Below are 49,421 nucleotides of genomic sequence, written 5' to 3' on the forward strand. Positions count from 1 at the left end.
CTCGCTCTTGGTGACGAATCCACTGGCGCCCATGTCCAGCACGTCCATCACCAGCGATTCGTCGGTGAACTGCGAGAAGACGACGATCCGTTGACCGGCCGCGGCGAGCTCCCCGATGTCGGGAAGCACCAACCGCCCATTGAGGTTGAGGTCCACGATCAGGACGTCCGCCGCGCCGGAGCGAAGGTCCTCCACGGTCTCGCCGGTGTGTCTGACGCGTATGCTCGGCTCCTCGGCCAGCCAGCTCCGGACGCCGTCGATCACCACCGGGTGATCGTCGATGATGCCGACGTCGAACGCGGTCCGGGGACGCGCCATCGGGACTCCAGCCACAGCAGGTTCTCCTTCTCGTCGAACATCAACGATGTGTCGGTCGAACCGGACATGCGCAGCGCGACGGGCGCCGCGGCGTCCGCCACCACGCTCACCGTGACCTCGCCGGCCGTCGCGACGACGGTCACCCTGGCGCTGACCTCCGCCGAGGCCAGCGCCAGCAGCGGCCCCTCGGTCAGCCGCCGGCGAACCGCCACGGGAACGTCGGGCAGTTCCCCGTAGCAGACGAACGTGACGTCCACGTCCCGGCGATCGGCGACATCGGCGCAGGCCCGGAGTTCGTGCAGCAGGGGATGGGCCGCGTCCTCCGTCTCGGCGAACAGCCTGCGCAGCCGCGCCGCCTCGATCGCGCTCGACCTCCGTACGGCGTCGTCACCCGGGTGCGCCCGCCCCTCGGCGAGGTCGCGGAGCAGTGGTGCGATCCGGTCACGCATGTAGTGGTAACGCCGCCACCGCTCGGCGTGCCTCGTGTCCTCGGCCGCCTGGCGCGCCAGGCGGTCCGCGTGCGCCCGCGCCGCGCGCGTGGTGAGTCGGGCGGCGTAGTGCAACTGCCGTGCGAGCAGGGCGAAGGCGAGCTGAATGCCGGCCGTGGTGTAGGACTGGGTGATCAGCCGGCTCCAGGCGACCCGGGTGTCGAGACCGCCGCTCACTCCGAGCGCGACCGCCGTCATCGCGACGGTGCAGCTCAACAGGGCGACCAACTCGTGGATCGGGCGCTGCATCAGCAGCAGTACGCCGAACCAGCCGACCGTGTTCGCCGCCCAGCTGGTGTCGCTGATCGCCGCGCCCCGCGGATACGTCATGACGGCGACGACGCCGGCCGACAGGGCGACGAACGCCAGCGCCGGGGCCGCCCGGCCGCGCAGCGCGGACCGCAGCAGCAGCGTGGAGCCGATCAGCTGTACGGCGGAGAGCACCAGCCAGGCCGCGAGGGCCGCCCACGCCGGCTCGTACCGCGACCAGCCGCGCATCAGGATCAGGGTGTCGTAGCCGAAGTGCCAGATGACCACGATGACGACCACCACGACGCTGATCACCCGGGTGTAGCGGGCCGCGACCAACTCCCCTCGTGGAGTGCCCACTTCGCTGTTCACAGGGGCCACCGCAGCGTGACGCGGGCCCCGTCGCCCGGCCGCGTCTCGATCCGCGCGTCACCGCCCACCGCCGTCATCCGGCCCACGATCGACTCCCGCAGTCCTCTGCGGTGTTCGGGTACGGCCGCGAGGTCGAAGCCGCGGCCCCGGTCGAGCACGTCGACCACGACCCCGACGCCGACCTTCTCGGCGCGCACCTGGGCCTCCGTGGTGCCGGCGTGCCGGACGACGTTCGTCAGGGCCTCCGCGACGGCGTCGGCGAGCGCGGTCACGACCGGGTGGGGAAGCAGCACCGGCACGAGCCCGAACTCCACGGTCGGGGCGGGCAGTCCGGGGCGCGGCGTCGAGGCCGCGGCGCGCAGGGCCACATCGAGCGGGGCCAGGGGCGCGGGGCCGGCGGGCGTGCCGTCCGCGGTCGCCAGACCGTCGATCACGTGGAGGTCGGCCAGGGCGCGGCGACGCAGGGCCTCGGAGCGATCGGCGATCGCGCCGGTGCTCACCATGGTGAGTGTGGCGAGCACGGTGTCGTGCAGTCGCCGCTGATGGTCGCGTTCGTCCGCTCGGGCAGCCGCCCTGGCCCGCTCGTTCGCCTGCGCCACGGCCTTGGCCGCCAGCGCGGAGTCCGCCGAGCGGGCGGCGCGGCGCAGCAGGATGAACGTTCCCGCGCTCAGGATGCCTTGGAGCACGAGCACGACGGGCGCCTCCCGAAGGCCCGGGACGCCGACCGTGTAGGCCACGGTGATCACGACGGTCGCCAGGAGCCCGTGGGGCTGGCGCAGATAGAACTGCGCGTTGAGCACGGTCACGCTGGCCAGGAGGTCGATCCACCCGGTTCCAGCCGTCGCCGTCAGGACCGAGGCGGGCACCAGCTGACCGTGGAGCAGACAGAGCACGGCGCAGATCGCGACGTCCGTCACGCCGAGCCGGAAGGTGGGCCCCCGGCGAAGCAAGGAGACGCCGAACGAGCCGGCCCAGACCAGTACTCCGGCGACGGAGAGCAGCACCCACAGGGGGTTCGCGGCCGACGCCAGCCCGAGCAGTGCGACGACCGCGGCCACCGCCGCGCTGGACACCCGCAGGACCACGATGATCAGCAGGGCCTGCCGCTCCAGGCTGGCCATGGCGGGACCGGCGGCGGGGGCGTCACTGTGCCCCCACACCGACGCCGAGGCATGCCCGGCGGGCCCGCGTACCTCCGACATCAGCCCTTCGCCCCCGAAAGTGGGGGCTGGTCAACCCCCGTGACGACGATACGGGGGCGGGTGCGCCAGTGGAAGCGTTCTGTGACGACAGGGGTGACTGGGGGTCCCGGGACAGTGCGAGACGACCGTCGGCACGGGGCGCCGGCCCGTCCGAGCGGCCGGACGATGGGTGAGCGCCGCCGCGGGCGGCCCGGCGTGCGCCACCGCCCGCGGCGCGAATCGGCGGTCGGCCTCAGGTCACTTTCGCCAGAACAGGTGGTGCGTCACTCCGCTCGGGCTGGGCACGGCCTCCAGGTGGAAGCGGTCGAGAAGTTCGTCCGGTGACTCCCAGAGCCGTACGCCGGAACCGAGCTTCACCGGCGAGACCGCCACATGCATGGTGTCGACAAGGCCGGCGTCGAGGAACTCCCGGATGGTGGTGGCCCCACCGCCGAGCCGGACGTCCTTGCCCTGCGCCGCTTCTCGCGCCTGCGCGAGAACCGTGGCCGGGTCGCTGTCGACGAAGTGGAACGTGGTGTCGGAGAGAGTGAACGAAGGACGCTTGTGGTGGGTCATGACGAACACCGGCGTACGGAACGGGGGCTCGTCACCCCACCAGCCGCGCCACTCGTGGTCCTGCCACGGCCCGCGCTGGGGCCCGAACTTGTTACGGCCCATGATCTCGGCGCCGATGTTGCGGGCGTAGTCCCGCGTGACGTAGTCGTCAAGGCCCCGGCTCCCCCCGGGGGCTGTCCGCATCGGCCAGCTCGCCGTGGCGCCCGCCCAGGCGAACAGCCTCCCTGGCTCGACATGACCGAACGGTCTTTCGAGGGTCTGATCCTCACCGGCGGCGATTCCGTCACTCGAAACGCTGAAGTTCTGGACTCTCAACAGCTGAACCACGTCTTCCTCCTGTAATGGCGACAACAGTGGTGAGACTCCCCGGGTCGACGAAACTCATCGCGGCCCCCTACGCGCCGTCCGAAGGCTGCTGGGCGAAGTCCTTGGTGCGGATCGTGGCGAAGGAGATCACACCCGCGGCGAGGGCGATGATCCCACCGACCAGGAGGATCTCGTTGAGGCCCGAGGTGAAGGCCGCCGCGGTGAGCTGTTTGACCGGGGCGCGGACCTCGGCCGGGAGGGAGCCGAGAACCTGGGTGACCGTTCCCGATTCGACAGCGGTGGTGATCCGCGGGGCGAGGTCGCTGAGGCCCGGGATGGCGCCGATGTGGTCGGTCACATAGGACTTGATCTTGCTGGAGAACAGGGTGCCGAGCAGCGCGATGCCGGTGGCGATGCCGATCTGACGGAACGTCGAGTTGATGCCTGAGGCCATACCGGCGTGTGCGGGCTGGACGACCCCGACCGCGGTCGACGCCAACGGTGGATTGACCAGGCCGACACCGGCGCCGGACATGATCATGCCGGGGATCAGATGGGTCCACTCGCTCGAGGCGTCGAGACCACGCATCCACAGCAGCCCGCCGCCGATCAGCAGCAGCCCGGGGCCGATCAGGTACCGCACCGGCATCCTTGAGGAGAGCCGTCCCGACACCGTGGACACCACGAGGATGCCGGCGGAGATCAGCAACAGCCGTACGCCCGCGCCCAGTGCGCTGAATCCGAGTACGTCCTGGAGATAGAGCACGAGGTAGAGCAGCATCGACAGGATCGAGGCGCTGAGGCCGAAGGCCGCCACCAGGCCGCCGGTGAAGGTCGGCTTCCGGAAGAGCGACAGGTCGAACATCGGCTGCCTGGTCCGCAACTCGACCGCCACGAAGGCGGACATCAACACGACCGCCGCGGTCAGGCACCCGATGACGACGGAGTCGGAGAACGAATCGTGACTGGACTTGATGAGCGCGTACACCAGACTCGACAGGGAGGCGGTGAAGAGTACGAAGCCCGGCCAGTCGGGGTGGCGGGCCCCCGGCTGGCGGGACTCGGCGACTTTGATCACGGTGATCACGACGGCGATCACGCCGATGGGCAGGTTGACGTAGAAGATCCACTCCCAGGACAGACCCGTGGTGAGCGCACCGCCGAGCAGCGGTCCGATGGCCACCGCCAGCCCGGTGATCGTGCCCCAGATCCCGAAGGCGACCCCGCGGTCCTTGCCCCGGAAGGCGTCAGCCAGCAGAGCGAGTGAGACCGAGAACATGATGGAGCCGCCGATTCCCTGAAGTCCCCGGGACAGTTGCAGCATCAGTGAACCGTCGGAGAGCCCGCAGAGCAGCGACGCGAGACTGAAGATCGACAGTCCGACCAGATAGAGCTTCCTGCGGCCGTACATGTCGGCGAGGCTGCCCGCGGTGAGCAGCAGCGCGGCCAGCGTGAGGGAGTAGGCGTCGACGACCCACTGGAGGTCGGAGAAACTGGCGTGCAGGGACCGCTGGATGTCGGGCAGGGCCACGTTCACGATGGTGATGTCCAGCAGCAGCATGAACGTGCCCAGGCAGACGGCGGTCAGCGTCCACCACTTGTTCGGCGTGGGTGGCTTGCGGCCCGCCCGCGCCGGGCCGTGTGGAGCGCCCCCGGAGGTGTGGGCCGCGTCGGAGCGGTCCGGTTCGGAGCGGTCCGGTTCGGAGCGGTCCGGTTCGGACGCGTCGGGCTCGCTGCCAGCCATGCGCGCTCCTCTTTTCTTGCCGGTCGGGCATATCGGTCGAACCGACTATCTCCTTCTCATGAGCTCCGACCGTCTCTCACTGTGCGGGCCAGTCGAGCGAAACCTGGCATACGGCCTTCCGCCAACTGGCCGGGCCAGAGGCCCACGACCGCCCGTACCCCCGCGAGGCCCACGACCGCCCGTACCCCCGCGAGGTCCGCGTCCGGCCGGGCCGGGCGCGGAAACCTCGCGGGGGTGTCGGGCGTGGCGGGTGTGCGGGTCAGCCCTGCTGGGGGTGGAGGAGCACCTTGGAGTAGCCGGGCTCGCGCTTGTCGAAGCGGGCGTACGCGTCGGGCGCCGACATCAGGGGCAGTTCCTGGGAGACCACGAAGCTCGGCTTCGCCCTGCCCGCGATGATCATGTCGCGCAGCTGGTGGGCGTAACGCTTGGCGTCGGCCTGGCCGGTGCCCATGCGCAGGCCCTTCTCGAAGAACTTGCCGATGTTGAAGAGCAGATACCCCTTCGCCGCGTCCTGGTCGGGCGCGCCGGGGTCGGTGGGCACGTACAGTCCGACCGTGCCGATCGAGCCCGTCGGGCGGACCGTTTCCACGAGCTGGTTGAGCACCAGAGCCGGCTGCTCGTGCCCTGCGGGCACCGTGGCCTGATAGCCGACGGCGTCGATGCCCCGGTCGACGCCCACATCGCCGACCGCGTCCCTGATCTGCTGGGCCGGGTCGTCCACGGAGAAGTCGATCGGCGTGGCGCCCATCTGCTTGACGAGGTCCAGGCGGTCCTTCACGCGGTCGACGACGAATACCCGGGCGGCGCCCTTGAGCATCGCCGCGTAGGCCGCCATCAGGCCGACGGGGCCGGCTCCGTAGACCGCGACGGTCTCTCCGGGCCGGACGCCCGCGAGCTCCGTGGCGTGGTAGCCGGTGGAGAAGATGTCGGCCAGCAGTGCGAAGTCGGCTTCGTGCTCCTCGCCGGGCGGCAGGGGCACGCAGTTGAAGTCCGCGTACGGTACCCGCAGGTATTCGGCCTGGCCACCGCGGTACGGGCCCATCGCCACGTATCCGTAGGCACCTCCGGCGAACCCCGGGTTGACCGTCTCGCAGAACGCCGTCTTGCCGGCCCGGCAGGTACGGCAGAAGCCGCACGCGACGTTGAACGGGATGACCACCCGCTGTCCGGGCTTCAGGCTGGTGACGCCCTCGCCCACCTCCTCGATGATGCCGAGGTTCTCGTGGCCGAACACCAGGCCGGACTCGGCGGCCGTACGCCCCTCGTACATATGCAGGTCGGACCCGCATATACAGGTGGTCGTCACCCGCAGCACCACGTCCTGCGGAGCCTCGATGCGGGGCTTCTCCACCTCGTCGACCGAGACCTCGTACGGGCCGTGGAAAACTACTGCCTTCATGATGGTGTTCTCCCCTCTGTGTCCGGGCCTCCTGCTGACGGCCCACACCCCGAGTCCCCCCGCTCGATACCCCACGGCCCGGCGGAGAAATCTGCTATTTGTTCCTTTTGTTTGGTTTGACTTGCAGGGGTGACGGAGGGGCGCTCCCCTGCGACCAGGAGTGAGCGCGACGCCTCGGAAGCCGGACGGCTTGATCTTCCCCGCCAACGCCCGATCGGCCGGCGGGTGGAGAACGGCGGGTACGACTACGGAGTCAGGCACCCGCCGAAGAGGAGGCGGGTCTGCGCAGGAGCCACTGGCCGAAGGTTCGGCGCGGGGGGCGCACCACCACGGTGCCGTGGGCCTTCTGGCCCACCAGCTCCACCCGCAGAGTGAGCGGCGTATCGGGATTCCCCGGAGTCCGACGGTACTTGACCCTGCTGTGCACCAGGTGCAGACCACCGGTGTCGACCACGATGCCCGGCCTCGTGACCAGCGTCAGGGCCTTGCCCGTCATGGCCAGGTCGATGCGCAAGGTGTCGTGCGTGATCACGGCGTCGGTGAAGTCGAGCGTCACCTCGCAGTAGGTCAGCGCCAGCTCCATCGTCCGCGGCACCACCCAGCGCCCCGCGCGTTCGATCGGCCCGCTGTGGACCTGTTCGATCCGGACCACGTCCTTGACCTCTGCCGCGGCCATGCCGCCCGTAACCGGTACGGGCGGCAAGTCGGCGGTGAGCGGGGCCAGTTCGCTCAGGGTCCGCGCCGACAGGGCGGCTTCCAGGCGCTCGTCCAACTCGTCCGCGGTCAGCAGGCCGTCCCCCGCCGCGATACGCAGCACATCGACCACCCGCTCCCGGTCCGCATGCGACGCCCTCAGCTCGGGCGACGAGCCGGAGGTGGAGTGCTTCCCGGTGGGCGAGATCTCTCCCGACATGCTTCCGTCCTGGTCCTGTCGAACGTCTCCGCGCGACGCCGACAGCGCGCGACTGAAGGCCTAACGCTATATCGCGACATGGATCACGGCCAGGCCCAATCACCGTGCGGTCGGAACTCCTCCACGCGGACATCCGGACATCACGTTCGCAGCCAAGCCCCACGCCGATCGCGACTCCATCCACACCCCTGGCACCACCGCCAGCACACATGCCGCCATCAATGGCCCCCATTGGCGCCATCCATGTGCCATGATGGCACCAACGGGAGCGCGCCCCTCGACCTCGCAGCCGAGGAGTGCGCGTGACGCGAAGTGAGCGATCAAGTGAGCCATCGAAGGGGTCGGACCATGGAGACAGCACAGAGCCGGCAGCAGCCGGAGCGCGGCGCCTTCACCGCGTTCACCCGCTTCGTGCTGTGCGGCGGCGGGGTGGGGCTCGCCGCCGGCTTCGCCGTGGCGGCCCTCGCCTCCTGGATTCCCTGGGTCTTCGCCAACGCTCTGATCACCGTGGTCTCCACGCTCCTCGCCACCGAGCTGCACGCCCGCTTCACCTTCGGCGCGGGCGGGCGCGCGACCTGGCGACAGCATGTGCAGTCGGCCGGATCCGCGGCGGCCGCGTACGCGGTGACCTGTGTGGCGATGCTGGTCCTGCAGCAACTGGTGGCGGCTCCCGGTGCGTTGCTCCAGCAGGTCGTCTACCTGTCCGCCTCCGCACTCGCCGGTGTGGCGCGGTTCGGGGTGCTGCGTCTCGTCGTCTTCGCACGGAGCCGCTCGCAGGCCGCGGCCCCCGTCAGCCCCGTGCACGCGACTGTGGCCCACGCCTCGACCCCGGCCGATGCCGCGATGCTCTGCCACGCCGCCTGACCGTTCGGGGCGGAACTCCCGCGGAGCGCCTTCCCGTACGTCATCCTGATGCGGCAAGGACGCGGCCGGCACGCTGAGCACGGGGGTGCAGCACCACGATGGTTCCGGGAACCGTGCAGCAGTTGACCATCCTGCTGATCCTCGTGCTGCCCGGTGTCTTCTACCAGGCCGTACGGGAGCGGCTGCGCGGCACCCTCGCCAGTGAGCAGGAACCGCAGAACCGGCTCGTGCGCGCCATCGCCGCCGGTGCCCTGCTCGACGCCCTCTACGCGGTGGCCGCGGGGCCGTGGCTGGTGCGGCTGCTGGCCGGGGGCGGGGACGGCCCCGTCTCCGGGTTGCTGCGCGAGCCCCGCCGGGCGGGACTGGCCGCGCTGCTCCTGATCGTCGCCGTACCGTCCGCGCTGGCCTGGGCGGAGGCCGTGTGGCGGAGGCGGCACGCACGGGCGCGGTACGAGCCGATGCCGACCGCCTGGGACGCCCTCTTCCGTGACCGCGGGTCCTGCTTCATACGCGTGCGGCTCAAAAGCGGTCTGTGGGTGGGTGGTTGGCTCGGTTCCCGGTCGGCCGTGTCGGCGTATCCGCAGCAGGGAGACCTCTATCTGCAGGCTCAGTACCGCGTGGGGTCCGACGGCAGGTTCCTCGGAAAGGTGCCCGGTACCGGGGGTGTGTATGTGCGCGCGAGCGACGTGGATGTGCTGGAGGTGCTGCTGCCGCCGTCCGAGGGGGCAGCGGCAGCCGCGACGAGGGGAGTAGACGATGACGGAGGATCAAGAGAGGGGCAGTGACGCCGAACTGGCGGCCCTGGTCGAGGAGTTCGCCTCGCGCAGGACCTATCGGCCCACCGACGCCCTGGACGAGCCGGACGAGGTGCCGCAGGGACCTTCGGGCACGGCGATGGGCGATGCCGCGCCACCCGTGCATGGCGCCGCGGAGCCGGAGGCGTCCTGAGCGCGCGTCCGGGTGATGCACGGGCTCAGGGGCCCGTATGGATGTGCGCCGCCCACAGGTGCGGCGCCTGCGCGTAGCGGTCGCGCAGGGACCTGACCGGACGGTGCAGGGCCCCGGCCGGATCGATGGGGCGGCCCTGGGCGACGTCCTGCGCGAGCGAGGCGTAGAACTGTTCGGTGAGGCGCGTTGCCAGTTCGTCGGAGACGGTCCACAAGGTGCCGATCACATGCGGGTACCCGGCCAGCTGGAAGGACGACATCAGATGGACCGCCTCGTCGGGCAGCCTGACGCCGCCCTGCGACGTGGAGCAGGCGGACAGCATGGCGAGTTCCGGGCTGCCCAGGCGTTGGGTGGCGGCGTCGGACGCGGTGAGCCGTCCGTCGTGCAGGATCAGACCGCTCTGCGACGGGCTGAGCAACTCGCTGACGCCGTGGCAGCCGAAATGGACCCAGGAGTGGGCCTTGAGCGCCTGGACGACTGCTTCCACGGTGGCGTCGGTCCCGGCCAGCAGCCGTCCCGTGGGGAACAGTTCCGCGAGCACTTCGGCCTCCCGCGACACTCCGGGCAGCCGCACGGCCCCGGGCGTTTCGGGGAGGGCCACGACCAGTGGGGAGGGGTGGGCGGGAGCACCGGGGGCAAGCCCGTCACGCGCCCGCACCAGGGCGCGGACCGTTGGCGTGTACGAGGAGACGGCACGGTCGAGGACCCAGGTGCCGGATCCCGGCGCCCCACGTCCGGCCGCGTGCAGCGGCAGGAAGGACAGCCAGCCGGTGGGGCACCACCAGAGCCGGGGCCAGGGGTCCGCGTCGTGCGGTACGGCGTCCAGGCCGAGCCGGTCGAGCACCGGTGCGGCGACCGTGTCCCACAGCCAGCCCAGCGTCCCGGAAAGAGTGCGCATCGCGGCGACGGCGTTGTCCACGCCCCTCCCGCCGTACGCCTCGTCGATCGCGTTGACGAACCCCGAAGCCCGCGACAGGGCGGCGTCCGGGGTGAGGCCGGGGAGGGGGACCACGTCGATCCCGGCGTCGGCGGTGACGACGAGGGCGTCGCAACGGTATTCGCTGACGTTGACCACCACGACCGGGCCGTCGGCGGCGGCGGTGACCAACTCCGGTACGGAGGGCGGGCGCAGGAAGCCGTCGAGTCCGGGCAACTCCCGGATCTCATGGAGCAGTTGGGACCAGCGTAGGGACAGGGCGTGCCGGGCCTCGGCGATCACGCCCGCCTCACGGTCGTCGTGGGGCGGGACGGCGGGGCCGCCGGCTTCGGTGCGCAGCGAAGGTGAGGGCCGGGCCGGGGCGCTCAGCTGGTCGCGGATCCGTTCGAATTCGGCTGCCATGGCGGGGGCGAGGTCACGCAGCTGCGACACATCGGCCCGATTCTCCAGGCCCTGGGCGAGCAGCACTCCTCTTCCCTGTTCGAGCAGGGCGAGGGCGCGGCCCGCCGCGCCCTCGTTGAGCGCCAGCGCCGCGGCGTCGCTCGCCAGGCCCGCGCTGACGCCCAGCCGCGCCTCCTGATCGGCGCGGGCGAGGCTGCGCGGGGCGATGGTGGCCAGCAGGCCGACGGCGTACGCGTACCCGTCCAGGGCGTCGCCGTTGAGACCCACCATCGCCGACGCCTTCCCCCAGATCCGCGCGGCCACGATCCGGTTCGTGCCGTGGGCGACCGGATCGTGCGCGCAGCCGCGGGCGATGCGGGCCACCTCCCCGAGGTCGACGCGTTCGCCCAGCGCGGCACGGTCCATCTGCACCTGGGCCAGGATCACCTGGCCCCGGCTGTGCTCCGGATGGCCTTCGGGCATGCTCGCGAGGGCGTCCCGGGTGACCGTGAGCGCCCGGTGCAGCGCCTGCCGGGCCGTGGTACCTGTGGCCTCCCTCTCCATGTGCGCGACGATCACGCAGGCCACCGCCAGGTTCAGCAGGGCTGCCACATGAGTGGGGTGCTGCTCGCCGAGCGTGGCCACCACCTCTTCGAGGACCCGCCGGGCTTCACCGGCGGCGTGCGGGTCCTGGTCCAACCGGGCGCGGGTGGTCAGCAGGAGACCCAGGTTCATGGCGGCCCACTCGGTGGCCAGCCGGTCTCCGTGCTCCATGGCCATCGCCTCGTGCAGGAGCGCGGCGGCCTCGTCGGCGGCGGACGTGTCTCCGACGGTCTCGCACCAGGAGCGCAGCGCTTCGGCGAGGTTGTTCAGGTGCATGGAACGCTCCATGGCCGTCGGGGGGCTCTCCCGCACCGCGCGGCGCAGCACCGCCACACCTTCGGCCAGCCAGACGCGGTTGCCGGTGACCATCGAGCGGTTCATGAGGGCGCCGCCCAGGTTCGTGAGCGCCATGCCGAGGCGCGCTCTGGGCACTGCGGTCACGGCCTCGCGCAACGTGGCGATGGCGGTGTCCATGAGGGTCTCGTCGCGACTGTCGGCGGCCCGGGACCACTCGGCATGGCCCAGGTTCGCGAGGATGAGGCCCCGCAGGTCGAACGCGGGCTGATCGGCGGCCAGGGCGGCGCGGTACCGCTCCATGGCCTCATCACTCTGCTGTACGTCGCGAGTGTGGCGGTAGTGCTCCGCCAGGCTGTTCGCGAGGTTGAGCAGCGCCACCGCCGTCGGGCGTCCGTCCGACAGGGCGAGCGCCTCCCGGTGGCATCGGACGGACTCCACCAGCGGCGCGGGGTCGCCGGTGGAACGGGCGAGGGTGCGCAGCGTGTCGCCGAGAAAGCTGAGGCAGTCGATCCGGCCGGGTGTGTCGTCGCCGGCGGTGGCCACGGCTTCACGCAGGACCTCGACGCCCTCCCGCAGCAGGTCGGGGTCCGAGCCGAACTCGCCGAGAGCCAGCAGGGAATCCCCCAGGGCGCCGAGCCGGTTCACGCGGTGGTGGTCCCCCGCCGAGGTCATGGCGACGGCTTCCCGATGGCTGGCCACCGCATCGGCGAAGAACTCGACACGGCCGGTACGCACGCCGAGTTTCGCCAGGACGGTGCCGAGGTTCGACCGGCACGTGGCGCCATCGACAACGCGGGACTCCGGGAGGTGCGCGATCACCTGGCGCAGGAGGCGTACGGCTTCTTGGTACAGGTCGAGCGCTTCCTCGAACAGTTCGACGCTGCCCACGGCGTCGGCCCGGTCCATGAGGACTCTGGCGTACTCGGAGTCGCAGTCCAGGCGCGACGGGTCGTCGGGCGCGAGCAGGTCGATCGCCCGGAGCATCTCCTGGACGCCCCGCTGCCAGACATCGTCGTGCGCACCGGCACGTCCGGCCAGCGCCACCCCGAGCTGGAAACGCGCGGTGGCCTCGAAGTCGCCGCTGGGCGGCGGCAGAACAAGGCACTTGTGGAAGCAGTCGACGGCCTCGTCCGCCTCGGCGCCGGCACCTCTGCCCGAGGCCATCAGACAGCGCCCGAGCTCCAGCAGTACCCGGGCGCGCACCGCGCTGCGGGCCGGCACCTCTTCGGCGAGGCCGCGAAGCAGCGTGGTCGCCTCGTGAAGTTCCCCGGGACCGCCGGGATTGGATGTACGCCGCAGAACGGCACGCTTCCGCAGCAATTCGGCGAGCCTGGTGCCGTGGTTCACCCGTCGGCGGAGGTCGTCGGCGAGTGCGGAGTTCATCTCCATTCCCCGGCGGGCGTGGACGACGGCCTCGTCCAGGTCGGCGATGCTGCCCGTCGCCATGTGCCGCGAGCCCAGCACACTGGCGTGGACGAAGTGCGCCTGGGCGAGCACCGGATGCCCTGGTGGTGCGCCCTCCAGGGCGTCGCGGGCGGTCGTGCAGGCGTCGTCGAGGGCACCTGCGTGGCCGGTACGCCCCGCGCGCCCGGTGAGCGACAGGGCGAGGTTGGTGAGGTACATGGTGCGCTCGACAGGGTTGGGGGCCGTCTCGGCCGCCGTACGGCAGGCGGCGATGCCCTCCTCGTACTTCTCGGCATCGGCGCCACTCTCCATGGCCCGCACGATCAGGGCCACGCCCAGGTCGGAGAGGGTGGAAGCGCGCTGAGGAACAACAATGTCCGGCTCCGAAAGGACCGCGCGCAGCAAGGTGATGCCCTCGGAAAGCAGCGCGGGCTCCCCCAGGTCCTTGGCGGCGGTGCACAACGCCGAACCGAGGGCGGCGGTGTGCTGCCCACGCATCGGGTTGTTCCAGGTGCACAGGTCCATCGCCCGGCGCAGTTCGGCGACCGCTTCCCGCATCGCCTCGGTGTTGGCACTCGCCTCGGACCAGTGCCGGAGGGTGTACCCCAAGTTGCCGCGCCTGCGGGCCTGTTCGTCCCGAACGCCGGGTGCGCAGACCACGGAGGCACGGCCGATGTCGACGGCTTCGGAGATCACGTGGCGACCCGCGCCCTCCTGGAACCTGTAGAGGAGAACGATTCCGAGGTCCGACAGGCAGATGCCCTGCTCGACGCTGCCCTCCCCGAAACCGGCGACGGCGTGCCGCAGCAGGGCCTCGGCCATGGGCAGGGCCCCGGAGTGGCGGCTCCGCCGGAACATCAGCGCCACCCCGACGCCCGCGTCGTACGCGAGACCAGGCTCCGTCGCGGCGCCGTCGGGTCCGCCGGACAGCGTGGCGAACAGCGGGCGCAGCCCGTCCGGCACGAGTCCGGGGTCGTGGTCATGGATCCCTTCGAACCAGAGCACCGCGGCACCGAGCGCCTCCCGGTCGGCCTCGCCCGCCGCGAGATAGCGGCACCAGTCGAGGTAACCGAGGGCCAGGACCCCCAGGCCCCACATGCCCCCGTCGGACAGGTCGAGGCCACCGCTCACCTCGGCGGCCGCCTCCACGGCCTCTGCCCCGAGGAACCACTCCAGCGCACCGGGCTCGGCTTCCGCGCGCTCGGCCTGCTGAAGGATGCGGTGCGCGGCGTTCACCGTCCGCGCCGTCGCTCCCCCTCGGCCCCCTCGACCCGTACTGTCCGTACTGTCCGTACTGTCCGCCTGCGACTCCACACACGCTCCCCCCGTGGGACGAATGCCATCAGCAGGATCAACTTACCGATTTCATCGATGACTTGAGCGGGGTCACCGACAGCCGGGGCCGCAACGATGACGAACGGGGTTCGCGCACAGCGGCGGAACCGGAGCTTTTCCGGGCCGTCCCGGAGCAGGTTCAGCAGGAGATCGCCGCGCCCCGATTCTCCTCCGGCACGCCCGCGTTCGTCGTAGAGACGTTCCAGCAGCACACCCGACGAACCCCACGCAAGAGCGCGCCTCCGGACGTATTCGGGCCTCGAAGTGACGGTGTTAGGGAGGCGGAGTCAGAGATTCGGCCATCTCGAACGCACGGTTAATCCACAAGAAATTGCGCACATACCGCAGATGCGGAAGCCGTACCACCCAACCCAGACACCCCACCAGGCTCAGTACACAGCAGCCGTACCGGGTGCCCGACCGAGCGGCGGACGCCGTGTGTTCGCGATGTGACCCGTCGCAACCTTTCGCAAAGAGACTGCAAACAGGCTCAAACCCGCCGCTCCTCACGGGAGTTCTCCTGCGGAGCACACAAGTCCGGCGACCCTCGCACCTTTTGCAGCAAAGCCGGGGCACCGGGCGCGCGCCCCGGCTCGGGGCCGGGAGCGGCCCCGCCGGCGCTCAGAGCGAATCTCCGCCCGCGGTCCGGAAGTCGGCCTTGTATCCGGAGCCGTGGCCGTCAACGATTCCAACCGCGCAGCTTGACAGGTCCACGCCCAGCTACCGCCGGTCCCGGACCTGCACGCACCGACTGCCCGCCCACCCGGTGGGCTGTCCATCCCCCATGCCTACGGAGGATCTCGTGATCTTCAAGCGTTTCTCCCCCCTCAGCGGCACGTCGAGACGGGCGCGGCTCCTCGCCGTGACGTCCGGTCTCGTGACCGCCGTCGCGCTCGCGGCCCCCTCGGCCGTCGCCGCCCCGGCCCCCGAGGTCAAGGCGACCGCCTCGCAGCTCGCCGACGCCAGGTCCGCCGTGCTCGACGCGGACGTGGCCGGCACCGCCTGGTACACCGAGGCGAGCACCGGCAAGATCGTCGTGACCATCGACAGCACCGTGTCGGAGGCCGAACTGGCCGAGGTCAAGGGCGCGTTGGCGGGCTCCAAGGCGGACCTGACGGTCAAGCGCACCACCGGCAAGTTCACCCCGCTGATCGCCGGCGGAGAGGCCATCACCACCAGCGGCAGCCGCTGTTCGCTCGGCTTCAACGTGTCGGTCGGCGGTGTGGCCCACGCGCTGACCGCCGGTCACTGCACCAACATCGGCAGCAGCTGGTCCATCGGCACGCGCACCGGTACCAGCTTCCCGACCAACGACTACGGCATCATCCGCCACTCCAACCCCGCGGCGGCCGACGGCCGGGTCTACCTGTACAACGGCTCGTACCAGGACATCACGTCGGCGGGCAACGCTTTCGTGGGCCAGTCCGTGCGCCGCAGCGGCAGCACCACCGGGCTGCGTGCCGGTACGGTCACCGGCCTCAACGCCACGGTCAACTACGGTGCCAGCGGCATCGTGTACGGCATGATCCAGACCAACGTCTGCGCCGAGCCCGGCGACAGCGGCGGCTCGCTCTTCGCCGGCAGCACGGCGCTGGGCCTCACCTCCGGCGGCAGTGGCAACTGCCGGACCGGCGGCACCACGTTCTACCAGCCCGTGACGGAGGCCCTGAGCGTCTACGGCGCCACGGTCCTCTAGGCCGTGTCTGACACATAGCGCCGTCCGCCCGCAGGGCGGGGCGCGCGGCGTCCGGTGCGTGCGATCGCAGGGCGGAGGATCATTCTCGTACTGGACGTACGTGGATGAGTCCGACAACGCGGCGAGCGTGCGTGCCGGGCGTCGCGCGCCAGGCGGGATTTGTCAGAAACGGCCCAGCAGCACCTCTCACCGGCGCTTCGGGGGTGACGGCCGGCTGAGCCCCCGAAGCGCCGCGCGGTGACGCACCACCGGCGGACCGCGCCCTCTTGTGCGGTCCGCCGTCGTCCTCCCTCTCGCCCGGCCGGCCGTCGGCGATTCGGTGGACCTCGGGGGACGTCGCGAAGGCGTGGGCCACCGGGAGGAGCCACGCCGTTTCGTCCGCCGGGGGAAACCCCTGCGGCACGCCGTGCCCGAGCACCGGCGAGGGTAGTCCGGGGGCGGTGGCGTTCCGTTCGTCCGACCCAGCCCGTGGGCATACGGCCGGACGGGTCAACGCTCCGGGGAGATGGCTCCGCCCTCGTGGGCCGGGTGCTTCAACGTTCGCTGTCCAACATCGCCGACTGCGCCTCGTTGTAGCGCGCCCCCGCTGCCGCGTCCGGCGGCACCGCCTCCTCGATCGCCGCCAGAGTCCGTGCGTCAAGGGTGACGTCGAGCGCGCCCAGTGACTCGCTCAGGCGGGCGCGGGTACGGGAGCCGATCAGCGGCACGATGTCCTCGCCCCGCGACAGGACCCAGGCGATGGCCAGCTGAGCCACCGAGACGCTCTTCGCGTCGGCCAGTGAGCGCAGCCTCTCGACCAGGTCGAGGTTGTGCCGCAGGTTGTCGCCCTGGAAACGGGGCGACAAGGAGCGGAAGTCGCCCGCGTCGAGCTTCCTGTCAGCGGTGAAGTGCCCGCTGATCAGCCCGCGCGAGAGAACGCCGTACGCGGTGACGCCGATGCCCAGTTCGCGCAGGGTCGGCAGGATCCGCTCCTCGATGCCCCGCGAGATGAGCGAGTACTCGATCTGCAAGTCGGCGATGGGCGCGGTGGCGGCGGCGCGGCGGATCGTCTCGGCACCGACCTCCGACAGACCGACGTGGCGGACGTGCCCCGCCTCGATCAGCTCGGCGATGGCGCCCACGGTCTCCTCGATCGGCACCTCGGAATCAAGCCGCCCCAGGCGGTAGATGTCGATGTGGTCCACGCCCAGGCGCTGGAGGGAGTACGCAGCGAAGGTCTTGACCGCCGCGGGCCTGCCGTCGTACCCCAGCCCGCGCCCGTCCGGGTCGCGCAGCGCCCCGAACTTCACGCTGACCACGGCGTGTTCGCGGGAACCGGCCGAAGCGGTACGCAGGGCCTCCCCCACCAGCAGTTCGTTATGGCCCATGGCGTAGTAGTCGCCGGTGTCCAGAAGGGTGATGCCCGCGTCGAGTGCCGCGTGGATGGTGGCGATCGACTCCGTACGGTCGGCCTTCCCGTACAGCGCGGACATGCCCATGCAGCCGAGACCGAGCGCGGACACGCGCGGGCCGGTGGTGCCGAGGGAACGGGTGGGAATGGGGGTACTCATCGCGGGACTCCTTGCGTGGGCTGCCATGCCTTTGCGCTGATTCGCTGGTGTGGTCAGCTCCTCAGACGGACCGGCGGTGCCGCTCCCACCAGTCGGCGACGAGTTCCGCGTACTCGGCAGGTTTCTCTTCCCAGCAGAAGTGGCCCGCGTCAAGATAATCCACTTGGCTGTGAGGAAGACGCTCGTGGAGGTATTCGGCGTTCGCTGCCGGCACCACCTGGTCGTGATCGCCCTGGACGACGCGCACAGGCGTCTGGATCCCGGAAAGCAGATCACCCAGGATCGGGAGCTGCTCGGGATAGGCGCGGGCGTATCGCATGGATTCGACGAATCCGTCGCCGGCGTACGAGGTCCGGTAGTCGTCACGGATATTGTCCGGCGGCCGGTATCCCTCGATGGTCGAGAGCGCGATGTCCACGATGTCCCGGCCGTCCATTTGCCGGTAAGGCTCCAGGTCGGCGGCCTCGACCCAGTCTTTGAGGACTCCTGTGAGATTGAGTGGCACGGCCGCTCCACCGCTGCCCACGACAAGACTGCTGAACCGGCCCGGCCGCGAGGAAGCGGCGAACAGCGACGAGGAGGTGCCGATGTCCGGCCCTACGAGGTGCGGCTGCTCCAATTCGAAAGTGTCAGCGATGCGGACAATGAAATCGCCCATTGCCCGCGGAGACAGCAGAGCTTCGCTGCGTTCGGACCGGCCGAATCCCGGCGGATCGATCGCCAGAAGGTGAGTGTCCCGACCGAGCCGGGCCCAGACCTGGTCGAAGGCATACACACTCTCCGGCCATGGACTGAGCAGAATGGCGTCTTGGCTCCCCGTCCCGCTCTCCGCGAAACGGATGGTCAAAGCATCGACGGTCGTGGTCCGGGGGCGGATGAGGCTCTGCTCACTCTTGGCCATAACGACCTTCCCTCGGTTGTCGCGGCGCAATTTCTGAGTCGTCTCCGGCGACAATACCCACACCACCGCGCCCGCCGCCGTCCGGACGACTCCGACGACGACTCCCCGGAGAACCGACCCACTCAACCGGCCCCGGAACACCCCGCGATTTCAGGTCCTCCGGTGTTCACCAGCTGATTCCGGCCGCCACCGGCAGGTGGTCGCTGCCGGTGGCCGGCAGGACCCAGGAGCCCCGCGGCTCCACGCCGCGGACCAGTATGTGGTCGATCCGTGCCACCGGGAACGTCGTCGGCCAGCTGAGGCCGAAGCCGTCCCCGGCCGTGTCCTGGGCCGATTGCAGCTGGGAGGTGATGCCGTCGAACGCGCGGTCGTCCATCGTGCCGTTCAGATCGCCGAGCAGCACCACCCGCTCATTGCGCTCAGCGGCGATCGCCTGGCCGAGCGCCTGCGCGCCGGCGTCCCGCCGGCCCGTCGAAAGTCCCGCCCTGGGATTCACCCGTACGGAACCCAGGTGGGCCACGTACACCGCCAGCGGCCCCTGGTCCGTGGCCACCGTGGTCCGCAGCCCCCGGTTGTATTCCATCTTCACGTCGGCCGGCTTGGTGGCCGCCAGCGGCCCTTGGTCCATCTTGACGTCGACCGGCCGGGTGTCCGACAGCGGCAGCTTGCTCCACAGCCCGACCGTGCCCCGCACCGTGTGGTGCGGGTACGTCTTCGCCAGCTCCTTCTCGTACGCGTCCCGGGCCCCCGGGCTGATCTCCTCCAGTGCCAGCACGTCCGCCCCGGAGGCGGCCAGGTCTCGCGCGGTGCCGGCCGGGTCGGGGTTGTCCGCGCCGACGTTGTGGCTGGCCACGGTGAGGTCACCGCCCGGTCGGGACTTGTCGCCGAGCAGCCCGCCGAAGAGGTTCAGCCACACCGTGACCGGCAGCAGCAGCGCGACCACCGCGGATGCGGAGCGGCGCAGCAGCGCCCCCGCCAGCAGCACCGGGACGAACAGGCCGAACCACGGCAGGAAGGTCTCCACCAGGCTGCCGACGTTCCCGATCCGGTTCGGGATCTTCTCGTGCAGCAGCATGAGCAGGCCGAGCAGCAGCGCCGACGCCGCGAGCACGAGGCCGCGCTTCCAGGGCTCCGGCCGGGAGCCGGCCCGGATCGTCCGGCGGACGCCCGCGCGCCGGATCCCGGCGCCGGGATCCGGGCGGTCGGCGCCGCCCTGTCCGGTCTCCGCCGTGTCCACCCGCACCGTCGTCTGTCCTCGCCCACCGCCGGTCACTGCTGCGTCCTCGGGGCCTGGGTGGGGGGTTGGCATACGGAGGAGGGCCGCGGTGATCGCTGCTTCGACGACTGTCGGGCCGACAACAGGGAGCCGTCGTGCTGATGGTGCGGTTCGGGTCATGCTGATACTCAAGGCAGCCTGGTGTTGTCAGCACGTATGGGGATTTCAATACGCGGACGATATGTGCCGCCTCGTAGCATCAACAGAATGCGTGTGCTGATCGTCGAGGACGAGCCCTATATGGCAGAAGCCATCCGCGACGGCCTGCGCCTGGAAGCGATCGCGGCCGACATCGCGGGTGACGGTGACACCGCACTGGAACTGCTGGGCGTCAACGCCTACGACATCGCCGTCCTCGACCGCGACATCCCCGGACCCTCCGGTGACGAGATCGCCAAACGCATCGTCGCCTCCGGCAGCGGCATGCCGATCCTCATGCTCACCGCGGCCGACCGCCTCGACGACAAGGCCTCCGGGTTCGAACTCGGCGCCGACGACTACCTCACGAAACCTTTCGAACTCCTGGAACTCGTGCTCAGGCTCAGAGCACTTGACCGCAGGCGCGCGCACAACAGGGCGCCTGTGCGCGAGATCGCCGGTCTGCGGCTGGATCCGTTCCGCAGAGAGGTCTACCGGGACGGCCGCTATGTCGCGCTGACCAGGAAGCAGTTCGCGGTGCTCGAAGTGCTCGTCGCCGCCGAAGGCGGTGTCGTCAGCGCCGAAGAGTTGCTGGAGCGGGCGTGGGACGAGAACGCGGACCCGTTCACCAACGCCGTACGCATCACGGTCTCGGCGCTGCGCAAGCGTCTCGGCGAACCCTGGATCATCGCCACCGTGCCGGGCGTCGGCTACCGCATCGACACACAACCAGAGGCCGCACATGACGGAGCAGACCGTGGATAGAGCACCTGGTGTGAGCGTTCGCCTCAAACTCACCCTCAGCTACGCCGGATTCCTCATGCTCACCGGCGCCCTGCTGCTCGCGGCGGTGTGGGTGTTCCTCCTGCGTTACGTCCCCGAGCGTGCGCTCATCGTCCCCAACAGCACCGACACTTATGATGTTTTTCCCGTGCGGTCCAACCTCCTGCACGTGTTCGCCCCGAGGGCGGCCGCGGTGTTGGCTTTCCTGCTGGTGTTCGCCTTCGTGGGAGGGTGGATCCTCGCCGGCCGGATGCTCGCCCCGCTGACCCGCATCACCGACGCCACCCGCCTGGCCACGAACGGATCTCTCTCCCACCGGATCCGGCTGCCGGGCCGCAAGGACGAGTTCCGTGAACTCGCCGACACCTTCGACGCGATGCTCACCCAACTCGAAGCGCACGTCGCCGAACAGCGGAGATTCGCGGCCAACGCCTCTCACGAGTTGCGCACTCCGCTGGCGATCTCGAAGACGCTTCTCCACGTGGCCCGCACCGATCCCAACCACGACACCGGCGAACTCATCGACCGCCTCCACGCCGTCAACACCCGGGCGATCGATCTCACCGAGGCACTGCTCCTGCTCAGCCGCGCCGAACAGCGGTCCTTCGCGCGGGAACACGTCGACCTGTCCCTCATGGCGGAAGAAGCCACCGAAACACTCCTCCCCCTCGCGGAGAAGCGCGGCATCACCATCGAGACTGGCGGCGACATCACCCCGACGACCGGATCGCAAGCGCTCCTGCTGCAACTGACCACGAACCTCGTACACAACGCGATCGTCCACAACTTGCCTGACCAGGGCACCGTGTGGGTCAGTACCAGCCTCCGCCCCAGGACCGTGGTGCTCACTGTCGAGAACACCGGCGAGAGGCTCACCCCACAGCTGGCCTCGACACTCACCGACCCGTTCCAGCGCGGCGCCGAACGCGTACACACCACCGAGGCCCACGCGGGCGCCGGCCTCGGCCTGGCCATCGTCAAAACCATCACCCACGCACATGACGGCACACTCACCCTCACCCCGCGCTCCGCCGGCGGGATCCGCATCACCGTGGAACTACCCGCGACAACCGCGCACAGCGTCCCGCGCCCTGCTACGTGTCCGTCGGGATAACCAGTGGTGCTACGGTCTGTCGTTTGGATCAGGCCGGGCTCGCGGGGTCTGATCCAAACGACAGACCCTGGATCTGGTAGCGGGAGTGATGGATGTGCCAGACATAGGAGGATGCGATGGACTTGAGGGCTTGCGCGTGATCGGAGAGTGGGCCTTCGCCGGCGGACAGTTCGGCGATTCGGGCGGCGGCCACCGCGGCCCGCCGTTCGCACATACGGGAGGCCAGCCGGAACGCTTCTTCGAGGTCGCAGTCGTGCTGTCGCATCAGCAGTGAGAGCAGGTTGAGCGTCCCCGGCCCGTCGTGGGCTGTTTCCTTCGCGTACGAGGCGAGGTCGTTGATCCAGCCGGCGAGGTCCGCGACAGCCGTCTGTAGTTCCCGGACCGGCTCCAACGACCTCTCGGGCTCCGTCAGTTCGTACCCGAGAACGACCTCCGCCGTCGCGATGACGGTCCGCACGAAGACCGTGTGCCCACGCATCGCGCGATAGTCGGGCATGGTGACGTGATCGGGCCTGTTGAAGTGGTGCGCCTCCCAGAGGATGCCGAAGAGGTTGTCCCGCAGGTGTGCGGTGAGCCGCAGGTACTGAAGGGGCGTGGCCCGTTCCCTGAATCGGGCCAGGAGGTCACCCAGCGCGGCCGCAAAGGCGCTTGGACCGCCCGGTGGCTCGTCGTGGCCCGCGATGAGGTGGACACAGTCACTGATGGTGCGGGCCAGCCGAGCCGGGTCGCGGGCCCCCGTGGCCTCGCCGTGGGCGTCGTCGAACGCGGTGAGCCACAGGAAGAGGTCGGCGCAGAGGAAGAGGTCGTCCCGCTCGGCCGCCGGGAAGGTACGGGCCACCCCCTGGCCGGTGATCTGGGACAGGGCGCTCAGAGCGCGCTCCGAGCCGACGAGCGGGAACGTCCGCAGCCACCGCGTGGCGTGCCGCTCGATGTCGTCGGCGTACGTGCTGGCCGGGAAGGGGCCGGGGAAGGAGTCCCGCAGGTCGGGCATCGGCAGGGCACGCGGGTTCGTGCGGGTCGCGTCGTTCATCGGGCCTTCCCCGCGGTGGTGTGGTGTCTGAGTTCGGGCACCATCCGAAGGGACGAGGGGTGTGTGGTGATCGCTCCGACCGGGCGTACGGTGCCGGGTGTCGGCCGCAGCCGCCAGCGGTTCGCGACCAGCGCGGTGATGATGGTCGCCTCGGTCCAGGCGAACGCGTCCCCCATGCACATGCGTTTGCCGGAACCGAAGGGGATGAAGGCGCCCTTCGGTGGCTGGGGGCGCTCGGGGAGCCAGCGGTCGGGGTCGAAGCGCAGCGGATCGGGGTAGATGCCGGGATCGCGGTGCAGTGCGTAGGCGCTCCAGATCACGTCCGTGCCGGCGGGCAGGGTGAACTCGCCGAGTGTCACGTCCGAGATGGCCTGTCGGGTCACGAGCCACGCGGGGCTGTACAGCCGCAGGGTTTCGCTGACGAGCCTGCGGGTGTGGACGAGGCGGGGAACGCGCTCGGCGGTGAGCGGACCTTCGGCGAGCACGGAGTCGACTTCCTCGTGGAGTCGGCGCTCCATGTCCGGGTTGCGGCCAAGTTCGTGGAAGAGCCAGGCGAGGACGACCGCGGTGGTCTCGGAGCCCGCTGCGAGCAGTCCGGTGACCTCTGAGAGGATCTCGTCGTCGGGCAGCGTCGCGCCGGTTTCGTCCTGTGCGGTCAGGAGCAGCGACACGATGTCGTCGTACGCGTCTGGGTGTGCCCGGTGTTCCGCGATGATGTCGGTGACCGCGGTCCGCAGCGCGGTGCCTGCGGCTTCGGCCTTCCGGTTGCGCCGGGTGGGCAGTCGTTCCAGGGCGGATATGGGCAACAGGGCCCGCTGGAGGGCGGTCTTGAAGACGGTGTCGACGCTGTTGAGGATCTTGTGGGCGGGATCCCGCCGGGGCGTCGCGGAGAACAGGGCCGACATGACGACGCCCTGCGTCATGAGCTGCATCTCGGTCTTCAGGTCAAGTGGGGTTCCGCCGTCCCAGGCCGCGATGTACGGCTGCACCGTTTCCCGCATCGTGTTGACGTAGCCGGCGATCTGCTCGCGGTGGAAGGCCGGCTGCATCAGGCGGCGCCGGCGCAGGTGCGGCTTGCCCTCCGCGACAGGCAGGGCGTCCTTGCCGAAGAGTTTGAGCTTTTCGAAGAGCAGCCCTTTGGTGAATTCGTCGGCCTGGCTGGTGAGCATCTGGTGGATCAGTTCGGCCGAGTTGACCACCGTCATCGTCTTCGGGCCGACGGTGATGCGGACGATGGGGCCGTGCGCGCGCAGGCTCTGGACGAAAGCGAGGCGATCCTTGATCAGAGGTACGGCGTGCCCGATGAGCGGGAGCTTCCCGGGCGCGATCGGTGGAATGTTCATGCTGGTCGTCACGGGTCTGCCCTACCTTTCCGCGTCTGTGGGTGTGGTCGTCTCCCGCCCGTGCGGGCTGTCACGTGTCCGCAACAGCTCCCGCACGGCGAGGACTTCCGCTTCGATCATGGCGCCGGGGGCGTAGAGGGTCTTGTCGTGCCAGAGTGCGGGGTGGTGGCCGGTGCTCGTCCCGCCGTTCAGGTACGCCTCCGCGCGGCGCAGGGCGCGGGCGTGCTGTGGCTGGTGCTCGGCGGCGGACAGCAGGATCTGTGCGGCGTACGCGGTCTCTTCCGCGGTACCGCCCCACACCCCCCAGGAGCCGTCGTCACGCTGAGTTTCGACGGTCCAGGCCACGGCGGTCTCGACGGCCGCGGCCGCGTGGTCCGCGCCGTGCTGCGTGAGCGCGGACACACACCGTGCGGTGGCGTAGTAGGGGGAAGCGTGCCATTTGTCGGGCCACGTTCCTTCGGGCCGCTGCCGGCCGATGAGCCAGTCGCGCAGCTTGTTCGTCCGGGGACCGTAGATCTGCTGTGTCCCGGGGTGGCGGCGCTGGTAGCCGCCGAGCGCTTGGAGGGCGTGGGCGTTCGCGGTGATGGACCCGGTGTCCTCGCCGATGTAGCAGTCGTAGTGGCTGCCGTTGTGGAACAGGTCGAGCGGTTCAGGGCTGTGGTCCAGGCCGACCAGTGAGGACACCAGCACGGCCATGGCGGTGTCGTCGGCGTCCGTCATGAGCCCGGGTGCGCCGCGTACTCCCCGGGGATCGTAGATGTCGGCGGCCCACTTGCGGACGGTGGGCAGAGTGGCCGCCGGCAGGTTCGCGCGAGCCAGTGCGGCGGCGACCCACAGGCGCTCGAAGACGAGGATCGGGGCCGCCTCGGGGAAGCTACCCGCGTAGCGCTGTGCCACGGATTCGAGGGCGGTGACGGTTCCCGCCGCGGGTGACGCCGAGGCTGTCGCGGCTCGGGCGGCGGTTGCGGCCGGCGAACTGCCCAGCAGGTCCGGCCTGTCGGGTATGAGCGCCCGCGGTATGTACCCGGCTATACCTTCGAACGTGTGGTGCAGTTTGACCGGGAGGCTGCCCGCCGAGGCGTACCGCTTCCCCGCGTACTCGGGCACGGCTTGGTCATAACCTCGGGGCAGTTCGAGTCCGGGCCCGGGACGCCATCCGTCGAGGGCCGGTGTCCTGTCGTCGGCGATGAGGGTGATCTGCTCGTTGATCTTCGCGACCAGGCTGGGGACGAGGATTTCGGCCGCCGCGGTGTCGGGCCATGGTCCTGCCGGGGGCAGCGCGTGCAACGCCGCGAGGCCCCTGTCCACTGCCGTGGCGAGCCGCCGGGTGGTCTCCATCGACGTGGCGCCTCGCCGGAGGACCGCCAGTGCGGCTTCCACGGCGCTGAGCGTCGGGAGCAGGCGGTAGCGCTGCGGGCCTTCACCCCAACTGCCGTCGGAAGCCTGCTCGTTCAGCAGATGCTCGATCCGGCGCGGTTCCCCCGGCAGCCAGGGGGCCGCCGAGATGACCCGGGCGGTCTCGTACAAGGAGGGGCGGACGCTGCCCCACCTGTCCTGGTCGACCCTCGCCACCAGGTGTGCTGCCTGCTGGGAGTACGTCGCGTTCACGACCGTGTCGCTCATGGGCTGTTTCCACCTCACGGTTGCGGTGACGGCATAGGGGCGGGGCGGTCATGTCTGCCGGTCCGTGGCGGCCAGCGCGATCCGGCGCAGCTGGGCGGAGGCCGCTTCCGGGAAGGGCGCCTCGTCCAGTGCGGCGAGGGCCGCGTCCCGGCGCTCGGTGATCATCTCTTCCACGGTCCCCCGGGCGCCGGTGGACTCCAGGATGGTTCGCACCTCGGCGGCCTGGTCCTCGTCGAGGTCGCTCCGGCCGACGAGGCCCCGCAAGGTCTTGCGCTCTGTGGGAGAGGCTCGTTGGACAGCGAGGGCCATCAGTACGGTGGCCTTGCCCTCGCGCAGATCGTCCAGTATCGGCTTGCCGGTCTCGGCGGGATCGCCGAACACACCGAGCAGGTCGTCCCGCAGCTGAAACGCTTCTCCTAGTGGGATACCGAACGCGGTGCAGGCATCCAGCACGGGCTGGGCGGCTCCGGCCACCGCCGCCCCGATATGAAGAGGGCGTTCAACGGTGTATTTCGCTGTCTTGTACCGGATGACGTGCAGTGCCGTTTCGATGTCGCCGGTCAGCCGCCCGGTGGTCTGAAGGTCCAGGAGCTGGCCGTACATGACTTCGCTGCGCATGTCGGCCACCAGGGGCACCACTTGGGCGAGCCTGCTCGGGTCGAGGCCCGCCGTGTGGAGGAGTTCGTCGGACCACACGAGTGCCAGGTCGCCGAGGAGGACGGCCGCGCCGAGGCCGTGTGCCTCGGCACGGCCGTGGGGACCGCCGCTGTCGGTGTACGCGGCGGCCAGCGCCCGGTGTGCGGACGGCCGGCCGCGGCGGACATCGCTGTTGTCCATCACGTCGTCGTGCACCAGGGCGAACACTTGGAAGAGTTCAAGGCTCGCGGCCGCGCGTAGGGCGGCCGTCATCTCGCCGTCCCCTCTGGCGGCCGCCCATCCGTAGACGCACAGCACGGATCGCAGCCGTTTCCCGCTGGTGAGGAACGTGCGCAGGGTGGTGGTCAGGTAGAGCAGCTCGGTTCCTGGCGCGGCCTCGTCCTTGGCGTCGAGGAATCCGGTCAGAGCCGCACCCACCTTGTGCCGTACGGACGAGAAGCTCGGCGGACTGGTGCCGGGACGGGTGTTGGTCATGGTGGTTGATCCCCTTTCGGTCGAGAACCGTCTTGGCGGTTCCGTTCGGGCAGAGGACAGGGCCAGGACACTGCTTGTCCCAGGGGTGTCACGGTGGTGCGGGTCCTTCGCCGACGGCACCACCGCGACACGGCATGGGAGGACTGGCTAGGAAGATGTCACCGACGCGCGGTCGCCTGCCGTCGAGGGCGACCCGGTGTCCTTGTTCGGACCGGAAGAACCGCGACTCCAGGGGGTGACGCCTTTGGCGTCGGGGGTCAGCGGAGTGAACTTGGCGGGAAGCGACGTGAGCGTCCGGTGGATGGGCCCGTCGCGATAGGTCAACTGATCCGGGGCGACGGCCAGTTCGATGTCCGGCAGATAGCTGGCGAGCCTTTCGATCGCGGCGGTGGCGATCAGCAGAGCGAGATCACGAGCCGGGCAGGCGTGCGGCCCGGCGGCGAACGCCAGGTGCGCCTTGGTGCCCGAGCGGTAGCCGTCGGCCGGTATCCCCGCGTGAGGGCAGGTGTTCGCGGCGGCGTACGAAACCATGACCGGGGAGCCGGCGGGGATGTGCGTGCCGTGGAAAGTGACGTCCTTCCTGGGGAAGTGGAAGCTGTAGTTGGCCAGCGGCGAGTCGTGCCACAGCGCGTCGTCGATGGCGTGCCGGACAGGCAGACTTCCGGTGGTGAGCGTGCCGAAGTATCTGTCGTCGCTCAGCATCCGGACGCACGTGTTCGCTATGAGGTTGGCTGTCGTCTCGTTCCCCGCGCCGAAGACGATGATGACCTGGTTCATCACCTCTTCCTGGTTCAGCCCGTTGGGGTGGTCGATGAACCAGGAGGTCAGGTCGTGGCCGCGCTGTTCGACCTTGGTCTGATAGAGGGTCCCCAGGTAGGCGCCGAAGGCCTGGGCGCCGGCCGCCTTCTGCTCCGGATCGGTGTCCACCATGGCGGCGAGAGCCCCCACCAACGGGGGCCCGTGTTCGTCCTCCATACCGAACAGGGCGTTGAAGACCATCAACGGCAGCTGCTGTGCGTACTGGCTGACGAGGTCGACCTTGCCGGTGTCCGCGAAGTTCTGGAGGAGCCTGTCGGCGTAACGGAATGTCAGGACTCGGACGTCGTTGGGATCGAGGAGAGCGAAGCTGTCGGTGATCACCTTGCGCAGGTGCGCGTGCTCGTCACCGTCGGCGAAGAAGAGACTGGGCCGCCACTCCACCAGGGGTCTGATCGGACTGTTCTCCGGAACCTGGGACAGCCAACTGCGGGTGTCCTTGGTCCAGGTGGCCGTGTCCTGAAGAAGTTCGAGCGCCGCCTGGTAATCGGTGACCAGATGGACGACGAGACCGGTGTCGATCTCCGCGACGCCGACCGGCCCCTGGCGGCGCAGCAGTTCATAGCTGCGCTGAGGATCGGCCGCGTGCTCGGGCCCGTGCAGGGGCACGGCTGTGGCGGCTGTTGGTGTGATACTCACGAGGCTCCGACTCCGGCCGAGGATATGGAATGGGCGGTCAGTGCGATGAGTGCGCTGAGAGTGCTGTCCATCTCGCGGGCATCACAGGTGACGAGTGGGGTGGCTGGGGCGAGGTCGAGCTTCTTGCGCACGATCTCCAGGTCGTAGTCGGGCGAGTCAGGGAAGGTATTGACTGCCACGGCGTACGGCAAACCGCGCTCCTCGATGAGATCCATCACCTCGAAGGATTCGTCCAGGCGTCGGGTGTCGACCAGGACGAGTGCGCCGAGCGCCCCGAAGGCGATGCCCTCCCACAGAGGAAGGAAGCGGCGCTGCCCCGGAGTTCCGTACAGATACAGGACAACTCGGCCGCCCGGGAGGGTCAGTCGACCGAAGTCGATGGCGACCGTGGTGGTCGTCTTGTCCCGCAGGCCGACAAAACTGAGATCGTCGGCGCCGGCCGCCGCGTCCGTCATGACTTCGTCGGTGTGCAGCGTGGGGATCTGTGAAAGCGTCTTGATCGCGGTCGTCTTGCCGACGCCGAGAGGACCCGCGACAAGGATCTTGGCTCTCTGGTGGTCCCCCTCGGGGAGGTACACGGGGCGCGGGCTAGGCGACACGGAGTGACTGGAGTCCACTCAGCACCTCTTCCATGAGTTGCATCGACGGCCGACCGGCGCGCGAGGGGGCGAGGGCATCCGGTACCGGCACGCTGGCCTTTAACAGGCCGTCACTGACAAGTTGTTCGGCGAGCATCAGGCCGACACTGGCCGGCAGTCCGAGATAGGCGGCGATCTCGACTGCCGTGAGGGAACCGTCCGTCACCAGCTCGACGACGCGGCGGTGCACCGGCGTGTGGTAGGCGGCGAGCGGAAGGCCGCTGGCGCGCAGGGCCGTGAGCGTATCGAGGGTGGTGGGCAGCGGGGCACCGCCGGCTCCGGTCGCCAGATACGCCGGAAGCAGGCGCCGCTGATGACCGCGGCTCATGACGCGCTGTCATGGCTGCGGGCGGAGACGGACATGTGCTGCTCCCCGAGCTTCTTCGCCTGGCGCGCCATCATGTGGACGACCACGCCCATATGCATCGAATCGTCACCCGCGGCCGCGATCAGAGTATTGGCACCGGCCGGCATGACCATGTAGGTGCCCTCGGCGATCTTCACGGTGACGGTCTCGATGGGGGTGTCCGCCGGGGCCCCCAGCGCCGGGATGACGGCGGCGCGAGAGGCGGCGTGCAGGGCGGAGGTCATCGCGGCCACACCGTCCGCGTCGTCGGCCGAAAGGTTCTCGGACCGGGCCTGGACCATCCCGTCGAGGGTCATGAGCAGGGCGTGGTGGACGCCTGGGATCTCGGTGATGGGGTCCAGGTACCAGGTCTCGTTCTCGCCGTTGGGTATGGTCACTGTGTTTCCTCCGAATCAGAACCGGTTCGGCCGCCTTCGAGGCCGTCCTGGAATTCACTCCAGGCCTTGCGAGACCGCTCCGGGTCCGGGGCACGGTACGAGGGAACGGTGAGCCCGCCGGGGGATGCCGCGGGCCCGCGGCGGCGACGCTGTGGCAGGCCGTCCGCACTGTCCGGTGCGGAGGCACGCGACTTCTCCTTATCCGCGGCGGTTTCGGTCACCGCGGGGGGCCGCCGCTCCGCCTTCGGCGCCACGGTCGGCTGGGGAGCCATCGCGGACGGCGGCTCGGCCTCCTCGTCGATCGAGGCCAGAAGGTTCGGGGGAATGGTCACCACAGCGCGCACCCCGCCATAGGGAGACGGATTGTCGATGGAGACATGAAAGCCGTAGTCGGCGACGAGCCGGCCGATGGCGACGAAACCCTGGGACGGCGGGTCGCCCAGCTCGGTGAGCATGACATCTTGGCTGTCGGCCGACACCAGCCGTACACCCCGCGCGGACGCTTCCGCGGTCATGCCCTTGCCGGCGTCGTCAACCGTGATGCTGACGTTGCCGTTTCCGGTCTGGATCAGGCTGACATCCACCGCGAGGTCGTCACGGGAGTGCTCCAGCGCGTTGGCCATCAGCTCCGCGCAGGCCACGGCGACGGGCTCGGCAGCACGTCCGACGATCCCGACGTTGGTCGCTATTCGCGAGTTGATCTTTATCCGGTCGAAGCCACGCAGTCGGGAAGAGGCACCCGTGACGATCTCGGCGACGTAGGTGTCCTTGCGGACGTGCCCCGGCCACGCCCCGCACACGATGGCGGTCCGCTGGATGAGGCGCAGATTCTGCTCGTTGAGATGGTCGGCGGCGAGCATTCGGTGCGTCAGCTGCCGTGACCCGGTGAACTCCCTCTGCAAGGCGTCGAGTTCCGACTGCAACCGGTACGACAACGCCTGCGAGTCCTGGCTCGCGCCGCGCAGGGCCGCCCTGGCGGCGGCGTCGACGCGACGACGCTCGGTGAGGACGATCTCCGAAACCTTGGTGAGTACGGAGTCGAGGAGTTCCGCGTCGTCGGGCCCCGCCGTCTTCTCGTGGAGCAGCCCGGGGACTGGGTGGTGAGAGCTGATCAGATTGAGCTTGAGGGCCGGGATCCGGGCGGAGACGAGATGACTCACCTCGGCGCGGAACCGCTCTTCGCGGGCCTCCACGTCGTCCGCACGGGATTCGGCGGAGCGCGTGCGGGACTCGGCGGAGCGCTCGCGCGCCTCGGCGCTCTTCAGGGCTGCGTCCATTTCTCTGCACCGTCGCACCTGTTTGCGACGTGAGAGCGCCAGCAGCAGTGCGACGACAGCCATGACGACCGTCACGGCGCCGAGCACAACGGCGGGTTCTGAGGGAGAGGTCACGGAGAAAGGGTCCTAGGGGTTCGAGGGGGGAATGGGCGGGGGGAGCGACGCTGTCGGCGCTCCCCGTCCGTGGGTGGTTACGTCGGACAGTGCTGCGGGCTTGGCGTGCCAAGGCGCCGACGATTCGGGAAAGTTCGGAGAAGCGGAATCGCGTGACTGCCCGGACGAGGAGGGATGCAAGCCTGCCTACCCTTGGCGGCTCCACGCGAGACCATGCGAGGGAGAACATCCATCGGGTACACAGCAAACCTCCCCTTTCCGCGCGTCACAGATACCGGCCTTCGACGCAATGCCCGGACCGGTCGTGATTGCCCAGGTTCATCATTGAGACTCCACGGCGGACAGCGGGTGACACAGTTGCCTCCGCCATCAAGTGCAGCCGTACCTCGGTGAGGGATCACGCCAAAGCGTCGCCAGCTTAAGGGAGTTGACCTCCAACTTTCAGCGCGAGTGGCCAGGCCGTAATGATCATGGGGGAAGAAACTGGGCCAGGTGGGGAGCAACCGCCGACCACGAGCCGATCGGGTCCCAGATCTCGGACAGTGTCCCGTCGTCCGGCCACCTGTGGGCCTACCCGTTGTCGCTGCCGGAAGGTGCCGCCTCTCGCGATGCTCTCGCTGTCTCACGCGAGGGGTGGGACAGAACTCGCTCGCTCAGGGGCCGGGGGTGGCTTCCGGTGTTGCCCCTTCGTCTGCCGCGAGAGCTCGGGGGGACCCTCTATTGACCATGACGGCGCCGATGACCGCGGCGGCGAGGAGGATGATCGCCGCCCAGGTGATGGCGACGGTGAAGCCGTGGACCGTGCCCGTGTTCACGATGCGTGTCCGCTCCTCGGGCGTCAGCGGACCCTTTCGCGCCGCCTCCGCGAGATGGCTGGTCAGGTACGTGGCCGTGGCGGTGGTGGCGATTGTGTTCAGCAGGGACGTACCGATGGAGCCGCCCACCTGCTGTGCGGTGTTGACCGACGCGGAGGTGACTCCCGAGTCCCGTGGGGCGACTCCCATGGTGGCTGTCGAGACGACGGGCAGGAAGGTCAGTCCGAGCCCGAAGCCCAGCAGGATCGTGCCGGGCAGAATGTGCCCCGCGTAGCTGGAGTGCGTGTCGAGGAAGGTCAGCGAGTACATTCCCCCGGCGCTCAGCAGGAGCCCGGGGACCAGCAGGAACCGCGGCGGTACGAGGGGGAGCAGCCGGGCGGAGATCTGGGTCGAGCCGATGATGATCCCGGCGGACAGCGGCAGGAAGGCGAGGCCGGCGGAGAGCGGCGAGTACCCGAGGATGTTCTGCAGGAAGAACGTCAGGAACAGGAACGCGCCGAACAGGCCGATCGTCGTCAGCGCCATCACGATGACCGAGCCGCCACGGTTGCGCTCCCCGATGATGTGCAGTGGCAGCAGCGGATCGGAGGCCTTCGTCTGCCACCAGGTGAACGAGACGAGCAGCGCGACGCCGGCACCCAGCACCGTGAGGACCTCCGCGGAGGTCCACCCTTCCGACTCCGCCCGGCTGAACCCGTACACGATCGCGACAAGGCCCCCGCTGCCCAGAACGACCCCCGGGATGTCGAGGTGCGCGCCCTTCGCTCCCGCGCGGTCCTTGAGCAGCGTGAGCGCGCCGACGACCGCGAGAAGGGCGATGAAAACGTTCACGTACAGGCACCAGCGCCAGCTGAGCCATTCGGTGAGGATGCCGCCCAGCAGGAGTCCGATGGCGGAGCCGCCGCCCGCGATGGCGCTGAAGACGCCGAAGGCCTGGGCGCGTTCCTTGCCCGACGGGAAGGTCGTGGTGAGCAGGGAGAGCGCGGAGGGCGCCAGGAGGGCGGCGAAGACGCCTTGCAGCGCGCGGGAGAGATAGAGCATCTCCTGCCCCAAGGACGCGCCACCGAGCGCGGAGGCACCGGCGAAACCGATGAGGCCGATGATGAACGTCCGCTTACGGCCGACCAGGTCGGCGACCCGGCCGCCGAGCAGCAGCAGTCCGCCGAAGGCGAGGGTGTACGCGGTGATCACCCACTGGCGGTTTCCGTTGCTGATCCCCAGGTCCCGCTGCGCGGAGGGAAGCGCGATGTTCACGATCGTCGCGTCGAGCACCACCATGAGCTGTGCGGTCGCGATGACGGCCAGGGCCCACCAGCGATGGGGATCGGGTTCGTCCACCGTGGGGCCGGGCCCGTCGGTCCGCGAGTCGCCCGGTCTCCCGCTTCCTGTTCCGCCCGGCGGGTCGGGAATCGACGGATCACTCATCGCTGGCTTCCTTCGCAGTGGACCTCTGCTGCGCGCGTCAGCAGCTCACTATTCAGGACAGAACATCATAAACAAGACTTCTTTACGCGGGGAAACCCGACGGGAGAGCGACGGGTTCCCCGGGGGGATCTCGCTCGCCCGCCGCGTCGGGGAGAGGGAAGTTGCCCGGGTCGCGTGTTTCGTAAGCGGCGCCGTGCGACTCAGACCTCGGGAAGCGATGGATCGGGAGTCCAGGGGTCTGGTGCCGTGATGGACCAGCGTTCGTGGTCCCGCCAGGACCCGTCGATGTAGAGGTAGGCGGGCGAATTCCCTTCGTGCCGGAAGCCCAGCCGCTGGACCAGGGCCAGGGACGCCTTGTTCGCCGGCTGAATGTTGGCCTCCAGCCGGTGGAGCCGCAGGTCGGTGAAGGCGTGCCGCAGGGTGGCGACGAGCCCCTCGGTCATGTACCCGTGCCCCGCGGACGGGGCGAAGGCCGCGTAGCCCAGGGACGCGCCCTGGTAGCGGCCACGGATGATCGAGTTGATGTTGACCATGCCGGCGGCTGCGCCGGTCTCCCGGACACGGACCAGATAGCCCCGGTTGGTGCCGTCGTCGAAGCGGCGCATCCAGACCTGGAACTCCTCCGCGGTCGCGGCTAGCCGCATCCATGGCTGGTGCAGCTCGGAACTTGCCTGCACGAGCGTGCAGAACTCGTCCTGGTCGGCGAGAGTGAGCGGGCGCAGTTCGACCCGTGACGGCATCTTGAGCATGGGCCAACGTTAGGGCCTGTGAGTAGTGGCGGCCGCCTCAGCCTCTGGGGCGCCCTCTTGAGCAGTAACCCTGTCACCCGTGTCGCCGTCCGGATGATGAGGTGGCGCGGTGACCAACCACGATGAGGCGACAGCTGTCCGACCGTTGACACTGGCCTGGGTGAGGCGGCACCTGGAGGTCGGCGAACGGATCGTCAGAACCGAGGCGCTGCATGGCGGCATCACCGCCGAAATGCGGAGGCTGACCATCGGCACGCGGGACGGAGGCACGCGTGACCTGGTGCTCCGGACCTTCGTCAATCTGCGGCACGCCGAGGACTCGCTCAACAGGGAGGCCGACGCCCTGACCCTGCTCACGGCGACCGGCGTGCCGGCTCCTGAACTGGTCGCGGTTGATCCCACCGCAGCGCACTGCGAGTACCCGTCGCTCCTCATGACACATCTGGCGGGCCGGACCGTCCTCGACGATGAGGGATTGGAGACGCGCGTCCCTCTGCTGGCCCGTCAACTCGTGGCGATCCACGCGCTGCGACCCGCCGAGCGGCCCCGGAAGTATGTGACATTGACGACCGCCGACACCGTCGTGACTCCGGAGGGCGCCGACGCGGTGGCATGGGCCGCGGCCATCGAAGTGATCCGCGAGCCCGCGCCGCCCTACGAAGGGCGATTCCTGCACCGCGACTTCCACCCCGGCAACGTGCTGTTCGACGTACGGCCCCCAAGCCAGGCAGGTCCCCGGATCACCGGCATCGTCGACTGGGCGGCGACCTCCTGGGGCCCGGCGGACCTCGATGTCGCGCACTGCTCCACCAACCTCGCGCTGCTGCACGGCCCGGCGTGGGGCCTGCGGTTCGCCGAGGCGTACGAGCAGGCCGGCGGGGTGCTGGCCGCGGCCGCGAGCGAGCGGCTGTACTGGCGGGTGCGGGACGGGCTCGCGTTCTCAGAAGAAGTGCGCGTGGTGTCACGGCCATGGCGGGAGGCGGGGAGGACGGAGCTGACAACGCGAGCCGTGGAGGAGCGACTGGATGCCTATGTCACCGCGCTGATGGACACGCCGGGCTGAGCCGAGGCAGCCCGGGAGGACCCTGAAGGAGTCTTCCCGGGGCGCCACCATGGCGGAGGGGACCGGTCGAGCTCAAGACAGAGTGCGACGTCATGAGGATGGGCTTCTTGTCGCACACCGTCCGTCAGCTCGGCGGCGGCGCGGGACTCCCCGGCGCGGCGGAGGAACTCGGCCGCATCCGTTCCCGCCTCGGTTGCCCTCCGGGCGATTGCCGAGGTGGCGAAGGAGGCCCGACCCGGCCTTGGCGGAGGCCGGCATGGAGGGCTACACGGTCCTCGGCTGAGGAGACCGGGAGACCGGGTGGCGAGAGCCGCCCACATGGTTCGCTGTTGTCAGGGTGGCCCACACGGCGTTGCCGCCGGTGAGGCCCGAACGGCTGACTCCCCAGCTGGCTGCGAGCTGCTCGACGAGCAGCAGTCCGCGACCGCCCTCGTCCTCCGGGCCCGGCTCGTATCGGGGAAGGCTCGTTCCGCTGTAGTCGTGGTCGTGGACCTCCAGGCGGAGGCACTCGTCCGTGACGAGCCCGATGCCGCACAGTATCTGCACGCTGAGGGTGTGGACCACGGCATTGGTGGTCAGTTCGGACGCGAGCAGAACGGCGTCCGCGTGTAGTTCGTCCGGCAGGCCCCAGTCGGTCAGCCGTCCTCTCAGAAAACGACGGGCGACCCCCACGCTGGCGTGCTGCGCCGGAAGTTCGAGCCAGTGGGTGCGGCCAGGGTCCGCGTTGTACAGGAGTTGGAGAGAGGGAGTCGTGTGGGGGGACACGGCGGTTGCCTTCCGTACGAGCGGGCGCTGCCAGGAGAGCGACTGAACGGCCAACAGGCGTGCGGGCGCCGGATGTTGAATGTGGCCGTCCAAACGAATGGCACAAGTAACTATGCTCGCAGGCAAGTTCAGCGCGCAACCAACTCCCTGATATTTACAGCGAGCCGGTATCGGGCTGGCGGCTTCGGCAAGTCGCTGTCAGACTTGTACTGGTGACGGACCATCTGGAGGTAGGGCGTGAGCGAAGGCCGTTCGGCGACTGGCAGCGCCAGTGCGCCCACTGTTCTCCGCATGATTCTCGGCCGTCGGCTCCAGGAGCGCCGGGAAGGCGCCGGCGTATCGCTGGACGGCGCGGCCAAGGCCCTGCGCGTGACAACGCTGACCATCCGCCGCCTGGAGAAGGCGGAGGTCCAACTCAAGCCTCTCTACGTGGAGAAGCTGTTGGAGACCTACGGCGCCGAACGCCGCGAGATCGAAGAATTCGTGGCATTCGCCGAGCGGGCCAACAAGCCGGGCTGGTGGCACCCGTACCGTGATGTGCTGCCCACCTGGTTCAGCGCCTACGTGAGTCTGGAAACGGGAGCCACGACACTCCGCACCTACGAGCCCCACTACGTCACGGGACTGCTTCAGACCCACCGGTACGCGTACGCGGTACTGAGCGGCGGTTTTCCGAACGAGGGTGACGCGGAGATCGAGCGTCGGGTGGATCTGCGGCTGCGCCGCCAGGTCCTGCTGGACAGGAGCGACGCGCCCACCCTGTGGGTGGTGATGGAGGAGGCCGTACTCCACCGGGTGGTGGGCGGGCCCGAGATCATGCGTGAGCAGATCGACCGGCTGCTGGAGGTCTCCGAGCTCGACCATGTCAGCGTGGACGTCGTGCCGTTCTCCACAGGTGCCCATGTCGGGGCGTGCGCGCCGTTCACGTATTTCCGTTTCGACGAGCCGGAGCTGCCCGACGTCGTCTACAGCGAGATCCTTTCCGGCGCCGTGTACCTGGACCAGCGCTCCGATGTCGCGGCACACCTCGAAGCGCACAACCGGATGTCGCTGCTGACTTCGTCCGCGGACAGCAGGGCTCTCCTGAACCGCATGCGCAAGGAGTATTCATGACCATCACCAGTGGCCCTGTCTACAACGGGATGCCCGCGTCGGAGCTGGGCGAGCAAGGCTGGGAATGTCCGTGGAGCGGCCCCAACGGAGGCCAGTGCGTCGAGACGAAACAGTTGCCCGACGGCAGCGTGGCGGTGCGTCAGTCGACCGATCCGGCCGGCCCCGCACTGATCTACACGCCACAGGAGATGACCGCGTTCGTCGCGGGAGTGAAGAGAGGCCTGGCCGATCACCTGATGGCGGGCTGAGCAGGTACACCAGCGGGAGGGGGAGCCGGACCTGGCGGCGGCCCGGCCCGGCAGGACGACGCACACCATGGAAGAGGAGCAGGATGACCAACGCGCACGCCGGCCGGGGAATTGACACCAGCAGGCCGCACTCCGCTCGTATGTACGACTACTACCTTGGCGGCAAGGACCACTTCGAGGTCGACAAGCACGCGGCCGAGACGGTTGCCTCGGTCTACCCCGGTATCTTCGCGTGTGCCCGGGAGAACCGGGCGTTCATGCACCGGGCCACCCGTGTCCTGGCCACCGAGCACGGCATCCGGCAGTGGCTCGACATCGGCACCGGAGTCCCCACGGAGCCGAACCTGCACCAGGTCGCGCAGACCGCGGTCCCGGACGCCCGGGTGGTCTACGCCGACAACGACCCCCTCGTCCTCAAATACGCCGAGCGGTTGATGCGCAGCACGCCCCAGGGCCGAACCGCCTACATTGAAGCGGACGTCAACGACCCCGGGGCGCTCCTGACCGCCCCGGAGCTCACCGAGGTCCTGGACCTGACCAAACCCGTGGCGGTGTCCCTCAACGCGCTCATGCACTTCGTCACCGACGCGCAGGACCCGTACGGGATCGTCGACCGGGTGCTGAACATCCTTCCTTCGGGCAGCGCACTGGCCCTGAGCCACTGCACGCCCGACTTCGACCCGGAGACCTGGCAGAAGGTCACCGACATATACACCGGTGCCGGCACGCCGGTGCAGTTCCGCTCCCAGAAGGACGTCACCCGCTTCTTCGACGGTCTCGACCTCCTCGACCCCGGCGTCGTCGTCGGCCACCGCTGGCGTCCCGACGCTTCGCCTCAGGACAGGGCCACGACGCCCACCACTTCCACGACGGAGCCGCTCACGGACGCGACGGTCAGCCTGTGGACGGGAGTGGCCATCAAGCCGTGACCTCTCCCCCACCACCGGGTTGTGGGCACAGACGGGTCGGTCGTCCGTTCAGTGTTGTGTGCGCGTCGGCCGCTCCTGCGAGGTGTCCGTTCCCCAACTGGCCGGCAGGCGCAGCGCGTCTTCCGAGGGCGAGCCGGGCTCGGCGTGGTAAGTCGTCAGCGATTGCTCCTGATCGCCGGGGAGCCCAAGGGTCTCGTAGCGCAGCGTCAGCTCCCCCACCAGGGGCGGTGACAGGCGCATGGTGCCGTGCGTCTTCTCTTTGACGTCGTGGGCGGCCCACAGCCTGCGGAAGTCCTCGCCCTTCATGGACAGTTCACCGATCAGCGAAGCGAGCAGCGGATCGTCCGTGTGCAGGCCGGCCCCCAGCCGCAGCTGCCCCACCACGGCGTACGCCTTGGACTCCCAGCCCGCGAACAGCGTCCGGGATGCCGGGTCGAGGGAGGTGATCCGAAGGACGAGACCACCCTGATCGGCCCCATGGCCAGTGAGCGCGGCTTGGAAGGGCTGCTACGGCAGATCGAGGACGCGAAGGCCGCGGGGGCCCGGATCGTTCACGGCGGCAGTCGCGTCGACCGCCCAGGGTTCTACCTCGAACCGACGATCATCACGGACATCGACGAGAACAACCCGCTCCACCAGGAAGAGGCCTTCGGGCCGGTGCTGTCCTTCTACGTCGTGGACAGCGAGCAAGAAGCGATCCAACTGGCCAATACCACCAGGTTCGGCCTGGGGAGCTACATCTTCGACGCCGACGTCGAGCACGCCCAGCAGGTGGCGTCTCGCATCGAGGCCGGCATGGTGTACATCAATTCCTGCTTCGCCGACTCGCCGAGCCTGCCTTTCGGCGGGGTCAAGAACTCCGGATTCGGACGCGAACTGTCGGAGCTGGGCATCGGTGAATTCCTCAACCGGAAGCTGGTGAGGATCGCTCCCCAGCCTGTGTGAGGGAGCGGGACGCACCACCCTGGCCGACCGAGGCCAGGGTGGTGCGAGGAGTGAGCCCTCGCTTCCCTCGTTCGTGGTGCGTGCGTCATGGCGGACACGGTGACCACCGGGCAGGCCGCAGGCGCCCCAGTCAGCCGCGTCATGGTCGCGGCAACCATCGCCAATGCCGTGCATCACGCCACCGGGATCCGCGTACGCGACCTGCCGATCACCCTGGACAAGCTGATTGCCTGAGGGGTGTCGCGCGTCCGGCGGGCGCGATTGGGTGCGCGTCGAGTGCCGGGGTGGGTTCCCCTGGTTGTCATTCTGATGGTTACCACCCGCTGGTCTGCGTCGTTGGTGCGGCGTGATGATCAACACTGATTCCGTGACCGGCTCTCAGCCGGCCCTCGACAGCGCAAGGCTTACCGAACTTCTGTTCCTTGACGGGCCTTCACCCACCGATTTCCATGACCGCTGGCGCAAGGCGATCTCGACCGAACTGTTCCGCTACCGCAGTGGCGCCCGCGTCGAGGAGAGATGGCAGCTTCCCTACGACCGGTTGCGGGCCCTGAACGAAGAACTGCTCTCCCCTGAACACCTGGTCCTTGATCCACGCGGGCTGGCCGCCCTGCACGAGTGGACTTCGGTGGCGGACGGTGCCACGGCGACCGTGGCCGGCATCCACTACAACCTCTTCCTCGGGAGCCTGCTCGACGACCGCCTCTCGCCGGCGCGCGATCTGAGCGAGTTCACCAGCCTGGCTCGTACCGGCACCTTCCTGTGCACCGAGCGCGCGCACGGCAACGATGCCGCCGCATTGGAAACCGTCGCCCGGTACGACCGTGAACGGGACGAGTTCGTGCTGCACACTCCGCACGAGGGTGCGCAGAAGTACATGCCCAACACGAGTCCTGCCGGGGGGCCGAAGAGCGCGGTGGTGGCTGCCCGACTGCTGATCGACGACCAGGACCAGGGCGTCTTCCTTTTCCTCACCCCGCTGAGTGACCGTCAGGGAACCCTGCCGGGTATCACCGTGGCGATGCTGCCGGAACGCGTCGGCAGCCCGGTGGACCACTGCCTCACCAGCTTCGACCAGGTGCGCCTGCCCCGGACGGCGCTGATCCAGGGCGAGCACGGACGACTGCTGCCGGACGGCACCTTCACCAGCGCCGTGGGCAGCCCGCGCAAACGGTTCCTCCACGCCATCGGCCGAGTGACTGTCGGGAAACTGTGTATGAGCGCGAGCACACTCGGCGGCTGCCGGGCGGCGCTGGCGATCGCCGTCCGCTACGCACAGACCCGGCGGATCTCCGGCCCGGTGGCCGGGCAGCGTGTCCCGCTTTCCGCGCACCGCAGCCACCACACCCGGCTGCTGGAACGCGTGGCCACCGCCTATGCCATGACCTTCTTCCACCGATCGGTCACCGAACGCTGGATCACCCACGAGCCCGAGGACCGGGCGACAACCGAGCGTCTCGTGGCCGTGGCCAAGGGGTGGATCACCTGGCAGGCCCGGGAGATCACGATCGAGAGCCGGGAGCGCTGCGGCGCACAGGCGCTGTTCCCGGTGAACGGGCTGGCGGAGTTCGCCGCGAACGTGGACGGCGCGATCACCGCGGAGGGGGACAACCTCGCGATCTGGTGCAAGGCGGGGGCCGAGATGATCTTCGGTCACACGCTCGCCCCGGAGCCCTTGGAAGCCACCGGCCAGGACTGCCCCACTGACCCCGTCTTCCTCCGACGGGCCATCGCCGCCGCCGAGCATCACTGGCACATGACCGCACGGCGCGACTTGCGCGGCGGCGAGGCGGGTGACGCACTCGGGCGCTGGAACAACGCGTCCGCCGCCGCCCTGGACCTGGTCGAGACGTACGCGGTGGGCCAGGCCGCCGACGCCTTCGCCTCTGCCTGCGACCGTGCCACCGACCCGCGCACACGCACGGTCCTGGACGACCTGCACACGCTGTTCCTGCTGCGCCAGGTCGACTCCCGCAGCGGGCTGCTCCTGGCCGAGAAGGCACTCACCGCCCATCAGGTCCGCGCACTCCCCCAGACCTTGCGCAGCCTGACCGCCCGGCTCGCCCCACACCTGCCGACACTGACGGAAGCCTTTGACATCCCGCAAGAGCACCTGTCCGCCCTGCCGATGCTGACGGCCCCCTGACAAGGCCCGCAATCGCTCTCGGTGAGCACTTCCCGCGCCGCCCCGCCCCCATACCGCCCAACGGCGGGCCGCACAGTCAGTGCTCACCGAGACCGGATCCGGGGCTTTCCTCCGGGCGGCTGCCGGTGCGGCGGCTCGGCCGGCGTTCAGGGGCTGTGTGCCATTCCGCGGGCCGGGTGTCACTTGCCGGAGGCATCCTGCGTCCATGCTCAAGAAACGAATGACTCATCTCGCCACGGCTTCGGTGCTCGTACTGGCCACCGGTGTCCTCGGATTCACGGACGCGGCGGATGCCGACGGCTCCCCGATCGGACAGAGTTCACACTCTTCCCGTCATATGACGGCCCGTCATGTGACGGCGGCGGAATCGGCCTACCGTTCACTGCTCGACCACAGTGCGGGCGCGAGGGTTCTCACCGCCGCGCATCGTGGTCAGTGGCGGGCCGCCCCCGAGAACAGCCTTCCGGCGATCCGGGCCGCCTTCGACCACGGCGCCGAGGTCGTCGAACTGGACATCCGGCGGACCAAGGACGGCCAACTCGTCCTCATGCACGACGAGTCGGTGGACCGGACGACGAACGGAACCGGCAAGGTGTCCGATCTGACACTGGATCAGATCAAGAAGTTGCGTCTGCGACAGGGGGTCGGGGGCGCGCAGGCTCCCCCGACCGATGAGGTGGTGCTCACCCTGGCCGAGGCGATGAAGGCCGCGAAGGACCGCGGTCTGGTCAACCTCGACAAGGGCTGGCCGAACCGCGAGGCGATCTACCAAGTCCTCCGGGACACCGGCACGGTCCGCAACGGCATCTTCAAGAGCGACGCCCCGGTCGCGGACGTACTCGCCTTCCGGGCCGAGCACCCGGACGCCCTGTACTTCCACATCGTCCAGGACAGCACGATCGACTCGATCGACCAGTTCGGCGGGAATCAACCCATCGGATACGAAGTCATCTTCGACAACGACCAGGACGCCGTCGTACGCAAGCCGGTCATCGACCGGATGCGTTCCACCGGCCGGATATGGATCAACTCCATGTGGTTCGGCCTGGCCGACCATTACACCGACGAGGCATCCTTGATCGATCCCGCCCGCGGTTGGGGCGCCCTCACCGACATCTTCGGTGCCACGGTCATCCAGACGGACAACGTCGAGAGCCTGGAGTACTGGCTGCGCACGGGCCGTCCGGAGCCCCGGCCCTCCACGGGGACCATCCGTATCGAGAGCGAGGGCTTCGCCCGCGGCGGTGAGGGTGTCGCCTACCACGACTCCGACAAGGGCAACCACGGGACCGCCGCCAGACTCAACGAGGACGTCGACATCTGCGACCAGGACGGTGCTGTCGCCGCGTGCTGGATTCGCGCCGGTGAATGGATCGACTACGAATTCGTGGTGGGGAAGTCCGGGTACTACGACGTCGCGGCCCGCGTCTCCTCCCCGTACTCGCCGGCCGGCACCTACCGTGTGGCGTTCGACGGCGGGGCGCGGAGCGCTCCCGTCCCGGTGAACATCACCACCGGGCACAGTCTGTTCTTCTCGCAGCCCAGTGGCATCACCCCGTATCTGAAGGCCGGCAGTCACCGCGTCCGTCTCCTGATCGACGAGAACGCCTTCCAGAACTTCAACCTGGACTATCTGCAACTCACGCGGACCAACGGACCGGCGCCGCACTCCGCCGCCTGATCACGCCGTGGGGCCGGGGCCTTCGGGTCCGGGCCACCACCGTGCGAAGGCCGCGCCGCCGCCCCGGAGGAAAGCTCCGGCCGGCGGCGCCGGCACGGAGGACCGGCCGGTGGGTAAGGGCGGCAACGGCTCGGGGCCGGGGCGCTCGGCGGATCAGTCCTTGGGCAGGAGCCAGCCGATGTACAGTTCTTCCGCGCCTGTGAGGAATGTCCGCATGAGCTGTCTCGTAGCGCGGGAGAGCGCCGGCCGGGTCCTCGTCGATGTTGTCCCGCAGGACCGCCCAGTGATATTCGGCCCAACCGCGCTGCCTCTCGTCGCCGCTCTCAACCGCCGCGCGGTAGCCGGCCTCGGCCACCGCGCGGTCGTCGGCGCGGGGGTCGCGCTGGAACAGCAGGCGGCTGTAGGCCAGTCGAGCCGTGAGCAAGTGCGCGGTCGGTGATGCGGGATCGAGCGCCGCGACCGCCTTCTCGGCCTCCTCATGGCCCTCGATCGTGAAGAACCAGCGGTCGACGGCGATCTCCGCGCACAACTCGGGCAACGGCAACAGTTCTTGGACATTCGCCGTCGCGATCTCGTCGACTCAGGAGTCGGCGCGGTCTCCGGTGGCCAGGACGGCGCTGTCATCCGCTCCGGTACTCCGCGGCCTGCCGGTCGCCGTGGGAAGGACGGTGGGTCCGGAGTTGACGTTGACCTGGCGAACGACGGTGACCCTGTCGTCGGTCAGGGTGAGGGTGAACCGGTCGATGAACGGCGACTCCAGGAAGTGCCAGGTCAGATGTAGTACGTCCGCGTCTTCGGCGGACCACTGCGCGGCCGCGACGATCAGCGCCGAGGGATCCTGATACGAGTGGTGCAGCCGCCATACGCTCGCTCCGGTCTCCTGCTTCACCCAGTGCCCCAGCCCGTGCTCGACGGGATGCCGGCCGCGTTCGTCCTCCAGCACGACCCGCACCGAGTCGGCCCGGACCTCGATACCGAGGGACCGCAGTCCCTGCTCGTTGGGATCGAAGTCGTACGTCGCGGCGAAGCCGGTCCGGCGGGACGACGTGGTGGGCTCCTCAGGGGCTCGGGCGCCGATCACGTGACGCCGTACCGCTTCATGTTCGGCCGGGTCGGCGGGGAAATCGCCGCCGACCCGGCCGAAGGCCGTCCGGAAGGTCTGGCGGAGCATGCCGGGCAAGTCGTGATACGTACCGTCGCCCATCGCGCCGGTGACCACCACGACCCCGCTCTGGTCGGGGAAGACCATGCACTCCTGGCCGAAAATGCCCGACGCGCTGTAGATGCGGTCCTCGGTCGTCCAGAACTGGTAGCCGTAGCCGGAGTCGGCCACGGCGTCCGGTCCCGGACGCATCAGTTCCTTGCCGTTCCACTCACCACCGACCGCCCGGCGCACATGAAGGGCGGACACCTTCTGCACCCAGCCCGTGGGCAGAATCCGGCGGCCTTCCCACATGCCGTCCTGGAGGTGGAGAACACCGAAGGAGAGCAGGTCCCCGGGCCTCATCGACAGCCCGTTCCCCCCGCTGGCCACTCCCTCCGGGTCGTGTTCCCACTCGAAGTCGGTAATGCCCAGCGGCTCGAAGAGCCGCGGCCGGAGGTAGTCGTCGAGCGACTGTCCCGAGACTTCCTGAACAATCGCGGAGAGGACGTGGCTCGTGGTGCTGCTGTAGAGAAAGGTCCGGCCGGGCGGTTCGACCACCGGCTCCTCCAGGAACTCACCGACCCAGCCGGTCCGGCGCAGCCGGGTGGTCGCACCGGAGAGCCCTCGGGCCTGACCTGTCTGCATGGTGAGCAGGTCGCGGATCCGCATGCGGCCGAGGTTCTCGCTCGGGTCGGCCGGCAGCCGGTCGCCGAAGAAGTCCACCACGGGGTCGTCCAGCCGCAGGAGTCCTTCCGCCTCGGCGAAGCCGACGGCTGTGCCGGTGAAGGACTTGGTGGCTGAGTGGATCTTGTGCTTGAGCCCCGGTTCGTGCGGCCACTGCCACAGGTCGAGCACTGTCCGCCCTCGGTGGTGGACGAGCAGCGAGTGCAGGCGCATGTCCCGAGCCGCCAGATCTGTGAGCAGCCTGTGGATCGGGCCCATGCCGAGGGGCGGCAACTCGTTCGCCATGGTCACCGTTCTTGTCGGTCTTGGGGTCTGTGAACACTTGTCAGGTGCGCGAGGTGGGCGAGAACGCGGTCGGTGACGAACTCGTTGCCCCCGGCCGTCCGCCCGAATCGTCCGGCCGGGGTGAACAGGGGCCGGGGCGGATGCCGCTGACGGTGGCCGTCGCGGGCAGCCCCTCGATGTATCGACGCACAGCCGCGCGGGCACGCACGTCCCACCGGGTGGAGTGGACGGAGGAGCCCCGCGCGGACCGAGTCCGGTGACCGGTCCGGGAGGCAGCGAGCGCGACATGACGATCGGTCTTGTTCGCGAGACTCGAAGAAGTGACCTACTGCCGTGGACATATCACGCACGCCGTCCACGAACGAGACACCTGCCGTCGCCGTGTAGTGGCCCTGGCTTCCGGGCCCCTCACCAACGAATGTAGCAGATCCGACGGACTAATCAATAGCCGTAGTTTCCACTTCAGGCGCGTCGCCTCAACAGCCCAGCCATGAACTCCTGCACCACCGGGATCACCAAACTGCCCTTGTGCGCCACGCCAGGCACCACGTCGAAGCGGACCTTGACCCCTTGCGCTTCGAAGCTCGCCCGCAGCGTCTCCAGCCGCTCGATCCGGGTACGGCCGGTCTTCTCCGCGCCGTCCATCCAGTTGGGCCCCCCGACGTTGTTGATCTCCCACGTCTCGGTGTCCTCGCCGCCGACGACCATCTGCACGGGTAGCGCGCGCAGGGCCGTCAGGTCGATGTCGATGCCGAAACGCTCCTTGAAACCGCCGGTGCCCAGCCACCACGGCAGCGAGTCGTCGAGCTGCGTGATGCGGCCGGGAGCACCGATCGAGATGCCCGCCAGCCGGCCCGGGTGCGCGTAGGCGAAGCGGTGGGCGAACTGACCGCCTCCGGAGAACCCGTGCAGCAAGAACCGATCGGTCTCGGTGTTGAACCGCTCACCGACCTCGTCGACGATATGCAGCAACTCCTCGTCGAAGCGCGTCCCCCGGTACTCCAGGAACTTGAAGCTGTGCAACTCCCCCGGCTCCACCAGGCCCGCCGGGAAGAGCGGCGTGAGGATGACACAGCGGTTGTCAATGGCGAACTGCTTCCACTGGTTGCGGTAGAGCTCGGCGGACCTTCCCGTGCCGTGCTGGATGACGACCAGCGGCAGCGGGGCGGCCTGTGCGGTGTGGTCCTTCGGCACGTACAAGGCGTAGGACAGCCTCTGGTCGTGCCGGGAGGCGAAGAAAGGGGTGCCGCCGATGAAGTGGGCGCCCTGCGAATCGGGTTCCGTCGGGGTGGGCATCTGGCGTGCTCCTCTGATTTTCGACTGAATAGATTATAGGCTATAGCTAAATATGGTGCCCGAAGGGCGAGGCGCGCACGCCTCGACCCCACGGGGCAGGTCGGCGCCCACGACATCGACGCGGTCCACGGCCGCCGCTCCTGAGGGAGGATGGCACGAGCATCCGCGGACGAGGCGAAAGGGACTGAAGGTGCCTGACACCACCACCGGCGACGACAGGTCGGCTCCCCCCGAGGAGACCGAACTCACCGCCCGTCTGAGTGCCGAGATCCTCGGGTACCTGCGCGAGAAAAATCCACCGATCGGCCACCGGCTCACCGAGCGAGCCCTCGCGGAACAGCTGCGGGTCTCCCGCTCACCGGTGCGCAAGGCACTGCGGCAACTGCACCGCGACGGGTTCATCGACCGTACGGAGTCCGGACGTTATCTGGTCGCGCGCTCCGGGGCGGGAGTCACCGCCGAGCACACCGACCCCCCGGAAGACGCGGTCTATCTGCGCATCGCCGACGACCGGCTGGACGGCAGGCTGCCCGACCGGATCACCAAGAGCGCTCTGCTGAAGCGGTACGGCCTGACCCGGACCCAGCTGGATCAGGTGCTGCTGCGCATCTCCAACGAAGGCTGGATCGCCCCGCTGCCCGGCTACGGCTGGACATTCCTGCCGGTGCTCACCTCGCTGGAGTCGTACCGGAACAGCTACCGCTTCCGGCTGCTGATCGAACCGGCCGGCATTCTCGAACCCACCTTCCGGGTCGACCGGGAGGCGATCGGCAGGCGGCGGGAGGAACAGCAGCGGATCGTCGACGAGGGCGTCGCCTCGGTGTCCGGCGCCCGGCTGTTCGACCTCAACAGCCGCTTCCACGAGACCGTCGCCGCATGCACCAACAACGACTTCTTCGTGGAGAGCCTCGCCAGGGTCAACCGGCTGAGACGACTCATCGAATACCGGCGGGCGCTGGTCCCCGAGCGGGCCGTCGTCCGCTGCCGCGAGCACGTCGAACTGGCCGATCTGCTGCTGGCCGGCGAACTCACGTCGGCGAGCGCCTTCCTCCGCAGCCACCTCACCACCGTCGGGGTGGAGAAGTCGGGAACCGAAGAGCCCCGGCACGACACCGGATGACGGAAGGTGTCCCACCTCTGCCCGGATTCCCGGTGCCACTCAGCACACCGCCCGCTCGGCTTCCCCGTCCTGCGGACGGCACACCGCGCAGGACAACGTGGTCATCGTTGAGACGCCCGGTCATCGCCCGGCGAGTGCGCCGGCAGCGGCCTGCCTTCCTCCTTCCCGGTCAGCGGTGACCGGGAGAGCCGTTCGGACAGCTTGGCGGTCGTCACGAAGGAGACCGCGAGCATCACCACCAGCAGCGCGCCGAGCGCGATGATCCCGCCACTGAGCGTCGGATCGGGGTCGCCGGCCTCCTCGCGGGCCGAGCCGGTGAGGAAGGTGAGAACGAAGAGTACGCACACCGCGAGCGCCACCTCGACCGCGACCAGTGCCGGGACGGTCCGCAGCGCCAGGCGGAAGACCGAGCCCTCCTCCCCCGCCGCGCGCGCCTTGGCGATCCGGGGGAACATCACGAACTCATTCAACCCGCCGATGCAGATCATCACAGCTACCAGGGACACCTTGACCAGCAGAAAGCGCCCGAAACTGGTGGTGAACAGGTCAGCCGGGCTGCCGACGGTCATCCAGGTGAGGAAGAGCCCGCTGATCAGCACACATCCAACGGCGGCGAGCGCCAGCGTGCTGAACCGGGTCCACAGTTGCGCCCAGGTCGCGCCCGCCGCCGGACCGAGCCGTCGTCCGGCTGCCGCCAGCACGACCAGTCCCGTGATACCGCCCACCCAGGTGGCGATCGCGAACACATGCAGGTGGTTCATCGAGATGTCGAGCACACCGTGGAAAGTCGCCTCGCCGAAGTTGGTCGGCAGCAGCGTCACTTGATGGGCGACGAAGGCCAGCACCAGCGCGGCACCGACGACCTCGGCCGTCCGGGACCTGACCCGAGGCGACCACAGCAGGATCAGCACCACCGCGGACACGGCCCACATCAGATACTGCACCAGTGTCAGCGTGCCTCCGGCGACCCACTCCCCCGGATTGGCCGGCGCCCGGACGTACTCCCAGATGGTGCTGGGGACCAGGGCTTCCCCGTACGGTATTTCACTGTCTTCGGCCCGGGACGCCTTCCCCGCGATCTGGAAGTAGAGCGCCACCAGGAACCACGTACCGATGAGGGCGAGGAGGAGTCCCGCCCGGCGTTCGAGCACGTCCCGGTGGCGTGGGTCCACGGACGGCCGGTGCAGCACGGGCCGCACCACGATCAGGTAGAGCATGCCGACCCCGAAGGTCCCGATCAGGCCCGCGAAGTAGGTCATCTTGGTGATGATCCGCCAAGGTGCGGGCGTGGGGTTGGCGGCATTGGCCAGCGCGGCTTCGGCGATCAGTTGGGACATCAAGAGCCTGTCCTCCTCGGATGTGAAGGGATAAGGACTGCGAGCGAAAGCTGTCGAGCGCCGGCGCGCATATCGTCCGGCCTCGGGAGTACGAGAACCACGGGCGTTCCGCGAGTGGGGGCCGGGCCGGCCGGAGGACCGGCCGCGGCGTGAACGACCGTGGAGGGAGCCGCCTTCGGAGCGTGCCGACCGCGGAGCGATCAGCCGGCGAACACCGTGCGCAGTTGGTCCAGGCCCCAGTCCAGGTCTTCCTTGCTGATCATCAGGGGTGGGGCGATGCGGATTGTCGAGCCGTGGGTGTCTTTCACCAGCACGCCCCGGTCCATCAGCTTCTCGGAGATCTCCCGGCCCGTGCCGTACGAGGGGGAGATGTCCACGCCCGCCCAGAGCCCCCGGCCGCGGACCTGCTCCACCGCGCCGCCGGTGGTCATCAGCCCCAGTTCGTGGTGGAGGTGATCACCCAGCTCCGCCGCCCGCTGCTGATACTCACCGGTGCGCAGCATCGCGATCACCTCAAGGGCCACCGCACACGCCAGCGGATTCCCGCC

Annotated in this window: 45 protein-coding genes and 1 pseudogene (1 of these 46 cut by a window edge); 17 read left to right on the plus strand and 29 right to left on the minus strand. The window is 69.2% G+C overall.

The window, feature by feature from the left end; all coding sequences use genetic code 11:
- From ACIBBB_RS18850 to ACIBBB_RS18880, 7 genes are all read right to left on the minus strand, one after another.
- Positions 1-318 carry the 5' end (the start) of a response regulator gene (locus tag ACIBBB_RS18850; protein ID WP_398983297.1) on the minus strand. It extends 360 nt beyond the left edge of the window, so 318 of the gene's 678 nt are visible here — the first part of the coding sequence; its start codon is at positions 316-318; its stop codon lies off the left edge, out of view.
- The gene (locus ACIBBB_RS18855; protein ID WP_398983299.1) at positions 261-1,427 is read right to left on the minus strand and encodes a hypothetical protein; all 1,167 of its coding nucleotides are present in this window, start codon (positions 1,425-1,427) and stop codon (positions 261-263) included. Before ACIBBB_RS18855 ends, ACIBBB_RS18850 begins: the two co-directional genes overlap by 58 nt.
- The gene (locus ACIBBB_RS18860; RefSeq protein WP_398983301.1) at positions 1,424-2,629 is read right to left on the minus strand and encodes a sensor histidine kinase; all 1,206 of its coding nucleotides are present in this window, start codon (positions 2,627-2,629) and stop codon (positions 1,424-1,426) included. The genes ACIBBB_RS18855 and ACIBBB_RS18860 overlap by 4 nt, the downstream gene beginning before the upstream one ends.
- A 237-nt stretch (positions 2,630-2,866) precedes the next feature.
- The gene (locus ACIBBB_RS18865; protein ID WP_398983303.1) at positions 2,867-3,511 is read right to left on the minus strand and encodes a dihydrofolate reductase family protein; all 645 of its coding nucleotides are present in this window, start codon (positions 3,509-3,511) and stop codon (positions 2,867-2,869) included.
- A 67-nt stretch (positions 3,512-3,578) separates the two neighbouring features.
- Positions 3,579-5,234 (minus strand): DHA2 family efflux MFS transporter permease subunit, encoded by a 1,656-nt coding sequence (locus ACIBBB_RS18870; protein ID WP_398983305.1) that lies wholly within the window; start codon positions 5,232-5,234, stop codon positions 3,579-3,581.
- Between the two features lie 259 nt (positions 5,235-5,493).
- On the minus strand, positions 5,494-6,633 hold the full coding sequence (locus ACIBBB_RS18875) for a glutathione-independent formaldehyde dehydrogenase (protein WP_398983307.1): 1,140 nt from the start codon (positions 6,631-6,633) through the stop codon (positions 5,494-5,496).
- Positions 6,634-6,886: 253 nt separating this feature from the next.
- The gene (locus tag ACIBBB_RS18880) at positions 6,887-7,546 is read right to left on the minus strand and encodes a DUF1707 domain-containing protein (protein ID WP_398983309.1); all 660 of its coding nucleotides are present in this window, start codon (positions 7,544-7,546) and stop codon (positions 6,887-6,889) included.
- Positions 7,547-7,894: 348 nt separating this feature from the next.
- On the opposite strand from ACIBBB_RS18880, the gene ACIBBB_RS18885 reads away from it, so the two are divergent.
- The 3 genes from ACIBBB_RS18885 (at position 7,895) to ACIBBB_RS18895 (ending at position 9,358) form a co-directional block, all read left to right on the plus strand.
- A complete protein-coding gene (locus ACIBBB_RS18885) occupies positions 7,895-8,410 on the plus strand; it encodes a hypothetical protein (RefSeq protein WP_398983311.1) in 516 nt (171 codons plus the stop codon).
- A gap of 98 nt (positions 8,411-8,508) precedes the next feature.
- Positions 8,509-9,195, plus strand: a complete 687-nt coding sequence (locus ACIBBB_RS18890; protein ID WP_398983313.1) for a DUF6338 family protein — start codon at positions 8,509-8,511, stop codon at positions 9,193-9,195.
- Positions 9,167-9,358: a hypothetical protein gene (locus tag ACIBBB_RS18895; protein WP_398983315.1), complete on the plus strand. Its 192-nt coding sequence runs from the start codon at positions 9,167-9,169 to the stop codon at positions 9,356-9,358. The genes ACIBBB_RS18890 and ACIBBB_RS18895 overlap by 29 nt, the downstream gene beginning before the upstream one ends.
- A 25-nt stretch (positions 9,359-9,383) precedes the next feature.
- On the opposite strand, the gene ACIBBB_RS18900 is transcribed toward ACIBBB_RS18895, so the two are convergent.
- Positions 9,384-14,216: a CHAT domain-containing protein gene (locus tag ACIBBB_RS18900; RefSeq protein ID WP_398983317.1), complete on the minus strand. Its 4,833-nt coding sequence runs from the start codon at positions 14,214-14,216 to the stop codon at positions 9,384-9,386.
- Positions 14,217-15,117: 901 nt separating this feature from the next.
- On the opposite strand from ACIBBB_RS18900, the gene ACIBBB_RS18905 reads away from it, so the two are divergent.
- Positions 15,118-16,011 carry a S1 family peptidase gene (locus tag ACIBBB_RS18905; RefSeq protein ID WP_398983320.1) on the plus strand — a complete coding sequence of 298 codons (894 nt, stop codon included), beginning with the start codon at positions 15,118-15,120 and terminating at the stop codon, positions 16,009-16,011.
- A gap of 533 nt (positions 16,012-16,544) precedes the next feature.
- On the opposite strand, the gene ACIBBB_RS18910 is transcribed toward ACIBBB_RS18905, so the two are convergent.
- From ACIBBB_RS18910 to ACIBBB_RS18920, 3 genes are all read right to left on the minus strand, one after another.
- On the minus strand, positions 16,545-17,561 hold the full coding sequence (locus ACIBBB_RS18910) for an aldo/keto reductase (RefSeq protein ID WP_398983323.1): 1,017 nt from the start codon (positions 17,559-17,561) through the stop codon (positions 16,545-16,547).
- A 61-nt stretch (positions 17,562-17,622) separates the two neighbouring features.
- The gene (locus tag ACIBBB_RS18915) at positions 17,623-18,462 is read right to left on the minus strand and encodes an alpha/beta fold hydrolase (RefSeq protein ID WP_398983325.1); all 840 of its coding nucleotides are present in this window, start codon (positions 18,460-18,462) and stop codon (positions 17,623-17,625) included.
- A gap of 166 nt (positions 18,463-18,628) precedes the next feature.
- Positions 18,629-19,735 carry an endonuclease/exonuclease/phosphatase family protein gene (locus tag ACIBBB_RS18920; protein WP_398983327.1) on the minus strand — a complete coding sequence of 369 codons (1,107 nt, stop codon included), beginning with the start codon at positions 19,733-19,735 and terminating at the stop codon, positions 18,629-18,631.
- A 210-nt stretch (positions 19,736-19,945) separates the two neighbouring features.
- Between ACIBBB_RS18920 and ACIBBB_RS18925 the strand changes: the two genes are divergently transcribed.
- Together ACIBBB_RS18925 and ACIBBB_RS18930 are read left to right on the plus strand one after the other, a co-directional pair.
- The gene (locus tag ACIBBB_RS18925; protein ID WP_398983329.1) at positions 19,946-20,641 is read left to right on the plus strand and encodes a response regulator transcription factor; all 696 of its coding nucleotides are present in this window, start codon (positions 19,946-19,948) and stop codon (positions 20,639-20,641) included.
- Positions 20,642-20,651: 10 nt separating this feature from the next.
- Positions 20,652-21,773 carry a sensor histidine kinase gene (locus ACIBBB_RS18930; protein ID WP_398983331.1) on the plus strand — a complete coding sequence of 374 codons (1,122 nt, stop codon included), beginning with the start codon at positions 20,652-20,654 and terminating at the stop codon, positions 21,771-21,773.
- Positions 21,774-21,801: 28 nt separating this feature from the next.
- Here ACIBBB_RS18930 and ACIBBB_RS18935 read toward each other — a convergent pair whose 3' ends face one another.
- From ACIBBB_RS18935 to ACIBBB_RS18985, 11 genes are all read right to left on the minus strand, one after another.
- Complete coding sequence (locus ACIBBB_RS18935) at positions 21,802-22,803, minus strand: terpene synthase family protein (RefSeq protein WP_398983333.1); 1,002 nt, start codon at positions 22,801-22,803, stop codon at positions 21,802-21,804.
- Entirely contained in the window at positions 22,800-24,158 is a 1,359-nt protein-coding gene (locus ACIBBB_RS18940; RefSeq protein ID WP_398983335.1) for a cytochrome P450, read from the minus strand. Before ACIBBB_RS18940 ends, ACIBBB_RS18935 begins: the two co-directional genes overlap by 4 nt.
- 9 nt (positions 24,159-24,167) lie before the next feature.
- Positions 24,168-25,769 (minus strand): prenyltransferase/squalene oxidase repeat-containing protein, encoded by a 1,602-nt coding sequence (locus tag ACIBBB_RS18945; protein WP_398983337.1) that lies wholly within the window; start codon positions 25,767-25,769, stop codon positions 24,168-24,170.
- 48 nt (positions 25,770-25,817) lie between these two features.
- Positions 25,818-26,900 carry a polyprenyl synthetase family protein gene (locus ACIBBB_RS18950; RefSeq protein WP_398983339.1) on the minus strand — a complete coding sequence of 361 codons (1,083 nt, stop codon included), beginning with the start codon at positions 26,898-26,900 and terminating at the stop codon, positions 25,818-25,820.
- 147 nt (positions 26,901-27,047) lie between these two features.
- Positions 27,048-28,355 carry a cytochrome P450 gene (locus tag ACIBBB_RS18955; RefSeq protein WP_398983341.1) on the minus strand — a complete coding sequence of 436 codons (1,308 nt, stop codon included), beginning with the start codon at positions 28,353-28,355 and terminating at the stop codon, positions 27,048-27,050.
- Positions 28,352-28,933: a GTP-binding protein gene (locus tag ACIBBB_RS18960; protein ID WP_398983342.1), complete on the minus strand. Its 582-nt coding sequence runs from the start codon at positions 28,931-28,933 to the stop codon at positions 28,352-28,354. The genes ACIBBB_RS18955 and ACIBBB_RS18960 overlap by 4 nt, the downstream gene beginning before the upstream one ends.
- Positions 28,934-28,943: 10 nt before the next feature.
- Complete coding sequence (locus tag ACIBBB_RS18965) at positions 28,944-29,321, minus strand: DUF742 domain-containing protein (RefSeq protein ID WP_398983343.1); 378 nt, start codon at positions 29,319-29,321, stop codon at positions 28,944-28,946.
- Positions 29,318-29,737 (minus strand): roadblock/LC7 domain-containing protein, encoded by a 420-nt coding sequence (locus ACIBBB_RS18970; protein ID WP_398983344.1) that lies wholly within the window; start codon positions 29,735-29,737, stop codon positions 29,318-29,320. The genes ACIBBB_RS18965 and ACIBBB_RS18970 overlap by 4 nt, the downstream gene beginning before the upstream one ends.
- Positions 29,734-31,128: a sensor histidine kinase gene (locus tag ACIBBB_RS18975; protein ID WP_398983345.1), complete on the minus strand. Its 1,395-nt coding sequence runs from the start codon at positions 31,126-31,128 to the stop codon at positions 29,734-29,736. Before ACIBBB_RS18975 ends, ACIBBB_RS18970 begins: the two co-directional genes overlap by 4 nt.
- Before the next feature lie 653 nt (positions 31,129-31,781).
- Positions 31,782-33,368, minus strand: a complete 1,587-nt coding sequence (locus ACIBBB_RS18980; protein WP_398983346.1) for an MFS transporter — start codon at positions 33,366-33,368, stop codon at positions 31,782-31,784.
- A gap of 200 nt (positions 33,369-33,568) precedes the next feature.
- Positions 33,569-34,117, minus strand: a complete 549-nt coding sequence (locus ACIBBB_RS18985; RefSeq protein WP_398983348.1) for a GNAT family N-acetyltransferase — start codon at positions 34,115-34,117, stop codon at positions 33,569-33,571.
- Positions 34,118-34,277: 160 nt separating this feature from the next.
- Here ACIBBB_RS18985 and ACIBBB_RS18990 point away from each other — a divergent pair, with 160 nt between their 5' ends.
- Positions 34,278-35,180, plus strand: a complete 903-nt coding sequence (locus tag ACIBBB_RS18990) for a phosphotransferase family protein (RefSeq protein ID WP_398983350.1) — start codon at positions 34,278-34,280, stop codon at positions 35,178-35,180.
- Here ACIBBB_RS18990 and ACIBBB_RS18995 read toward each other — a convergent pair.
- Together ACIBBB_RS18995 and ACIBBB_RS19000 are read right to left on the minus strand one after the other, a co-directional pair.
- Positions 35,079-35,389 (minus strand): annotated as a pseudogene (locus ACIBBB_RS18995) (hypothetical protein); the annotation flags it as partial. The gene ACIBBB_RS18990 and the pseudogene ACIBBB_RS18995 sit on opposite strands and share 102 nt — an antisense overlap.
- A gap of 55 nt (positions 35,390-35,444) precedes the next feature.
- Entirely contained in the window at positions 35,445-35,945 is a 501-nt protein-coding gene (locus ACIBBB_RS19000; RefSeq protein ID WP_398983352.1) for an ATP-binding protein, read from the minus strand.
- 237 nt (positions 35,946-36,182) lie between these two features.
- Between ACIBBB_RS19000 and ACIBBB_RS19005 the strand changes: the two genes are divergently transcribed.
- The 3 genes from ACIBBB_RS19005 (at position 36,183) to ACIBBB_RS19015 (ending at position 38,235) form a co-directional block, all read left to right on the plus strand.
- Positions 36,183-37,058, plus strand: a complete 876-nt coding sequence (locus tag ACIBBB_RS19005; protein WP_398983354.1) for a helix-turn-helix domain-containing protein — start codon at positions 36,183-36,185, stop codon at positions 37,056-37,058.
- Positions 37,055-37,306: a DUF397 domain-containing protein gene (locus tag ACIBBB_RS19010; RefSeq protein WP_398983356.1), complete on the plus strand. Its 252-nt coding sequence runs from the start codon at positions 37,055-37,057 to the stop codon at positions 37,304-37,306. Before ACIBBB_RS19005 ends, ACIBBB_RS19010 begins: the two co-directional genes overlap by 4 nt.
- Positions 37,307-37,389: 83 nt before the next feature.
- Entirely contained in the window at positions 37,390-38,235 is an 846-nt protein-coding gene (locus tag ACIBBB_RS19015; protein WP_398983358.1) for an SAM-dependent methyltransferase, read from the plus strand.
- Between the two features lie 48 nt (positions 38,236-38,283).
- On the opposite strand, the gene ACIBBB_RS19020 is transcribed toward ACIBBB_RS19015, so the two are convergent.
- The gene (locus ACIBBB_RS19020) at positions 38,284-38,682 is read right to left on the minus strand and encodes a hypothetical protein (RefSeq protein ID WP_398983401.1); all 399 of its coding nucleotides are present in this window, start codon (positions 38,680-38,682) and stop codon (positions 38,284-38,286) included.
- Between the two features lie 30 nt (positions 38,683-38,712).
- On the opposite strand from ACIBBB_RS19020, the gene ACIBBB_RS19025 reads away from it, so the two are divergent.
- From ACIBBB_RS19025 to ACIBBB_RS19045, 5 genes are all read left to right on the plus strand, one after another.
- Positions 38,713-39,180 (plus strand): aldehyde dehydrogenase family protein, encoded by a 468-nt coding sequence (locus ACIBBB_RS19025; RefSeq protein WP_398983360.1) that lies wholly within the window; start codon positions 38,713-38,715, stop codon positions 39,178-39,180.
- 87 nt (positions 39,181-39,267) lie between these two features.
- Positions 39,268-39,414: a hypothetical protein gene (locus ACIBBB_RS19030; RefSeq protein WP_398983403.1), complete on the plus strand. Its 147-nt coding sequence runs from the start codon at positions 39,268-39,270 to the stop codon at positions 39,412-39,414.
- A gap of 133 nt (positions 39,415-39,547) precedes the next feature.
- A complete protein-coding gene (locus ACIBBB_RS19035; RefSeq protein WP_398983362.1) occupies positions 39,548-41,326 on the plus strand; it encodes an acyl-CoA dehydrogenase in 1,779 nt (592 codons plus the stop codon).
- A gap of 205 nt (positions 41,327-41,531) precedes the next feature.
- Complete coding sequence (locus tag ACIBBB_RS19040) at positions 41,532-43,007, plus strand: glycerophosphodiester phosphodiesterase family protein (RefSeq protein ID WP_398983364.1); 1,476 nt, start codon at positions 41,532-41,534, stop codon at positions 43,005-43,007.
- A gap of 214 nt (positions 43,008-43,221) precedes the next feature.
- Positions 43,222-43,446, plus strand: coding sequence for a hypothetical protein (locus tag ACIBBB_RS19045; RefSeq protein WP_398983366.1), 225 nt, complete (start codon positions 43,222-43,224; stop codon positions 43,444-43,446).
- Positions 43,447-43,587: 141 nt separating this feature from the next.
- On the opposite strand, the gene ACIBBB_RS19050 is transcribed toward ACIBBB_RS19045, so the two are convergent.
- A complete protein-coding gene (locus ACIBBB_RS19050; RefSeq protein ID WP_398983368.1) occupies positions 43,588-45,120 on the minus strand; it encodes a serine hydrolase domain-containing protein in 1,533 nt (510 codons plus the stop codon).
- A gap of 44 nt (positions 45,121-45,164) precedes the next feature.
- Here ACIBBB_RS19050 and ACIBBB_RS19055 point away from each other — a divergent pair, with 44 nt between their 5' ends.
- A complete protein-coding gene (locus ACIBBB_RS19055; protein WP_398983370.1) occupies positions 45,165-45,380 on the plus strand; it encodes a hypothetical protein in 216 nt (71 codons plus the stop codon).
- A 202-nt stretch (positions 45,381-45,582) separates the two neighbouring features.
- On the opposite strand, the gene ACIBBB_RS19060 is transcribed toward ACIBBB_RS19055, so the two are convergent.
- The gene (locus ACIBBB_RS19060; protein ID WP_398983372.1) at positions 45,583-46,416 is read right to left on the minus strand and encodes an alpha/beta hydrolase; all 834 of its coding nucleotides are present in this window, start codon (positions 46,414-46,416) and stop codon (positions 45,583-45,585) included.
- Positions 46,417-46,606: 190 nt separating this feature from the next.
- Between ACIBBB_RS19060 and ACIBBB_RS19065 the strand changes: the two genes are divergently transcribed.
- The gene (locus ACIBBB_RS19065) at positions 46,607-47,536 is read left to right on the plus strand and encodes a GntR family transcriptional regulator (protein WP_398983374.1); all 930 of its coding nucleotides are present in this window, start codon (positions 46,607-46,609) and stop codon (positions 47,534-47,536) included.
- Between the two features lie 101 nt (positions 47,537-47,637).
- Here ACIBBB_RS19065 and ACIBBB_RS19070 read toward each other — a convergent pair whose 3' ends face one another.
- Together ACIBBB_RS19070 and ACIBBB_RS19075 are read right to left on the minus strand one after the other, a co-directional pair.
- On the minus strand, positions 47,638-48,873 hold the full coding sequence (locus ACIBBB_RS19070; protein ID WP_398983377.1) for a copper resistance D family protein: 1,236 nt from the start codon (positions 48,871-48,873) through the stop codon (positions 47,638-47,640).
- A 200-nt stretch (positions 48,874-49,073) separates the two neighbouring features.
- On the minus strand, positions 49,074-49,421 hold a 348-nt coding region (locus ACIBBB_RS19075; protein WP_398983379.1), incomplete at its 5' end, for an aminotransferase class III-fold pyridoxal phosphate-dependent enzyme.

Source organism: Streptomyces sp. NPDC051217 (assembly GCF_044455465.1).
In the GTDB taxonomy this organism is placed as follows: Bacteria; Actinomycetota; Actinomycetes; order Streptomycetales; family Streptomycetaceae; genus Streptomyces.

Coding starts and splice junctions, on each gene's coding strand:
- ACIBBB_RS18885 (WP_398983311.1), top strand. CDS start 7,895: ATGGAGACAGCACAGAGCCGGCAGCAGCCGGAGCGCGGCGCCTTCACC.
- ACIBBB_RS18860 (WP_398983301.1), bottom strand. CDS start 2,629: ATGTCGGAGGTACGCGGGCCCGCCGGGCATGCCTCGGCGTCGGTGTGG.
- ACIBBB_RS18935 (WP_398983333.1), bottom strand. CDS start 22,803: ATGAACGACGCGACCCGCACGAACCCGCGTGCCCTGCCGATGCCCGAC.
- ACIBBB_RS18915 (WP_398983325.1), bottom strand. CDS start 18,462: ATGGCCAAGAGTGAGCAGAGCCTCATCCGCCCCCGGACCACGACCGTC.
- ACIBBB_RS18980 (WP_398983346.1), bottom strand. CDS start 33,368: ATGAGTGATCCGTCGATTCCCGACCCGCCGGGCGGAACAGGAAGCGGG.
- ACIBBB_RS19045 (WP_398983366.1), top strand. CDS start 43,222: ATGAGCTGTCTCGTAGCGCGGGAGAGCGCCGGCCGGGTCCTCGTCGAT.
- ACIBBB_RS19060 (WP_398983372.1), bottom strand. CDS start 46,416: ATGCCCACCCCGACGGAACCCGATTCGCAGGGCGCCCACTTCATCGGC.
- ACIBBB_RS18925 (WP_398983329.1), top strand. CDS start 19,946: ATGCGTGTGCTGATCGTCGAGGACGAGCCCTATATGGCAGAAGCCATC.
- ACIBBB_RS18890 (WP_398983313.1), top strand. CDS start 8,509: ATGGTTCCGGGAACCGTGCAGCAGTTGACCATCCTGCTGATCCTCGTG.
- ACIBBB_RS18895 (WP_398983315.1), top strand. CDS start 9,167: ATGACGGAGGATCAAGAGAGGGGCAGTGACGCCGAACTGGCGGCCCTG.
- ACIBBB_RS18875 (WP_398983307.1), bottom strand. CDS start 6,633: ATGAAGGCAGTAGTTTTCCACGGCCCGTACGAGGTCTCGGTCGACGAG.
- ACIBBB_RS19070 (WP_398983377.1), bottom strand. CDS start 48,873: ATGTCCCAACTGATCGCCGAAGCCGCGCTGGCCAATGCCGCCAACCCC.
- ACIBBB_RS18985 (WP_398983348.1), bottom strand. CDS start 34,117: ATGCTCAAGATGCCGTCACGGGTCGAACTGCGCCCGCTCACTCTCGCC.
- ACIBBB_RS19050 (WP_398983368.1), bottom strand. CDS start 45,120: ATGGCGAACGAGTTGCCGCCCCTCGGCATGGGCCCGATCCACAGGCTG.
- ACIBBB_RS19015 (WP_398983358.1), top strand. CDS start 37,390: ATGACCAACGCGCACGCCGGCCGGGGAATTGACACCAGCAGGCCGCAC.
- ACIBBB_RS18965 (WP_398983343.1), bottom strand. CDS start 29,321: ATGAGCCGCGGTCATCAGCGGCGCCTGCTTCCGGCGTATCTGGCGACC.
- ACIBBB_RS18870 (WP_398983305.1), bottom strand. CDS start 5,234: ATGGCTGGCAGCGAGCCCGACGCGTCCGAACCGGACCGCTCCGAACCG.
- ACIBBB_RS19010 (WP_398983356.1), top strand. CDS start 37,055: ATGACCATCACCAGTGGCCCTGTCTACAACGGGATGCCCGCGTCGGAG.
- ACIBBB_RS18910 (WP_398983323.1), bottom strand. CDS start 17,561: ATGAGTACCCCCATTCCCACCCGTTCCCTCGGCACCACCGGCCCGCGC.
- ACIBBB_RS18880 (WP_398983309.1), bottom strand. CDS start 7,546: ATGTCGGGAGAGATCTCGCCCACCGGGAAGCACTCCACCTCCGGCTCG.
- ACIBBB_RS19030 (WP_398983403.1), top strand. CDS start 39,268: ATGGCGGACACGGTGACCACCGGGCAGGCCGCAGGCGCCCCAGTCAGC.
- ACIBBB_RS19025 (WP_398983360.1), top strand. CDS start 38,713: ATGGCCAGTGAGCGCGGCTTGGAAGGGCTGCTACGGCAGATCGAGGAC.
- ACIBBB_RS18945 (WP_398983337.1), bottom strand. CDS start 25,769: ATGAGCGACACGGTCGTGAACGCGACGTACTCCCAGCAGGCAGCACAC.
- ACIBBB_RS18950 (WP_398983339.1), bottom strand. CDS start 26,900: ATGACCAACACCCGTCCCGGCACCAGTCCGCCGAGCTTCTCGTCCGTA.
- ACIBBB_RS19040 (WP_398983364.1), top strand. CDS start 41,532: ATGCTCAAGAAACGAATGACTCATCTCGCCACGGCTTCGGTGCTCGTA.